Genomic DNA, 52,933 nt, shown 5'->3' on the forward strand with positions numbered 1-52,933 from the left:
GTAGCTGACCAGAGCGGTCTGGGTCACGTTCACCAGTGCGGCCGCCGGCGTGGCGCCGAGGTAGTAGGTAAAGCCGAAGGACGAGATCAGATTGGTCAACGCCGAATCGGACGGATTCATGATCCATTCGTGCCGGCGACCCAGCTCCTCCAAAACTGCATCGCCCGCTACGATCTTGCGGGTGTCGGCGCTGGGTGAGCTCTGATTTTCCTTCTGCGCCTTCGCCAAGTCGGTTAGAACACCCTGCAACTTGTGGGCGTAGCGCAATCTGGCAAGCTGGTGCGACCCGTGGTGCATGTTGTAGGCGAAGCCACGCACGGCATCGGGGTCGAATCCTGGCACCGACTTGCGATGAATCTGGTGCTTGCGCATCGACAATTCGGGCATGGTCTCCAAGTACAGCTGGTACACCTGGTCCTGGACGGCATCCGACACATGGGAGCTGCGCAGCTGGTCAATCACATCTGCGACAAACGTCCCGCTGGGAGCTTCGGAAGCCCTGCCCTTGGACTTCATGCCACGTGCGGTGATGACCCATTCCCGCTGCTGCAGGTCCTTCACTGCACGCTCCAGCTCATTCTGGGATTCGAACATCAGGAACGTATTGGCGTCATCCTTCTGCGCGGCGACGAAGTACTTGCCGAAGCGCTGAAGCGGAAAATAGACCCCTTGCAGGCGCGCGGTCTCGAACTGCGTTCGAATCTTGTGCACGAGCATGCGGCGGCTGCTTTCGCTGAGGACCTTCTCCCCGACAAGATCGTCGCCCTTCAGGTCCTCGATGCGCTGGACCAGCGCCTCTTCCACTGCATCGGACCGGGACCGATAGGCATCACGGAACTGCGTGTACAGCGCCTGCGCTTCCGGTGACAGCTCGGACCACTGCTGAACAAGCGGGGCGTACTGTCGCCTGCGCCGCGGCTCGGCCTTCAGCATCGCCTTTAACGTCTTCACTTCGTTCATCATGTTCGTCTTGGTGTCGCCACTACGTTCCCGCATCTGCTGCTGGATGACCTTGATCGCATGCAGCACGTTCTTGCGGTTGACTTCTTGTAGGCCCTGCCCACCCGGCGCCGTGAACTGCAGCGGCTGGTATTCCCGGGACGGATCCACGCCATCAATCGTGGCCTGGTGCATGAGGTCGAACAGGCGGCGGCTCTCGGCCTTGTGCTTGCCAGCCCACTGCCGAGCGCCTTCGGCAATCATCTCCGCATCGGCCTGCAGCTTGTTTCGATCGGCCTGCATTTCGGCCAAGTATTCCGAATAGCGCCCGATGGTCGGGAAGTAGTCCCCGCCCAGCTCGGTGAGGTGCCGCGTTGCCAGCGCGCCCAACCAGGTCGGCCGCGTGCTGTCTTTCAGCTTCGGCGGCGCTGCGTCGGCGAGCATCTGGCGCGCCCTCGCCAACACGCCCTCTGCCTGCACCCCCTTCTGAATCGAATCGATGTCCCCGAGCACATCCGCCGGCGGCATGCTGAAGAGGCGGCCGCGGGCCGCTCGAGTCACCTCGGCGCCGTTGGAAAGCACTACGCTCCAGGTGCGCGGCCCACTCTCAACCGGATCGGCCAGCACCTGGCCACCGGTGCGCTCCGCCTCAGCGCGCGCGGCACCAAGGGTCAGGAAGTCAGCCGGTCGGCCCCGCTCGTCGGCGAGGTACCACTGATCGTTGCGGCGGAGAAATCGGCCACCGTTCTGCTCGAGGAAGGCCTCGCCGCGGCCGTCGATCTGCGGCTGTGCGAACGAGTACGACCGCACCATTTCCCGCTGTGCCTGCGCCGACATGCCGGCACGCAGGAAGCCGTCGGCCTGGCTCAAGAGGTCTCGGACCTCACCCTCGGACCACTTCAGCGACGGCATGACGCGGCGCAGGAAGCGGCGCACCGCGGCGCCGACGCGGCTGGTGAAGCTGTTGCGGATCCCCCGCTCGGCCATGACGGCGATCACTTCCTTGGCGAAGGTCTCGCGATCGACAGTGCCATAGCGCCTGGTCACGTCGGCCAGCACCGACTTCATTGCAGCGGTACCGGAACCATCCGCCGCCAGCTTGTCGATCGCATCCACGATCTGGGCCCAGTCCTTGGTCCCCACCACGGACTCGACGCCGTAGTGCCCGATTGCCTCGTGGGCCAGCACCTGCGCGAAGCGCTGCTCGGTGGCGATGTTGCCGGCATTGATCCAGACCGTGGGCCGGCCGTCGTACACACCCTCGGCGCGGCGATAGCCCGGATCGATCTTGGCGCTGGCCGGGAAGTCCTCGGCCGAGCGCACCACAACCACGCTGGGCGCGTTCTCGCCCCAGTGCTGGGTCAGGTCGGTTTTGAGCTGCAGCGCGCGGTCGAAGTCCAGGCCGCCACTGGCGGCCGGGGTGGCGGAGCGACTTACCCGCCCGCCGGACCCAGGTGCTTCAGCTCCGGATCCTTGGCCAGCTGCTCCTTCGCCCACTGCCCCGAGGCCCGGTACTCGGCCTGCAGCGACGCGATCTCGGAGGGCGTCAGCATCGAGACGTCCCTTGTCGAGGGTGAGGATGGTGCGGGCTTCGGATTCGGTGAGGCCTTCGAAGCCGTAGCCGAACTGGTCGCGCCACCAGGGTTCGATTGATCCGAAACGTTCACGGACGTCGGCCAGGCTCTGGGTGTTGAGGGCGATTCTCCGCGAATAGTCCTTGCCGGTCAAAGCGGTCGCCAGCCCCACCTTGCCGCCGTTGTCCTCGATATGCGTCTTCAGCTGGGCCAGCGTGCCGCCTTGGGTAAGCGTGTCATCGATGAGCACATAATCGCGGCCCGCTGCGACCTTGCCAGTGAACGGGGGCTGGTTGGCCAGCCGGTGCAGTGCATCCCCGCCGCTGCGATCGACCTTCGCCGCCTGGACGATGTCCTCTGATACCTGCAGTCCCAGCCGCTGAGCCAGCACCTCGGCCGCCATCCGGGGGATGCGGTTGTTTCCCGTCGCTTCCTGGGACTGTACGGCCACCACCAGCGGCTTGCTCCCCTGCGGCAGCGCCGCACGCACGTTGTCGACGAACTCCGGAGTGATGACGTCGCGAACAACGCGCAGCGCGGCAGCATCGTCGCCAGCCTTGCCCGCGGTGTAATCCGCATGCGCGCTGAGGCGCCCAGGGCGATGGGCCGTCACGACGTCCGGGAAGTCGGCCTCCCAGCCTCGGCGGGAGAAGAGTGGATCGGACTGTCCCGCCGCGCTGTCCGCAACGGCGGAGCCACCGCTCTCTTGACCGGCCTCATTCGGCATAGGCTTCGAAGTCTCAGGGTTCGACGCCGGTTTCGAGCTATCGCCCTTCTTCGGCTCTGCGGTCTTGGCGGCACTGGCCGCCTTCGCGTCCCTTCTCGACTTGCGCTCAGGCTTTCCAAGCACGGATTCCAGATCGCGTGGGCTCGGGACGGTGCTGTGCCAGCGCGGCACCTCATTCGGAAGGGCATTCCCTTCCTTGTCCACCATCTGCACCTTCACCTGCCAGCGCGGATCCTTCCCTGGCGGTCGGAACTCAATCACCCGATCTCGGGTGTTGCCATATGCGTTCACGATCCTTCCCGGCTGGAAGTACGCGCCCAACGTGCCAATATCCCCGCGATCGTATTCCGGAGAACCTGCCTTGATGCGGACCTTGGGCGCGTACACCGGGTCGGGCCCTGCGGCTGCCGGTGCTGCTGCAGCTGCAGCTGCAGCTGCAGCATCGCGCCCGGTTTGCGATGTACTACCACTCTCCGCCGGCACGCTTGCGCTTTCGGCCGCCGTACTGACGCCCTGGGCGTTTCCACCTGCAGCATCAGCAGGCCGCACCACCGGTGTCGCATCGGATGCCCTACCTCGGGTGACACGGCGCGTGGTCTTCTTCGGATCTCGTACCCACGCCTTGAACTGTTCCTGGGACATTTCCTTGATCCCACCGAAGCCAGTCCAGCCCTTCGAATAGTTGGCAAGGTAGGTGTCCCGCGCCTCCTGCTCGTTGGCGGTGCCCATGATCACCTTGTGCTCGTCGAAGGAACCATCCTTGTTGACCTGGTCGACCACGAACACCGCCAGCGTCGGATCCTCAGAGCGGTCGGTCATGAAGACGTCGACATGATCCTTGTCCTTGCCGACCGTGCCCTTGAAGTAGCCGTAGTGGTTCTTCAGCGCTGGCCAACGCGGATCACGCTGGCTACCTGCAGGATTCTCGATGCTGATGTCGTGCCCGTTGATGCGGACGTGGCCTTTACGGTAATTGCCTGCAAGTTTTTGGGCTTCCGTTGGCGTCGGCAGATCGTTCTGCGGGTTGGTCGCCGCCTCTGCAGCTGCAGCGGCCACCTTGGGCGCCTCTGCCGTTCCAGGCGTGTTGACCTGGACCAGCTCCGGTGCCGCCACAGTCTGCTCTCCGGCCGGGCTGACCGAAGTCGGTTCGACCGAGCTGGTTGCAAGGCGCGCGCTGTCGGCACGCGGCTCAACTACCGGTGTGCCTGACGAACTGGTTTCAGCTTGTACGACGGCATCGCCTGTTGAGGCCTGCAGCGCACGTCCGTCGTCCAGCACGGTCTGCGGCGCTGCACGATCTCCAGTCACTGCATCGGCCTGCTGCAGGTTGGCCTGCAGCGCTGCAGGTTCGGTTGCGAGCCCACGTGCCGGCGCATCTGCGCCATCGATCGCCGGCGTGATGCCGGTTTCGGCCGGCGGCTCCGTGAAACCGCGACGGCGCTCCGCCTTCACCTCTTCCAGCAGCGGCCGCACGCGGCTGCTTGCCAGGCCGTACTGATCGCGCATGAAACGCAGCAGTGTCGGCGTGTTGATTCCACCGTGTGTCTCCACCTGGTACTGCAGGCCGTTGTGCAGCAGCTGCTTGATGTCGACCTTGGATGGCTCACGGAGCGCTTCGCCGGTCTCCTGATCGACCCACGGTGGCGCGACATCTGGCATTGACGCCGGCGCAGCGGCGACCGGAACTTCCGGCGTTTGCAGGCCCTGCTGCGTGTCCTGCACAGGGACAGCGCTGACGCCTGGACTGCTCTGCATGGGCACCGGCGCTGAGACCTGGGCCGGTTCTGCTGACGGCCGCGCCTGGGATACCAGATTGGCGATGCCCGCCATGGAGTCAGGAGCGGCATCCGGGAACGGCAAGACAGGCCGCGGTCGCGCTGCGATGCGACCGGCATCGAAGGGTGCGGACATGCCGCGGCCTTGCGGGAAGCGCATCTCGGGTTCGGCCAGTACCTCCGCCCGCACGCCGCCACTGGTCACAGTGCCATCCGGTGCAACCGTCATTGTTTCCGGCGGCGGTAGTGCGAGGACCTGCGGCGGAATCGGCGGTGGCGGCAGCGACGGTGGTACAGCGCGCGGCCGGCGTGCCAAGCGCTCCCGCTCTGCGTCGTCGGCCACTGCAGCCTGGTTGTCGCCGCGGCTGGCCACCGCGCCGCCGGCGGCCATGCCGCCGCCGAGCAAGCCGCCGATCGCCGCACCGGTACCGGCCGCTTCAGGAACACCCTCCCACGCTGCCTGGGTCGGGTCGACCTGGCGCTGGCCAAGGTTGCCGGCCAGCTGCGAGCCGCCCTCCTGGATGCCCTCTTCCACAGTCTCGCGCGCGGCGCCCGCCAGCATCGCTTTTGGCCTCCGCGCCAGGCCCCGGGTGAAGACGTCGGCTTCGAACGGCGCTGCAATGCGGCCGCCGACCGCTGCGATCGGAGCGGTGATGGCCTGTGCCTCCATCGACGCACCGCGTGCGATGGTTTCCTTCGCGGTCTGCGGGTCACCGCCGGCGGCGACCATGCGCTTGTACTCCGGGTTGGCATCCCACACCGACTGCGGCTGTGCCATTGCCTGCTGGTAGGTTTGCTGGCCCGCCGATCCGGTCTCCATGATCGTCGTCATGCCAGTGGCAGCGGTGGTCGCTGCGCGACGTCCTGCCGCAGTAGCGGCGGTTTCAGCAGCCTCGGTTCCGAGGCCCTTGGCCAACGCACCCGCCAACGCTCGCTCGCCCGCCTGCGCGGCTGCAGCGCGCGTGCCGGCACCCATCGCGGCGACGTTGGGCACCTGCTCGGCCAGGAAGTTGCCGATCAGCCTCGGGGACGACAGCACCTTGCCGGCACTGGCGAAGAAGCCCTTGGTGTCCTGCAGCTCCTGCTTTTCCTGCCTAAGCGCGTCGGACTGGCTCTGCCCGAGGTAGTCGGTGGCCATCTGCGTCGCCTTCGACAAGCCCGCGCTGTCGGATCCTGCGCGGCGCCCACCGATGATCTCAGAAGGCGTACCGGGCACCAGCGCTGCAGTCTCTGAGGCACCCTTTACGCCCAGCCGATCCAGAACCCGAAGACCCTGCCGCACGATGTTGGTCGGCTCCATGGAGTTCCGCTGCTCCACGGCGCCACCGATGATGTTGGCCGCGCCGGCGGCGATCCCCAGGCCGGTGTCCTTGATGGCCTCGCCCCAAGAGCGCTCCGGACGCTTGGCCACCTTCTGCACCGGCTGGCGCGGCGCAAAACTGCTCTGGAAGTCCAGCGACGGGGCGGGGGCTCCAGCCGTGGGACCTGCAGGCTGCGGACGCTTCGCCGGCTTGAAGGTGCTTTCGATGTCGAGTGGATTGGCCATGGCTCAGTTCTGTCCGAAGTTCTGGTCGTAGTAGGTGCGGAGCGCGGCATCGGTCATCTTCGAGCCCTTCTGCTTCGCCTCGGCACGCAGCTGCTCGAAGGTCGGCTTGCCCGGGTTCGGGCGTAGGCCTGTATAGAGTGGATCCGCATCGAGCTCAGCCAATGCCGCCGTCTTCGCGTCTGCATCGAGCATTGCGCTGGTCGAGATCGCGTTGAATCGGTCGGTGTAGGACTTCAGGCGGTCGGCATCGGTGAGCTCACCGGTCTGACGTGGCGCTTGGGCGGCGCGCACGTTCTGGCCATCGCCGCCGGTCACTGGCCGCCAGCTGCCGTCGCCACCGACAACGCCCATGCTGCCGTCTGCCGCCACCTGGATCTCGGGCCGTCGCGCTATCCGTGCCGCTTCGAGCGATGCCTGACGATTCCCTGCGTTGTCCTGCATCTGTGCGTTGAACTGACCTGCCTGCAGCGCGCGGTTGGCGTCGCCCTGAGCTGCGACCGCGTTGACCTGGCCAGCGGCAAGACCGGCCTCATCCTGTGTGCGGAGTGCAGTCGCGCGCTCGCCCTGGCGCGCTCCGGCCTCGCCCAGGATCGCCTGCGCTACAGCAGCACGGCCGCTCGGACTGCCCTTCAGGCTGGCGCTGCCCATGGCTCGGGTGAGCTTGTCCACCGTGGTGTCTGCAGGGTTCTCGATGATTCCGCCCTGGCGCCCACGCTGTGCGATCTGGGGCGTCGGACGCGGAGCAAGCACCATCGACGCGGCCGGTGCTGCTGAGAGGGGCGTCACACCTGGGCTCGGCGCAGCCGCCGACGCGCCGGTGCCGGCCCCCGTCCCGGTGAACACCGGATTGCCGTTGGCATCAAGGGTACGGGTGATGCCGGCGGGCAGAGTCGCGGTGCGGCCGTCCTGGGTCGTGTAGGTGCTCGGTGCTGCAGCTGCTGCTGGTGCGATCGCCGCAGCTGCAGCTTGCGGCCCCGTAGCGCCTGCATGAGGCGCCGTCGAGCTCACACTCGAGCTGACCCCGGTAAAGTTGGCCCCTATCGAGGGCCGGCCAGCCGGTCGCAAACCCCCGGGGCCGGCGGTCGAGTCGACGCTCGAACTGACGCCTGCGAATGTCGGCTTGGGCTTCGGCGCTCCGCCCAGCCTCAACGGCGAGAAGCGACTCAGTGCCGCAGTGGCGCCGCCGATGGGATTGAGCTGGCTCGGTGCCCGTAGAGGCTGACCCTGCTGCGGCGATGGCGTCGCGCCAGCGGCAGCCCGGCCAGCATCACGAACGAACCCCGCCGCTTCACGTCCTGGCGCGGTCACTCCGTCCGCCACAGTGCCGGCGGCACGCAGGCCGGCGCCAGCAGCCTGCCGCGCCATTGTGGCGGTACCGACTACGCCGCTGCGCAGCGACGAACCGAACGCAGTGCCGGCGCTTGGCCGGGGTGCAATGCGGGGTTGAGCAGGCGCGATGCCGGCGGCGTTCAGTTCGTCTCGATCATTGATGGCCATGCGGTTCCCCTTGGGTAGTTGAGGCGGATCAGGCGTCCGCGATCTCGCCTTGGAAGCTGTAGTTCTGGCTGCAGGAGCTGGATTTGCTGCGGCCGCTGGAAACGCTGGCTCCGTAGTTGACGGCGCTCATCGTGCTGGCCGCGAGCTGGCTCGAGATCTGGGCCTTCGCGCGCTGGATCTCCGCCGACTGCGCCAGCAGGCCGAGCATCTGCTGGACGCGCATCTGGGCCTGCTGCAGCTGGACGTCGACGTCGGCACGTTCCCGCGCCAGGCCGAGCTCGAAGCTGCGATCTGCCGCTGCAGAGGCTGTCTGCTCCACGCCGGCATCGGCGCTGTAGATGCGAGCCTTCGCGTCGAATGCCTGTCCAACGGCCGCCAGCCGGGCGCGCTCGCCGCTCAGGGTTGCGTCCCAGCGAGTGATGCCGGCGCGCCATATGTCGAGATCCAAGCCGTGCTGCGCCATGCGCAGGCGCTCCGCCTCGAACTGCATGTTGTTGCTCGACGACCAGGCGTCGACCCGTTTGGCGTTGGCGTCGACCAGCGTGCGATACACATCCGCGCGCTTTCCTTCACCCTCAACGCTTGCCGTGTAGCCCTGCCACTCGGCGACGTGGGCGCGCCAACGCGCCTCATAGGCATCGACCTGCGCTCGGTACTTGTCGATACCGAAGCGGTTGATGTCGGCCTGCACCTTCACTGCCTCGACGCGGGTGCGGTAGAAGTCCGCCAAGGTGGTCACGCCGCGCAGCTGGGACTCGTAGAGGCGAACCCGCTGTTCATTGATTTCGCCGCGCGCCCGCTCCCCCTCGATCTGGGCCCGGAACACCTCGACCTTGGCCAGCTCTGCCTGGATGCGATCACGCAGCACCTGGGCGTCAGTCTGGTAGGCCTGTAGCCGCGCGTTGAAGACCGAGATCCTGGCGTTCAGCACAGCAATGACGGTTTCTCGCTGGAAGGTCGCCGCCTGCAGCATCACCTTCTGCTCTTCTGTGTGCAGCTGCGCCAGCGTGCCTTCCAGCGCCGCGCCCTGGGCAATGGCCATGCGCTGGTTGGCCAGCGATTCCTCGAACTGCTTGATCGCCGCATCGCGCGAGGCTTCGGCGACGGCACCCTGGCCGGTCTGCCGGATCTCAAGGATCCTCCCGGCCAGCATGCCCTGCGGCTCGGCAAAGCCCCTGGCACCGAACTCGGAGAACGCCTGGTCCACATTCCGCTGGGTGTCCAGCTCGATGCGGCTGCGGGCACGCTGGAAGATCGCGTCCTCGATGATCCTTGGTAGCGCCTGGCTGCCGACGATCATCGGCTTCAGCGTGGCGGTGAGCGTGTCCACCAGCGTGCTGACGTAGGGTGTGGCCTCGAACTGCCAGGTGTCGTTGAACGGCGGCTCGATGAAGACGGGCTTCTCCGCGTCGAACTCCGGCAAGGCAATGTTCGGCACAGCGGGCAGGTTCAGTGCCTCGAACGTCGGCACCTGCGGCAGGACGTAGGTCGGCTCCGTTGGCAGCACAATCGGCGCCGGATCCACCGGGAGCGTTGGCTCGAGGACGTTCGGCGTCGTCGGCTTCGCTCCGAACGCCAGCGTCGGTGGTTGAGCATCGAGCTCGGGTGCTTCGCTGATCGCAATCGGAGCGGCGGCGAAGCCCGGCGCGCTGGGCAGCGGCACATCAGGGGCGCGGAATTCCAGAGCCCCTTCATCCAGGTCGGGGCCGCGCGGCCGCTGGAACGTGGCCTGCGGATCCGCGAAGCGGAAGTCGACGTTGAAATCGATCGGATCCAGCCGAACGCTGTTGAGGCCCTGCAGGTTGGACACGGCCATGGTGTACGTGGTCGAGCCCAGCTCCATGAACTTGTCATGCGCGCTACCGACCAGGGTGATTGCGGCATCCGCCGACAGGTCAGGACACCAGGTAGTTGCCATTCATGCTTCTCCGGTCAGCTCCACAGGACGTAGATCGATACGTCCCAACGATTTGAACCCTGCGTTGCTACAGCGGCAGCCCCATCGGAGCCGTTGTAGCTGGTCGGGTTACCCATGTAGTACGCGTCATAGCGGTCGCTGCCATTGAGATAGCGCATCTCGAGCGTGCGACCGTCCACGTCGCCTTCGATCGTCAGTAGGAAATCGCCACCAGGGACGAAGCCTGGAAGCAGAGCCGCCTCTTCGCCGCCCACATATCCGTTGTTGAAGGTGAGAATCCAGTCGCTGGGCTGAGGGTCTCCGCCGCAGTCTTGAACAAGGTTGAATGGCTCGCGCCAGAAGCAAGGTCCTGCCATGGTCATCCCCTGGTCCGGCGATCAAGATAGATCGGTCTGAAGTCGATGGCTGCGAGCTCGAAGTCGGCGCCGTCCACGTTCTCGATCACGAAGTCGAAGTCGACGGCCTTGATCCCCTTCCCCAACTTCCAGCGGGTTTCCCGCTCGCTCGATGCCGGGCGTTCCAGAATTCGGTATATGGCCGCTTCCTTCTGACCGCCCTCCTCGTTGACCGTGATCACATGCAGCAGCAGTGCACCCGAGGCGGTGTAGCCGACGAACGCCTCGGGCAGTCGCTTCAGGCGGCGCGTGCCCAGTGCAGAAAGGCCCAGTCGCAGGCGCGCAGCAATCGGTGTGCCGTCGTCGTCGTCACCATCAAGTCGATGGAGCCCATCCGAAGCCGCCGCGTAGTACCTGCCGCCGATCTTGGCGAAGCTGTTGAACGGGTACTGGGTGTACCGGCTCAGCGCGCGGTTTTCGGTATTCATGACCCACGCCACGTATTCCCCTGTATCCAGGGCCAAACGGGTCACGAAGCCCAAGCCGTCCCTCAGCAACTGGTTCAGCTCCGCGGTGCCGCTGCCGGCGGCGCTGGCGAGAAGCTGCTCATCCACCACCACCACGCCGGTACCAGATTCAAATGCCTGGGCATCGGTCAGCATGCCGTCAACCACGCGCTCAGCGGCGCGCTGCAGGCTGGCCACAAGATCCGAGGCCAGCAGTCCGTCGGTGACCGTCTCGGTCCGCAACGCCTCGGTCAAGGTGCCAAACCACAGGCCGCCGACCAGGGCATTGAGCGCGTCGGCGTAGGATTTGGCGATCCCCTGCATCAGCAGGCGATCAATCACGCGCTCTAGCTTGATCGCGTCGGCGTGGATCTCGGAGCTGAAGCTCACTCCCTCTTCAACCAGCAGCACGAAGACAACGGCCGCAGCGTCTTCCAGGCTCAGCGTGTCCGCCGTCCTGCAGGTTGCCAGCAGAGCGCTGCGGCGGCTCTCGTCCATGCTGAGAACTTCGTTCAGAACGTGCGTTGGCATGCTGCTCCGGGTCTCACCGACGGCCAGTGATGAACGCGGCGAAGCGAACCAGTGCCCGCCGAATGCGGAGATCATTCGTGGTCGGGCAGACAGGCCCGCATAGGCAAGCGGCGTGGTGACCTGGCGACCGCTGCCATGCAGTGCCAGGCGCGCGCCGCCCGCGCCGCGGCCCGGGGCAGCCTGGAAGCCTCCGGCAAGCACCCTGATAGCCGCAGCACCACCGCCGACATCGCGGTCGTAGCCCTGCCCGGAAGTGCTCAAGTTCAGTACGGCGGCGCCGTTGGCTGGAATCGCCGGCTCCACGCCGCCGCCGAAGTAGATCTGCCCAAGACCTGTCGAGCGCAGGCTCAGCACGGCGCTACCGGAGGCGCCGACACCTTGGCCAACCCCTACGGCCCTCAGTGCCAGCAGGGCGTTGGCACGACCTTCAATTGCGGTGTGCTCCAGCTGCAGAAACTCGATGGTCATTCGATGAAGTCTCCGGTCGCATAGATCGCGCAGCCCACCACCACAAGCCCGTAGCTGGCCTGTTGCGACCTGTAGAAGCGCTGGCCGTCGTGCAGGTAGTCGACGCTGCCACCGACGCGCCTTACCTCCCACGTGTCCTGGGAGTCATAGAGCCGGATGGGCGACACGCGACGCCCGCGTTCGAGCACGCAGGCCTGCAGGCGCCCTCCCTCGCTTTGGTGGAAGTACAACCCGTGTCGGATCCTGGCTGGGTCGGACAGCTCCGCTTCGTCCAGGACGGAAAGCCCTACGACGACGCCCACTGCCCTACTCATGGTCAGCCGCATAGCGACATCACCATCAAGCTCGTCGGCGCTGTCGGCGCCGGCGTTCCACTCGAAGACCGAGTCGTATTCCCTGCGCGGCGGAACGGCCGGCATCGCCGGCTCGGCTTTCTGCTCCGGGTAAGTCGTGCAGGTGACAGGCCCGGGTGGCGCGGTCTGCACGAACACGCTTCTGCAGATCATGTACCGAACGTAGGTGACCCCGTTCTGCTCTTCGTAGCCAAGAATGGTGGCGTCCTTCGGCAGCTGCACAGCGCTGTCCTTGGGCGCTGGCATCCGACCCTCGCTGCATTCCTGCCGCCAGTAGCCCCGGGCCGGCGATGCGCCGCAGACGGTGTAGGCCGCCCGGTATGGCACCGCCGGCTTCGCGGGCTGAGGCGGGACGTACCTGGAAACTGGCGGCTTGGACAACATGTCAGCTGGCCTGATCGGCAACCACGTTGAAGATGCTCACGCCCGTGCTATTGCTGCCGTTGGCCGTCATCACGTCACTGCTGAACAAAACTGCAGCATTCGAGGCGGGCCCGCCCGCTGTGCCCTGCAGGCGAACACCGGTGGAAGCCCCGCGCCCGTCATCACCTGCGGCGCAGAAGCGATAGAACGTCGGCGAAAGGCTCGGCGCGCCGGCATTGGCGCCGTCGAACTGGATCAACCCCTCCCATTCTTCGCTCGGGGCCTTTGGCAGCACGTTGCCAACGGGCGCGGAGAAAGTGAGGCCGTCGCCGTCGACCGACAGCTTCGCCAGCTGCGTGTGGCTGCCAACCATGTCCAAGGCAGCATCGGCACTGGCCGGTACCGGGCCGGCGAACACGTACAGGAAGCCCTCGTCCAGAGCATTTTTGACCTGACCCAGGAGGGCCTGCGCGAGCGGGATGGAGATCGTCATGGTGCTTATTCCTTCGTCAGAGTGGGGGGATCGCAAACCACCATTCACCGATTTCGATACCGGTGTCGGTGGCCATGGCCAAAGTGGGCAGGCGCATCTGGAAGTCGCCCGGGCTGTCGTCGTCCAGACCGATCGCGCCGTCGATCCGCGGGGAATCGAAGGAGACTCCGCCGGCATCGGGCGCATTGCCGACCAGCCGGAACCAACCTGCAGTGCCGGCAGCGAGACCACGCAGAACCCAGCGCTGGGCAGCATCCTTGTAGACGTAGCGGCCGTTGCGCGCGAAGCTCAGGCCATTGGTCGACACGCCGGCCTGCCAGGCACCACCGTCGAGCGTGATACGGGCCAGGAGCGCCCCTGTCGCCGGCATATCTGCCGTCTCAGGTTGGGGCCCGGTGCGGATCTCGATACAGCCGCCTCGGAAGATCGCTTCGAATGCCGATGGGCCGAGGATCGACGCCTCGAACCCTGTGGAAGTGTTCACTGCCATGAAGGCTCCTAAATGGGCTTGGGTAAGACGGTCAGCGGGTAGAAGCGCCGGTCGTCAGCGGTAGCGCCGAGCAAGGCCCCCAGGTCGTGACCCGTCACGTAGTTCAGAGCGCCGGTGTAGGCGCCGGGTATCGAGACGCAGTAGCGCCCCTTGCTGTAGTTCCAGCCGCCGGCCCAAGGGAACCCCAGGAAGTCGTAGACGCCCTGTTGGTCCATCATCAGCGGGACCAGCAGCGAAGACCCGGCGAACGCAATCAATCCCTCTCGAGGGTGCTTGTTCCAGAGGACGCCGGACTGGTTCGGTGTGCGCGGTCCCCATCCAGACCCGCCGGCGCCGACCCAGTAGCTGCCGAACACCAAGCCGTCGGTGACCGCGCCAGGTGCACGTGTGTCCAAGCCAGGGAAAGGCGCTGCGGTACCGGAGCTCGGATCCCATGCCACCGCCTCTGCTTCGCCATACACCATCCGGCCGGCCATGTAGGCAAAGGGCTGGATCGTGTGCGCCCCGTTGAATCCCTGGATCCGCCACCCTGAAAACAGGTTGTGGCGCGCGTCCATGTAAGCCATCAGGTGATAGTCCTGGCGGTCATTGCCGACTGCGAAGTCCCGATCGATCAGGGTGATCTCGCCACCGTCGAACTCCAGTACCACCGACACACGCACCATTCCCTGGTAGTTGTTGGCCTCCACAGCAAACCGCCCCTCGCTCCGCCGCAGCGCCAGGTAAGCGTCCTTCCGCTCCATACCGGCGAAGTCGGACACGACCAGGCCACGTGTGGGTGCGACCAAGGCGAAGTTGCCGCCGCTCCCTGCGTAATTGCCCTGCAGGTAGGCAGCCTGGACCGCTGTGTGGGTGATGCTGCTGTCGGAGATCTCCACCTCCTGGGTCATCGTGTTGATCAGCGGAACGCCCGCTGTCTGCTCACTGTTGACGGTGCGAATCGCTCGCGTTCCGTCGCCATTGAAGAACCAGGCCATGGCCGCATCGGCGAAAGTGTTCCCCGACATGCCGCCTTCTGGGTTGATCTGCCCTGGGGTCATGCCCAGTAGGCGGTGGCTGCCGGGCTCGATGACCCAGTCACCCTTCTGCGGCGTCCCCTCGTTCCGACGGAGCCTGAAGGCCACGAAGGCCGACTGCGCCGTGGTGGGTTGGTCCTGGGCGTAGTTGGTGAATGCCACCACCAGCTCCTGAACGCCAGCCGACGTCTTGCGCACGCAGGCGGAGTTGATCCGCCACGACAGGTATTCCGGCGGATCCTGCTGTAGCTCGTCGCGGTAGGAGATCCGGTCGAACAGGGCCTGGCCCTGCTGCAGCACCCAGCGCGCGCCGATGTCGAGCAAGGCAACGTCGTGCACGTACCGCGAGCAGAATCCGTAGAACGAAAGCGCCAGATCCTCGCCGTCCTTCCAGTCGATGTTCCCGAAGAAGTACAACCCATCGGGATACAGATCCGGCCGGTTGTAGCTCTCGTAGCGGGCGCCCTGGATCTGGTCGACCACGTCCCATCGGCGCCAGTAACGGGCGACCACACGACTGCCGACGAACTCCAGCCACGCGGTGGGATCATTGCCCGTGGGATCCACCTGCGACCCGCGTTGCGCCGGGTCGCCTGTGGGCACGTCCCATCTTGGCCAGACGATGAAGCCGCCGCGGGGCTCCGACGGTTCCTCTACCGGCGGTGGCCCGGGGGCAATGATGGTGACCCGTGGCAACTCACCGATCTTCTCGGCCAGCAGTACCGTGCCATCCTGCAACTCACGGCGCAGGTTCGCGATCCCAAGGCCATTCCGTCTGGCCTCTTCGAGCACGAAACCCAGCAGCTTCCTTGCTTCCGGGACGTGTTGAGCTGCGACCTCTCGATCGCCGACAACTACGATTGGCGTCCACCCGCTGTACCGCGACCCGCTCATCAGGTGACGTCGCCCTCGTCCTTGGCGGACAGCACATACTCCAGCGCCAGCTTGTCGCCAGCGAGCTGGTTGGTGCGAGGCGTGGCGAAGCGGGTGGCAGCGACCAGGATGTTCGCCGTCGCGCCCTTGGCCGAGCCAGTCAGCAGTCCGATGCCGTAGAGGTTGTACGGTCCACCAGCCGAATAGATCAGGGTCGCCGCAGCCAGGGCGGCGCTGTTGCCGATGGCCTCGGCCGTGGAAGGCGTGGTGGTCCACGGCAGACGGCTGGCATTGGTGTAGGCCGTGAATTCGGTGGCCACGTCCTTGAAGGTGGATCCCTTCCAGTCCGCTGCCGGCGTCACGTTCCCCGCGAATGGCGCCAGGTAGAAGGCTGTCTGCTGGCTGGTGCCACCGAGTGCGGTGTTGAGGATGTAGTTCAGGCCCTCCTTGACCAATCGATTCGGGTCCACCTGCCACGGCCCGAACGCACCGCCTGCCGGCGCATGTGCATGTCGGAAGACGCCACCGATGGTCGCGCGCGCGGTGGGAAGGTAGATGCCCGCCTCGGAAACTTCGTAACTGTGCTGGCGGATGGCGCGGACGGCGTCGCGCCCCACCGTGCCCAGGTTCTGCAGGGCCTTCATGACGTTCATCGGGTTTCTCCTTCGGTGGTTACCATTTGCCCGCGGGGCAGGAAGCCCCTTGAAATCGGGTCTTGCTTGCCAGGGGACAGCTGCAGAGGCTGCAGCGCAGGAAAAGGCAACGCCCGAGCCGCTCGGCGTTCGGACAGGCACGGCAGATCTCCAGGCGACGTTTCACGTCGTCCGGCTTGGCCAACACAGCCATGGCTCAGGGGTCTCGGTGGATGACGTGGGCGACTGCCCGGTCGGTGACGGCCAGCGATTGGCCCTTGGGTGCCCGCAGCGCAGCCACGAGTTGGCTGAGGCCGTCCTGCTGGCGGAGCAGCAGTGCGGCATGGTCGGCATCATCGACGACCGCCTCCCCCTTCTTCAGCACCTGTACCTGACCGCCCGGCAGCCCAATGCAGAAGTAGCCGTCGCGGGCGAGCCAGACCAGCACCGGTGACGCGGACTGCAGGCCAACCACGTCACCGTTGACGACCATGGCCGAGCCAGGCACCGCGCCGCTACCGCGCGCCACTGCCTGCGTGAAGTCCTTCGGGTCGGCGCCGGCATACCAGTAGGTGCGCGCGCCGGCAGCGACGTAGAGGCCTGCGCCATCCTGCAGCCCGTCGCCGATGGGTTCCATCAGATCGATCGGTGCGTTGAAGCGCATGCGGTTGGTCGAGGGCCGGAACATGCCGTATCGCAGCGACTCCGACCACAGCACCTCCTGGCCACTGGCTACGAACTGCCGGCCGTGCGCACCACGCACGATGTGGCCCGGCGGCAGCGGACGAAGGAACTGCGTAGTCAGCGCCCTGCCCTCGCCTGCAGACAGCACCGGCGCCGAGCGGGTGCCGGCCGGCAGGATGACGTACTGCCGCAGCATCTGGTCGTTCGGCCCGGAAACGTACATCGCAACCGAAGCCGTTTCCGGAGCCACCGGCAGCGGAATGTCACTCAGTTCGAACCCGCCGCCCTCGACAATGTCGATCACCGCGGCCAGCGTGCTGCCCGACTCACGGCCGAGCCGATCCACGAAGGTCACCGCGACCTGGTACTGCCCAGGCGCCAGCGCACTTGCGGCGGACGGTGCCAGTACCGGCTGGCCCGCTGGGTGCTCAGGGGACCAGGGATGCCCCTGCAGGTCGATGTCGAGGACACCGCAGGAAGTGCTGTTGCTGAAGAAGACGCGATCGCCGATCAGCGTGTAGCTGAGCGGGTCCAGACCGACGTCGATGCCAAGCGCTTCCACGCGCTCATCCTCGTGAAGGGCATGAAGCTGGCCGCCATCGACGAAGAGCCCGTACTGCAGGTGCTCATGGCTCCACAGGGAATGGGTCAGCGCGCCGGGCCGGAATCGCTGATGCCCGCGCCGGCGTTGCGGCCGACCGGCGGCGACCAAGTCGACGTTGTCCGCCTCACGCAGCGCGCGCGGGATCCCGTTCTCATCCGTCGGCAGCGCCCCTTCTCCGGCCACGTTGTTGATGCCCAGGGGCCAGGGGCCTGCTTGGCGCAGATCTTCATCGCGAACGGGCATGTCAGAACCACATGGGTTGGGTGCCGGTGGTGGGGTCGATCGACAGCTGCTGCAGCGCGCGCGCGGTGGGCCGCTCGCCGAAGTAGCTCTCGAACAGTGCGAGGTGTCGATCAGCGTCCGCGGTGCTTCGCTGCTCTGAATCGCGCTTGTTCAAGGCCCGCCAACAAGCCCAGTGCACCAGCTTCCGGTGGTGGATGGCATCGATCACCGGCTCGTCCTCGCTGTCTTCCATCGCCTCGGCAGCCTCCGGCACGCGCCAGAGCGTGAGCCGCAGGACGTCGACTTCCGCAGGCACCGGGCTCACCGACACCTCGCGTGCCTGTCGATCGCGCACCAGGTATTTGGGGCGCCCTGCCTCGGTGCGCCAGTGACGGTGCCGTCCGTCCAGGGCGGCGCTGGTTGTCCTGCAGAGCGGGTCAGACAGGTTGCTGGCCAGAACCGCGCGCCGGACCACATACACGGTCGGGTGAAGTGGATAGTCGGCCCGGCCCGGCTCCAGGTTGATGTGGCAAATATCGGGGCGGCCGCTCTCCACGAGCAGCCGCGCCCGAATGCACGCCTCTTCTACAGCTTCGTTGAGGTGGCGGGTCAGCACTGCATCGCTCCACAAGTAGGGAGCCACGTCGTCGTCGAGCTCTTCCCGGCATTCCTCGATCAACTGGCTGAGGGTGCGCGCCTCCACGTCAGGCTTCCTCGAGCGCCTGGCTCAGCACCTTCAGGGTGGTGCCGCGCTGGTCGGGTTCAGGCTTGGCCAGCTCCAGGTCGAGGGCAGCCTTGATCACGACCTTGGCGATCCCGCCCTTGGCCAACTCGGCCTTCAGCTTCTGCCAGCTCAGGCCGTTCAGTTGGGCCGCGGCCTCAACGATCTCCGGCGGCAGAGTGGCCGCTACGTTGGCGCCGGCGGGCGGCTCGGTGCTGCCGGTGCCGGTGCCGGTGCCGGTGTCGGTGTCGGTGTCGGTGGTGATGTTCAAGCTCGCGGTATCGGCACCGCCACCGGTGCTGCCGCCAGCCGGCGGAGGCGGGTCCTGTTCTGCGACGGGGGCGACCGGCGGTGCCGGCTTGGGTACCGTCTGCAGGCTCTGAGCCCGGGCGATGTAGTAGGCCTCCGGAATGCCCAGCAGCCGCTGGATGTGGTCGGAGTTCTCGACGTCGGCGACGTGCTCCGAATCGGCATTGGCGGGATCGATCGGCACGAAGAAGTACACGTTGCCGTCCAGCTCAACGGGCGCCTTCGGGCGCTTGAACTTGCATGCAATCAGCATGGGATGCTCCTGGTAGGCGGGGCTGCAGCCGCAGCCCCGCTACGGTTGGGGGGCTCAGGCCGGGAAGCTGGCCAAGCGCAGGATCAGCTCGCCCTGCTGGGCACCCGGGGCGGTATTGAGCTTCACGTAAACCGGACGATTCACCGGCTTGGAGCCCAGAGCCTCCGCGATCAGGTGCAGGGCAACCGGGGTGAATGCCGCGGTGTCCGCAACCACCGCGGTCGGGGCGATGACGGTGTTGCCGGCCGCCGATGCGCCGTCGATTGCCTCGGGAATGAAAACGGTGACGTTCTGGGCAGCCAGCTTGCCGGCGGCGTCCAGCTTGGCGAACAGGCCCGAGCCCTGGCTGTGCAGCTTGTGGTTGGCCGGCAGCTCACCGATCAGCACCAGGTCGCCATCCGCGGCGGCCTCGACGGGCCAGCTGTAGTCGTTGACCACCACCAGGCCGGCGGCCGGCGACGATGCGCCGCTGTTGCGGCCAGTTGCGAGTTTCGTGGACATGGATTTCTCCTGCGATGGATGTGGGTTCTGAACGCAAGAGCCCCGGCATGCCGGGGCTCCTGGTGTGACGTTTACTGCGGGTTCGGATCGGCCGCGGCGGTATCCAGGGCGATCGTGCCGAAGTCCTTACCGTTGAAGCGGGTCTTCTTGATGCCGAAGATCGCGCCGGCGCAGATCTCGATGTCGTTGCCGTGATCGAGCGGAACCTCGGACCAGTCGAAGCGCAGTCCATTGCCCGGCGAACCGAAGGCCAGCACCAGGGCCTGGCGGCCAAGGAACAGCGCGCGGGCCGCTGCGACGTTGCCGCCGGCACCGTAGTCCCCGAAGCGCACCACGGACTTGTGCTTGTGCAGGATCGTGTTGCCGATCATGCCCAGGTTGTCCTTGAAGATCGGGTTGCTGGCACCTTCGGAGGCTGCAGCAGCCTTCTGGATGTCCAACCAGTTGCCCGGATCCGTGGAGGTCTTCAGGTCATGCGCCTGGAACGGGTGCATGACGGTGACGAAGTGCTCGCCGCCGGCGATGGTGATCGGCTGGATCTCCGCCACCTGGGTCGAACCGCCGCCCTGTGATGCCGCCTTGGTGTTGGCGCGCTCGATCAGGACGCGGCTCATCTTGCCGGCCGAGGTCAGCGAAGCCTTGCTGGCGCCATCACCGAACAGGATGTGCGAGCTGTCCGGTGCCTCGAACGTGTTGCCCGCACGACCGGCGTAGTTCAGCGGGACGTTGTAGTCCTCATTGATGCCGCGGGCGCCCGAGCCGTACATGAAGAAGAGCTCGTCGTAGAAGCGCGCCCAGAACTCGGTCAGGCGGTTGCGGCCGACCTTGCGCAGGTCGTGGACGGTGCGCTTGCGGCTCATACGGCCACCGCAGCTGACCGGCTTACGGGCCTGGTCGATGAAGACCTTGTCGGTGAAGAAATCGAGCTTCTCGCCCTTGCCCTCCGCCTTCTGGTCACCTTCGATGACGCCACCGGACAGCTGCACGGACAGGTCGTAGCTGATGGTGTCGCCCGCTTCCTGTTCCAGGTCGGTCTGCAGCATGACCGGCATCGAGGTCTCCGACCCCTTGCCCATCATCTTTCGCGTCCAGTAGGACTGTTTGGATACCGAAACCATGAGGTCCGCAGACCACAGCTTCCGGGCCTTGGGGTCGTTCAGACCCACGATCGTCTGTGCCATGTTGCTTCTCCAGGGAGATCACGGCACTTCTGCGCCTCTGTCGTTGACCCGCACTACTGCGCAGGCTTTTGAGGATATTCAGCCCGTTGTGGGCGTTGGCCGACGCGCTACGCGCTGCAGCGCGCCGCCAGTTGGTTGCTGCTCACCGGCTCGGGTGATGGTCACCGGCGTGTTGGATTCGATGATCACCCGCGAGCGTTTGCCGCTCTTCTCGGTGAAGGTGATCGACGCACCCGACCCGGAGGGGATCAGGACCACGTCGCCGGGCTCCAAGGTGGTGTGCAGCTTGGGCATGGGGCTCAGTTGTCCGCCACGAAGGAACCGGGCACGTCACGCAGGATGCGATCGCGTTCGCTCTCCGACTTGCCGGCCAGGAACGACTCGATGTCCTCGATGTTGTCCATGCCGGCAGCGGCGTCAGCCGTCGATCGGGAGGTAGGGTCGGCAGCTGCGGGCACGGTACTCAGGGTAGCCGGGATAGCGCCCAGCGGTGCGGCGCGATCCGGCTTCGCCGGCGGCTGCGCCACGGGGGGCGCGTTCGCGGCGGTCGAGGCCTGCAGCAGGCCCTCGCTCACCAGCAGATCCCGCGCACCAGCCAGGATGTCCCAGTCGGTGACCTGCCGCCCTGCAGCGGCGGCTTCGTTTACCACGCTCTGCATGGCCTGCTCCCACGCGGCGAAGCGCATGGGGCTGGCGGCGATGCCGGCGTTCTCCGGGCGGGAGAGGAACTGGCGCTGCAGGTACGCCCAGGACTGGTCGGCGTTCTGCTGGCTCATCTGCTGCTGCAGGGTGGCCATGTCCTGTACACGCTCGACGCGGCTGCGCTCGTCACGCAGATCCTCGTACTGCTGCTCGTAGGCTTCGTCTTCGACGTCGCCGGACTTGTACCTCTCCTTCAGGGCCTGCAGCTTGCCGTTGATGTCCCCGATTTCCTTGCCGTAGTCGCGCTCGTCGGCCGCGTACGTGGGTACAAACGGCGTCGCAGGCGCCGGCTCGGATGCTGCAGCCGGTGCTGCAGGCGCACCTTCTGCAGCGGCTGCCGCATCAGGCGGGGTGGCTCCTTCAACGGGAGCAGCAGTAGCTGAGGCGTCAGCTGCCGGCGTCGCTGCACCGCCAGCGGCGACGGCCGGCTCGGCCGCGCCGGTTGCCGCAGCTGCGGCGCCGGGGGTGGTCTCGTCAGCGCTGGCAAGCGCCGCGCGCTCGCCCTCGGTCATTTCCAGTTCGTTCGCTGCCAGCGACTGCTGGCCCGCGTTGTCAGGCTGCTGCATGAGCGGTTTCCTCGGGGGGCTGTTGGGTGCTCAGGAGGCGGTCTGCCGCCGGAGCGAGGGGGAGCAGGAGCTCGATCAGCTCGGCAACGTTCAGCGCGTCGCCCTTGGTCTTGATCTGAAGGGCCTTGGCCTTGGCCATGACCTCTTCGCGTTTGGCTTCATCCAGGCCCACTTTCGCCATGCGCTCGCGCAGGGTCACGTCTCGCTCCTGCGATTCCTGCTGCTGGCGGGCCTGCGCCTCGGGACTGTCGACGTCCTGGTCGTTGTCCGACTGGCCGGTTATCTTCCGGATGCGTTGCACGACCTCGTCCTTGCCGGGCATGTCGATCATGTCGAAGGCGAGGTCCAGCAGCTGGATGGACATATCCGGGGGCAGCTTGCCCAGCATGTCGAAGAACTGCTCGGCGAAAGCCTGGCGCATGGATTCGCGGAAGTCCTGCTGGTCCACGATGAAGTCGGCCTGGTTGCGGCTGATGTCGTTGTCGACCACCCAGACGTTGTTGAGCGTGTCCAGGCGCAGCTGGTTGATCACACGCCAGTCCAGACCCTTGCGTTCGCCGACGATCCGGAACTGCCGTTCCTCGGTCATGAACTGCTCGGTCAGCGACAGCTGCTTTTCACCGCTGAGCTGGATTCCCAGGCGGTAGTTATCGAACAGCTCCGCAGTGCCCACCGCGCCTTCCTGCTGCTTGGCAAGGATCGCCCGACCACTGGCCGCGTTGGTCTCGCGCCCCAACAGCTCGCGGTTCACGCCGGTACCGTCGTGGATGTGAGCGGCGTCCAACTCGAGCAGCTGGATCTGCGCCTCGGCCACATCGAGGTTCCGCTCCACCTTGATTTTGTTCAGACCGCCATTGTTCAGTGCAATCACACCATTGGGCTTGGCTATCTCGCGCTTCACTTCCTCGATGCGGTCCTCATCGATGGCGCCATCCTCGTAGAACAGCTGATTCGTGCTCAGGGCCCACAACAGCTTGCTCATCCGCTTGTTCAGATCTTCCTGCGAGTCGCGCACACCGCGGACCAGGCCGTACTCCATGCCGTCCCGGTTGCGGCGATAGCACCAGTACGGTGTGTAGGGGAACTTCCCATGTCGGAACGGGCTGCGCTTGAGCTGCAGCAGTCCGCCCTCGGTGAAGATCGCGCACCACATTTCCTCGACCACGGCGTCGGACAGGGAGTAGACCGGCGCAGCTTCGCTCTTCATCGCCGCCAACGCCTGCTGGTGCTGGGCGTTGCTCGGGTCGAAGCGATCGCCGCGGTACTCGCCACCCCACAGCCGCTTGTGCGCTACGGGGCGTTTGAACCAGCACTCGATCAGGCGCACCCGCAGCCGGCATCGGCTGTCCAGGGACGCCCGGCCTGTGATGCGACGGCCGGTAACCGTGTGACCACGGCTGTCGTAGCGGCGGAATACCTGCGGCAGGTCCAGTTCCTCGTCGAACGCACCGTTGTCGCCGTCGTAGTGGTCCTGGGCCGCTCGATTCACCAGCTCGACCCGGTCGGGGAACATGGCCTCCGCATAGTCCAGGTCCGCGAACTTCTCCCGCAGCAGGAAGCGGCAATCGCTCAGATCGAGGGCGCGGCTCACCGGGTCTCGACGCATCTGCCGCCAGGGAATATGCCCGATCATCACCGGCTCTTCAGCCCGGTCCGTCCGGATCGATTCCTCGGTCCACCCGCAGCCGGCGATCGCGGCGTCTTTGAACGCCTGGCTGCGCGCCCAGGGCACACGGTTGGTGTCGCTGAGGTACTTCATCAGCTCCGACTTGACCGCGGCGATATCGACATCGTCCTCGGTTCGAGGATGTACCACTCCGTCGATCCGGGTGCGGCGCTCGGTGCCGATGACCCAGTCAATGGCCATCTTGATCTTGTTGTAGGTCAGAGGCGCCTGGTGCCGGGCTGCCAGCACCGCCCGGTCTTCTTCCGACCACTGGATGTGGTCGTAGAAGTCATAGTCGAGCATCTGCTCGATGCGGTTGTCGTAGAACGCATCGAGAGCGGTGTACCAGTAGTCCAGCACCTTCGCGTGGAGACGGCGGTTCTCCAGGCTGTCGAGCGGGTGACCTTCCACGTTGGGCGGAGCCGCGGTGGCCACGTCTACAGCACCAGGGTCGTAGGCCGGCTCGCTGCGCAAGTTCTCGATCGTCTGCATCAGTTCACCCTCTGCCCGTTGATCTTGATCTGGATTCCCATGCTGGCCATCTCGCCAAGCCACTGCTCCTGGGTCTGCTCCGCTGGCGGCCGCAGGTTCTTCACGTCGTCGCAGAATTCGAGGATCGCGTCATGGATGCGGTGTCGAAACGCAGGCACGTCCAGGCCGTACAGCGCGACTGAGGCGTTCTGCAGGCGGGCGACCATGTCGCCGATGTGGTGGTGCCGGCCGCGGTCTTTGTCTTCCGGGCGGAAGATCCAAAAGTCCCGGAAGGGCACCAGGTAGGCCGGGCTGCCATAGGCGATCGTCCCGGTCACCGGGTTCACGCCCTCGACCCGGCGGTTCTCGTTGCGGATGTAGAGCGCGGCATCGTCGTCGCCATCGCGCACGACGTGGGTCAGGTAAAGCGTGAGATCTCCCTTCTTGCCGCACCAGACGAACCCATCCGGGGCGAGCTCGACCTCGGCGCTCATGCCTCAGCTCCCAGCAGCTCCAGCGCGGCGTCCAGTTCTTCCACCACGGCCGCGACGGCCTGGTCGGGCGACAGGACATGGTCCTCGACAACGGTGCCATGGTTCTCGCCACCTGGCAGGTATCGCGCGTACCCGCGGGCCTGCTGCAGGTGGATGACCAGCTGCTCGACCGTGCGTTTCTTCACGTCAGTTCGCCTTCCTGCCGAGATCGGAGTGGATCTGAGCGGCGATCGCCGGATGGGTGCCGGCTACGTCCTGAGCAATGCGCTGCAGGACCGTTCGGGCCGTCAGCTCGCTCAGCTCGTGGCTGCCCCGGTAGTCGACCATCGTGTCGCCGGACGGCGAGCGCAGCATGAATGCAATGCTGACCAGCTGCCCCTCGTCTGCGGCGGCGACCAGCAGTGACAGCAGGTCGACCAGCTCGACCGCCGTGGGGGTGTTCCGCTCGCGCGGGGAAACGTTCATGCAGTTCTCCAGTTGTCGTTGGCCGTGCCGCGCGACTCGCCGACGCGACGGCCGCTGCTGCTGACGTAGCCCTGAGCCGCCTGCCGGATCGCGTCGGCGGGATTGCTGGCCCAGTTGTGGAATGGGAGGTCGGAGTACGTTTCCGTCTTGTCGTTCCAGACCTTGGTGTAACGGCGCAGGGCTTCCAGCCCGCCTCGGCCCTCGCCCGCCTTGGGCGGACCGCAGCGAACTCTGTCGAACCTGCAGCGCGGCAGCATGTTGCGGACCATGTCGATGCCCTCGGTGATGTCGTTGATCCGGGGCACGACGACAACTGGCTTGACCCCCAGCTTGCCGGCGACCTGCACGCGGTTCTCGTTGGCCGACCAGTCCTCGTTGGCGCCGTCATGCGGCCAGTAGTGCTTGCCGTACAGGTAGCCGCGCTCCTTCAGCACCTTGGCGTAGTGCGCCACGCCGAAACCCGAGTTTTCGTAGAAGTCGACGAAGTCCAGCCAGGGCCCGTTCTCCTGCATGAACCAGATGCTCGTCGCATCGCTGCGACCGATGTCCCAGAAGGTGTGGATCGGCACCTGCGGGTTGATCGGGAGATCGGTGATCCGCCCGCTGCTGTCGGCGGCGGCCATCTCCTTGCCGTAGTACGCCCCCTCAGTGCTCGCCTGGAAGGCCTCTTCCGGCGTGCTGGGGTGCTCCCGCTTCATCTTGTCGCGCTGCTCGGCCGCCTTCTTGACGTACCAGGCCTTCTGCTCAGGCCGCAGCGCGTAGTTCATCTCCGCCTCGACCTTGGCGAAGTAGGCCTCGTCTTCGGCCGTGAGCGTGACACCGTCCGGGTCGAGCTCGTTGATGGGATCCCGGAACCACGGATAGAAGTGGAAGCGGTAGTCCATCGTGGTCAGCTTGGCGGTGCCGGCCCGGATCTGTCGGTCCAGTTCGATCGCCGTCTGGCAGCGCTCGTAGAAGTCGCCGGCGGCGCCATATGCGGTCGACTCGATCACCACGATGTTGCCGGAGGCGATCGCATTCAGTGCACCGGACGCCACCTCCCCTGCACGCTCCGGATACATGGCGCACATCGGCCCGTACTCGGAGATATGCAAGAACGTCAGCGTGCCACCGCGATGGGACACGGAGACCTCGATGCTGGAGCCGTTGGCCAGCTCCAGGACACCGTCGCGCATGTCGCGCCTGACTGCCGGCCGGATCTTCTTCAACCAGTCCGGCAGGTTGTCGTAGGCATACAGCACCTTGCTGCGGAAGAACTTTGCGGCATCGCCGGCGGTATGGGCGACCACACCGGCCTTGGTGTTCTTCTTGAACAACGCCATATCCAGGGCGCGGATGCAGGCCCAGGTCGTGATGCCGTGCTGGCGCGACTTCAGTGCCAGGTTCAATGTGTGCAGGTTGTCGTCGAGGTCTGCCTGCACCTCATTCAGCTTGAACTGCACCCGTCGACCGAACTTGTCGGTGATGTAGTACAGGTTGTTCAGCCGCCACCACCGATCACCCAGTTTCTCGATGATTCGGCTGGCGTCCTGGTCGCTCAGCTCCTCCACGGCTTACTTGCTCCGTGAGGTCGAAGGCCCGGGGCCGGTGTCGGATCCATCGATGAGATCCATTACATCGCCCAGGATCCGCGTCTGGCTCTCGATCGGACCACCGTTCTTGCCGGTGTGCTCGACCTTCTTGGCGAACATGCCGAAGTGCGTACCCAGGGTCTTGACCGCATCCAGGCGGCTGACCAGCTTGATCTTTTTGGTCAGGCCGACCGCGCGCCGCTCGTCGCCTCGCCCCTCCCACTCTTCGAACACCTCCACGCCTTGGACCAGGCTGGCCTCTTCCGCGGTGAGCTCGCTCATCGGCTTCAGGTTGCCGTGCTGATCGAACAGGGTGCGGATGTCACCCAGCGCCATGAACGCCAGCCGGGCCAGCACGGCTTCCTGATCGACCCGCTGCGACAGCAGCAGCTCTTCCTTCCGGCCGGCCAGGTAGGCCTGCACCTTGGGGTTGGCCAGTAGTCTCGCCGCGGCGGCGCTGGCCGCGGCACCGGTGGCCTTGTAGCCGGCGCGCATGTAGGCCGCGGTGCCATTGAAGTCCACCAGGTACTCGTCTGCGAACCGCCGTTGCTGGTCCTGCAGCCCCGTCGCCGGGTCAATCTTTCCGGCCACTGGCTGGGTTCCTCTCAGGTTGGATCAAAGTTCAACTGCAGGGCCGTCATCTACCCCGAGCGGGAGATCTACGCTGGATGGCCAATTGAACTGGGATGGTTGCGGCAGCAACGGGCGCACCTGATCCCAGGTCACGACCCCGGCGGGCGGATCCAGCATCAGCGCCACCAGCTTCTCGTTCACCGCGTCGCGCCACGCCACCATGGCCCGCGCCTCCAACCGGTACCGCTGCACCCCACTGTTGAAGTAGCCAACGCAGCTCTCGATGCTGTCGTAACCGCGCTCAACAACCACGCCTGTCATCCACGCCCACGCTGCGTCGCGGATGGCGCGATGGTGGGCTGGTGTGTTCGGCTCATAGGGTGGAAGGACCGGCAGCGGTGTGTTCGACTCCAGCCATGCGGTCGGCCACAAGTAGTGGCCGCGTGGGATGAAATCGCCAGTTTCAACGCAGAGAATCAGATCTGCATTATTGGTGAGTTGATACACAGTCAAATCTCCGCATCTGCCGTGTACTGCCCGGTAATAAGGTAGCTGCTGGGGAATGCCAGCCCCGTACCTTCAATGTCTACGGTAAACCCGCTGCTAGTAAGCTGAACAACGTTTGGCGCAGTGGTGGAAGATCGCCAAGCCCCCGCGCCGGGGTCGTAGTACCCCCATCGACCCGCTGTGCCACCCGATACTTCTGCACCCATGAAAAATTTCATCGACGGTGAAGCCCGCATTGGTGTTGTAAATGAAACGCCGATGCGCATAGCAGTCGCCGCGAAACTAACGCCGGGGCGGTGGATGCAGGTAAGGCTGTTGTTGGCTGGATCTTCTGCTACAGGGAACGACTTTTGGTAGTAGCGCTGGCACAGGAGAAGTTCCAAAGCCTGAGAGCGCATGTCAAAGGCAGTAGCCGCCGCGCCTTCTTCAAGCTGCATGCTTGAAATCTCAAACAGTCCAACTTGGCCCGCCAACTGCCCGCCGTGGGCAGTGGTATCGCAAAGCCAAAACACCAGCAATACGTTGTTGTTGGTTCCAATAGTCTTGCCCGCGATAGATGGGAGGGTGAGCGTTGCTGAGAACTTTTGGAACGCGGTGCCGAGCGTGACAATCCCTCCATCCACATTCGTAAGCGAAGAGCCTGCGGTTCCGAAAATCTGCTGGCAGGTAACGCCTACTTTTTTCCCAGCCACGTTGCTTCGCATGTAGAAAGAAATCGTAACTTCTCGGCCTGCGAGGGTTTCGACACCTTCGATGTGCTGACCGATCCATGCCGAAGTAGTTCCAGAAACAACATTGAAGCCGAGGTATCGGGTAGCGTCAGGAACTTCGCCGACTGCATGCCCACCGACCCCCCAATTACTTGCGGAGCCGCCAACAGCAGAGCATCGCCAACGGTCGGCGGTGTATACCGCTGCGTTTTGCACGGTGCCGCTATTGCCACGCTGAGTGAATGCAATGTTCCCGTTGATGAGCCGATTTTTTCCAAGAAACCCGGAAACTGCCGATCCGGGCAGCGTATCCGCCGCAGCGAGTTCCTCGATACGGGCCGTAGCTTGGTTGAGGATCAGTGGAATTCGAGTAGCCATCAGGTCGTCGCCTGTACGTTGAACGTGCCGCCAGCCCGCAGGCCAATCGCCATCTCGTAGGTCGAAGTCAGTGCGACGTTGAACACCCCGCCAGCCCGGAGCCCAATCGCGAGCAGCAGCGGAACACCGACCAAGATGTCACCGGTGGGCAGCTCCCTGGTGCGGTTGCTCGAATCGAGGACGAGCGGACGCCGTGCTGCCATATCAGGCCCGGACGACCGGATTGCCGATCTCGGCGTTGATCTCGCCCACGCCGGTGGCCACGCCCAGGATCTGCAGGATGTGGCCCGCCGTGGTGGTACCCGATGCCAGCGGCACTACACCGCCGGGGGTGGTGTGACTCAGCACGTAGGTCGCGCCCGGGGTCAGCCCCGAAAGCGAGCTGTTCGGCCCTTCGAAGTACACGGTGGCGTCGTTGCCGATAGTGCCCACGCCGGCGCGCACGAAGCCGTGGGCGCGCTTGCCGGCGTTGGCGGCGCTGGCATCAGCCTTGCGCACCTTGGCCGTGCCGGCGTCTTCCCAGATGTTCACGTAGTCGCCCGCCGCCAGCACTTCGCTGGCCGGGTAGATCTTGGTGTCCGCGCCAATGCCTGCCGGCAGCAGCGAGTCGTCGAAGCGGCCATCCGGGCCGAGGGCCGCAATCTTGCCGGCGTCGGAAGCGCCCGCCGACGCGGTGACGCCCTCGACCTCGGTGGTGATGTTGTTCTTGAGCTGCAGGGTCTTGTCGGCCATGGGTTCAGATCCGTGCGATGGGTGTGTCGAAGTCGATCATCAGGGTGGTGGCGTTGAGCGCGCGACCGACGCACAACAGCCATCCGGTAGTGCCCGGGTTCTGCGTCAGCGTGCCGTCGGCGCCGCACCACACCGCGCCGTCGTGCCAGGCCCAGCTGGCTTCCTCGATCGTGCCGGCCAGGCGCACCGTGACGTCACCGGTGTTCGCTGACTGCAAGGCGATGCCGACGCATGCCTGGGCGTGCTCCAGCACTGCCGTGTCCGGGTGGTAGGCCCTGCCGCTGTCCAGACGGACCACGCGGTGGCCATGGATCTGCTGACCAACCGGATACGTCGCTTCCGGTGAGGTTCCATCACGGCCGGCCGGGCCTGCTGGGCCCTGGGCACCGCGGGCTGCGACCTCAACCGTTCGTGTATCGGCCTGGATCGCCTCGACCTGGGTGGTCTTTGCTGCTGCGACGATCGGGGTGCGAGGATCCCGGATGGCGACAGCGCCGCGGCGCTCAACCACGATCACGCGCGCCGCGCCTTCAGTGGCTCGGATAACAGGCATCAGCGGGTGATCTCGCCTTGGACTGTGACCTTGCCGGCCACCAGCGGGATCACGTATTCCGGATCCGCACCTTCCGGCTTGAACAGCTCCAGGCTGTAGCAGTGCTTCACCTTGCGCTCGTTGGCTGGATTCAGGACCTCGGTGGCTTTGGCGGCCACGGTGATCGAAACCACGCCGTCGAGCGGATCAGCGATGAGCAGCGAACCGACCGCGGTACTGAGCTCCATGACCAGAGTGTCCGCCTGGGTCAACCCGAACTGGCCCGCCAGCGTCCGCACCTGCATCCGCGCCTGGTAGCCGGTCAGGTCGAATGGGCTCCCATCCGGATTGGTGTAGGTGAAGTCGTCCTCCCAGGTGGCGCCGCGCACGACCGTGAGGCTGAAGCTGGCGGGCGTCCTGCTCACAGGGTCAGCTGGGCGTGCAGCGCGTTGATGATGTCGAGGGTCACCGCCGCTGCGTCCCGCTGCTGGAACAGGTGCTCGAGCAAAGGGGACGCACCGATGGCGCGCCCCGTGGACGCCGCCGCGTCGGGCTTCGCCTCTGCCAGTACCGGCGCGAGGCGACGCGCCAGCTGCTCGACAGCGATGTGCAGATCCTGCTGAGTCCGCGCCAAGTCCTTCACGGCGGATTCGATCGGCGTCTGCGGGTCCGCCAGTGGGGCCGTACCGGCTTGCTGGTTCAACATGCTGCTCTCCTATGGCGCCGGGATGGCGCTCAAAGCTGGATTACGTTCTTGGCGTCGAGCCGGCGCAGGCACTGTTCGCAGGCCTTCCGCCGCGCGTCGCAGGTGCGGAGCTTGTCGGCCAGCTGGCCGACCACGTCCCCGCCGATGTTGTCCCAGGCGTCAGCGGCGGCAGGATCTGTAGTCACGCGCACGCCGGTGTCTTCACCTGCATCGACACACGGGCGGAAGCACATCGCGTCGCACTGGGCCGGCACGCGCTGCAGGTGCTGTGCGCAGCCGGCCAGCACCATCAGTGCCGCGATCGCGAGAGCGTGGCGCAGCTGCATGACGTCAGCGCTGCGGCCAGTGCCAGCGACCAGGGTGGCTGCCGGATTCTTCGCTGGCCTCGTCCCGGCTGGTGACCCACAGCACGTCATTGCCATCCAGGAAGACCTGGGCGTTGATCTGGCCGTTCGGCTGGACCGCCACAACCATTGCGGGCAGCACGTCGCCGGCGGCGGCCTTGTTACCAATGTGTGCCTGGGCACCGACTGGCCAGGTGTTGTCGAGCAGGCGTTCCTGGATGGCCGGGCCATCGGTACGGCGCGCATTGATGCGGAGCGCGTCGGTATCGCTCAGGGTGTAGTGGACGATCCGCCCGGTCGATGGTTTCTGGGTCACTTCGCGGTCCTGCTGGTCGGCCCGAGGGCCTGGTTGATGGCATCGACCCGGGCCTGACCAGGGGCGCAATTGGCTGGCAACGGCTGCGCTGCAGCTGCTGCTCGATAGATCGTTTTGGTCCGCTCGCCGCGCTCGGCGATCCCCTCCAGCCGCTGCAGCAACTGGGCACTGTCGGACTGGGCCTGGCGCGCGATTCCCGCCGTCACCTCGAGCGTGTCCGCCAGGGTGGCGGCCCGTGCTGCAGCTGCAGCTTCACGGCGATCGCCGTACTGCCTGACGTTGAGCCACAGCGACAGGCTCAGCAGGCCGGCCAGGATGGCAACCCACTTCCAGGCTGCCCACCAGGCAGAGACGGCCGACCTGGTGATCACTGCAGGCGGCCCTGGCAGGTGGCCATTTCCCACTGCCTGCGATCGATGATTCCGCCGCACTTCGAGCTCCACTGCGGCAGCGCGCAGTCACGTTTCTCGCCGCCGATGGTGACGTACCTCCACTTCCACATTTCGGTGCAAGCAGGCTGGCGCTCGCCGGCGTTGAGCCGCTTCGCCGCGGTGCTGGCGCAGAAGGCCGGTGTGCCGATGTTGTAGGCGAAGTGGCCCCAGGCCTTGATCTCGTGGAATTCGAACTCGCCGCGGACGCACTGCCCCATGTGGCCGAGCATGGTGCGCACGTAGACCGTTTCCAGCCTGGTGCACTCGCCATCGGTGTAGCGCTTGCCCTTCACCACCGCTGGGCCCGTGATGCCGGCGCAGACAGTCAGGATGCCGGCCGAGTCGTAGTACGGCGTGTAGCGCCGCCCTTCGTGGGCCGAATCATTCGTGCCCAGGGCGGCCACCAGCGCGCCGATCAGCGCCAGCGGTGCGGCAGCGAAGCCCACACGCTGCTTGGTGCTTAGCTTGGTGTCAGCCACGGCCGCGGATCCACGCCCAGAAACGCCTGGCGTTGCCCATGCGCGCCGTCCACCAGGCCGACCAGTCACCCCAGTTCTTCACCATGACGGTGAACGTCTGGACGATGGTGAAGATGATCGTGCCAATCAGGGCCCAGTCGCTCAGGGTGTAGCCCGGCGAGTACGTCGCTGCGGTGACGCTGGCTGCCGCCCCGATCTTCGAACCCGCGACCGCCAGGTCCGTAGTGATCTGCTCTTTGATGCCCACCGCGGTTCCCCCAATGAAAGGAGGCCGGCATGGCCCACCACTACCGCGGTTGCAAGGTCGCGCGGACACCAGCAGCGCGTCTCACGACGGCCTATGTGCTGGCTTGAGTGGTGGCCATGACTACCGGCCGTTTGGTAGCGGGAGGTGGATTCGAACCACCGACCTCGTGGTTATGAGCCACGCGAGCTGCCGGACTGCTCTACCCCGCAAACAAGAAGGCCGCTGATCGACCAGTGGACTCCCACGTCCTGGTCAATCAACGGCCTTTGAATTGAGGCGCCCACAAGAACGCCCACTGTAGGAATTCAAACCTACTTTCGGTTCCCGAGGCAACTGAGGTTCCTCATGAGGAAGAAATCCTCCTCATGAGGAACAAGTGAGGTCAGGTAGGTGAACGTTTGTCAGGCGCCGCGGCTGCCTTCGACCAGCGCCACGACAAGGCCACCGATCATCGTCGTGTAGATAACCGAAGTGCCGATGGCCACGAATGCCGCCGTGCGCCGGTGGGCGAATGTTCCCCCTAGGCTCCACCCCGCACCAATGCAAATCCTCAACGCCAGAAAGGCAACGGCAATCGCTACTACGTAGTTCAGTCCTGGAATCGGGAACAACCGAGCCGGAGCAGCGAACATTGCACCGGCTGCGGTCACCAGACCCGCAGTGATGGCCAGGGCTTCACCAAACTCGTACCACTTGTCCTTTCCGCTCAACGATCTACCCCTCTCGGCGCAAGCAATGGGCGCAGCCATGGGTCTGTCCATCAGCCCCTAACAAACCTTAACAAATGTGATAATCCGGGCCAATACAGGGAGGGTGTTGCAATGGTTGAGACCGTACTGGGCATGAGCGATCTTCAGATCAAGCTCTTCACTGCGATCGGGCAGATACTGGTCGCTGCTGCGGTGGGAATCATCGCGCTACGTCAATGGCTGACGGCAAGAAACAAGCTGAAGGCTGATCTGTTCGATAGGCGCTACAAGCTATACGTCGACCTTGGTCAGTCCTTGCAGCGAATCGTGGAGGGCGATAGCAGTGCCGTTGTCCAGATGCGTCGCTTGCTGGCCGAGGCGCGATGGCTGTTTGGAGAAAAGACGGCAGAAAGGCTAAGGAAGGAGGTGGGCAACCCCTTTCAAATGCTGGCGGAAGCGAAGGATGCGGCTTGGAGCCGGACTGCCGGATCCGATCAGTCAAAGCTCGCCCAAGAACACTTAGACGCCATGGTTCCAGCATCTCAAGCTGCATTGGTACTTCCCAAGATCGTCGCACCTCATCTATCCCTCAAACACTGATTGACCAGTCTTTCTTGTTCACCACATCGCATGCCGGAACCCGCGCCTGCCTCCATGCAGAGCTTCCTGCAGGACAGCGCTGGCGCATTTGTGGGCTTTGATGTAGTTGCCCTTGCGCATCTTCGCGGACTTGGCCAGACCGGCGAACGGCTGCCGCCGCTCGGGCCACACCAGTTCATGCGCCGCGTCGTAGATCACCAGGCGCAGGCGCCAGCGATCGGCAGGCTTTCCGAGATCCAACGGCCGCGGCCGCATAGCGCGCACGTCCTTGGCCACCTGACGGTAGGCTGCGAGGGAAAGCCTTGCGATCGCAGCGGGGCCCATCCGCGTCACTACAGCGAGCGCTGTGTGCTTCTCCAGAGGGTTACGCATGTAGCCGACCGCGCCGGCGATGTCGCTGCTGCCCAGTGGCGCCAGGGTGCTTCGGCCCTCAACGGGCATACGGTAGCTCCCGCCGACCAGCAGGCGGGACAGCAGCTCCAGGACGTCTCCCTTGCCTTCGTCATCGAATCCATCCGGCGCTGCGCCCCGGCGCCGCTGTGCTGTGCCATCGTCCAGAACCGGCAGGATGGGTGCGCGCCGGCACCAGGCGTCCAACGCAGCGGCGAGAGCACCGGCGGGATCGGGGCCGACGAACACGGCTGAGGATGCCCCGCAGCTGCAGCACTGGATCTGTGCACCGCGGGGAAACAGGCTAGCCGGGACGGTGCCGCACCGACCACACTCGAGAGGCGCGGCGCTGTCGAACACTGCGCTCCGCGGCCCGCAGTGCCGGCACTGGAACTGCACGGGCTGCGACTCGCGGCCAGGCCAGCACACCCTCGCCCTGCCGTTGCAGTTGGCACAGGAGGGGATCTTCGTCCCCTTGAGAAGCGTCGCCTCGAGCTCGCGCGCGACGGCGAGTGCGTTGGTGCCGACTGCAGCTTCGTTCATGGCGCCTGTTCCTGGATCTTCTTTGCCACCACTGCAGCGCGCGCGGCGCGCGCCTGGGCCAGCACCTGCGAATAGGCCTCGGGGTGCTGCTCATCGAATGCAGGGAGGGTCCCGCGGGCCCACCTCCCCTCGCCCAGTTGCTTCAGCCACCCGTCGGTCGCACAGAAGCGGCGCGGATCCACGCCATGGGCCCGGACGCCCTTCGCAGTCGTGAAGCCATCGAGTTCGAGGTCGGCCAGCACCTTCAGCGCGCCAACCTTCCAGGGTGTCAGCTGGATCGGCGCCGGCACACCCGCGGCAACCCGCGGCACGAACTCAGGCAGCTCACAGCGCTCGGTGGGGTTCCAATCGAACCATGCTGTGGGTCCCCACTCGCGGAGATCACCGGATGCGCGGTCCCACGGGGCGGGCTGGTGCAGGCCATGCCGCTGCACCTCGCGCTGGATCTGCTGCCCGGGCTCTGTCTTCCACCGGGTGGTGCAGCTGTCCGGCACCAGGACCTGCACGCCCAGGGCATCGAGCATCCGTGCAATGCCGTAGTTTGCTGCCGTCGTACATGGCACCAGCACCGCCCTGAAGTCCGGACCCCGCTGGTCGCTGTTACTCCAGTGCGCCGGTAGGATCTGATCGGCCACCTTGGCGTTGAGCTGCAGCTTCGCCTCGATGCCGAGCTGGTGCCCGGTCGCCTTCCACACCGCGAGGATGTCGAAGCCAGCCGTCTCGGGGTAGATCTCCCAGCCGCCAGCCGCGGTCAGGGAGTCGATCAGGCACCTGCATAGTGCGGCCTCGGTCGGGAACTGCGCCTTCAGCTCTGCAGGTTTCATTGCCCCTTCCTCGTGAACGCTTTGGCCATGCCGTCGTACTTGACGACATCGGCGACCAGTTGCGAGTCCTGAGCAGCACGGGCGGCGAGCTCAGCCTCGCACGCGGGTAGCGACTGCGCTCGGAGCTCTTCGAGCCTGGCGCGTGCCTGGTTGGCCTTGTCCTGGGCCCAGAGCGCCTTTGTCGCGAACGGCCGTTCCTTGGCCGGCCGATCAACTTTGGGCGGTCCGCCAGCCGAACACCGGCGCTCGATTTCCTGCAGCAGGGCGGTGGTGGACACCGCGCTGAGGTCGACGCGGGTGCCGGCTGCGCTGCCGCTCGATCTCCAGCCGCTCATGCCAGGAGCACCTTGATCGGGTAGTGGTGCTCGACCTCGCGCTTCTTGATCCGAAATTCCTTGGTCTGCTTGCCTTTCACGTCGACAAACTCGACATCACCGGTCCGCAAGAACACTAGGAAATCCAAGACGTACTTCGTACCGCCGGGAAGGTGCATCGGCACCTGGCGCAACCAGAAGTGCACCTCACCGGCCTGCTGCCGCAGTTTCAGCTGTTCGAAGTAGCGCGCCTCCCGCTTGGAGTCGAACCGGATCCCATCAACCATCGTGACCACGTTGCCGTACTTCGATCGCTTCGGCGCCGCGGCCACTTCTTCCGGGCGCAGCGCCGGCGCCGGCTTGGTATCGACAGCGCGCGCCTTCTGCAGCAGCTGCTGCATTCCTGCAGGCATGTCCTCGACACGACTGTATCTCAACCCGCGGTTGCTCATGCGCCGGCGTCCTCGCCCTGGTTCAACAGTCGCGCAGCACGCTGTTCGAACGCAGAGATCTGAACGCGAACGCGCTGCTCAAACGCTGTGTAGTCGCGTGCGATATCGGCGAGCAGGATGTTGCACTCGGCCTGCAGGAATGCCAGCCGCTGGTCGACGGTAATCTGCCGGAACTGGCGTTGCGCCGGCAGGGCCTGCGCCGCGGCAGGGTCGCCAGCTCCGACTGCTCGAGTGCCCGGTGCCAGTGGTCGCTCCACGCGCGCCAGGCCCGCGGTAGCAGTCCACGTCGGTTCCCCGCGGCCGTACCTTGGGTTCTGTCTATCCTCGCCCTGAACGACAAGGATCTCGCCGAGCATGCCGCGCAGGATGCCAGCCACCGCCGCAGGTGTGATCGCTGCACACTCCCTGGGATGGCCCATGGCCAGGGCCAGGGTGGTCATGCCCTCATGCACTTCCGAGGCTGTCATCGGCTCACCACCTTGTTGCAGGGCGTACAGCACCTGCTGGCGGTGGTAGTTGCGCAGCTGGTCCGGGTCGATCATCGGTCCAGCCCTGCAGCAGCCATCTTGCCCGTCGCCGGCGGATGGTCGTCGTTGCCAGGCTCTGCGGATCCCTTGCCGAAGATCTCCGCTATCTCCCGCTCAGCACGACGCAGGGCTTCAGGACTGGCCGGTACCGGCGGCGACGCTGCGGCTTGGCCGAGCACCGCTACTGGCTCTTCCGGCAGCCTCCCGCCGCGCATCACGTATTCGCGTGCCTGGTCGTAGGCCTCGCGCAGCAGGCGGTCGCTCTTGTCGGCGCTCGAGGTGCGGTACCGGTGGCCGTCCAGATACTGCCACACGAGTCGCGTGAACCCGTCCCGGCGGCCGGTGTCGTTGCGAACGGCGGCGAAGCTCGGCACACCGAGGCAGCGCAGACGGAATTCCGGCAGGGTCGGTGGCCACGGATCAGCCGAGGCAATGCTCGACCCAAGGCCAGCGGCCAGCTGCTCACCGGTGAGCCCGGCAAGGCCCTTCGCCCACGTCGCCGCCGCGCCACCACTGGGATCCTCACCGTAGGCGCTGGTCCAGCGGTACCCGTAGATCTCAGCCATGCGCACCCACAGCGTTCGCGTAGCCCGGGCCGTCAAGGGCGCCTGTTGCGCCGGCGGCGGCATCTGCCTCTGCAGCGGCGTCACGGAGCTCGTCTTCTTCTGCTCGACGTCGGACTCGTTCGGCAGCAGAGCCTGAATTGTTGGCATGGTCGGTCCCCTCGGGTTTCGGTGTTACGGGCAGTGCCAGGCCTGCAGCCATCGTCTGGCGCAGGGAGCGGTTGAGGTCGTGGCCGTCGGCCGTGAGCTGGCGGAAGCGCGGCTGCAGCTCCAACCAGCTGCTGATCGACATCGGCTTGCCCAGCACGCGGCGGTGCCGCACGAACCTGGCCAGGACTTGCGGGTCCAGGCCCGGCGGCAAACGGGGGATGCCCATCAGCTCGCGGTTGACCTCGTCGGCGCTGAGCTGCGGCATCACCGCTTCGTCGTCGCGCGCCTGCGCGTTTGACGATTCAATGACCTTTACTGATCTTTCATGACCTTTAGGGTCCGTCTCGCGTACCGGTTGAGTGCGCGAGACGGACCGGTCAGGTTCGTGAGACGTACCGGTCGAGTTCGCGAGACGTACCGGTCCTTCCTGCGTACCGGTATTTCCCGCGTACCGGTCGGCGCCTCCAGACTCTCCTGACCAGTCCGTGTCGCGGACCGGTTCGGCATCCGTACCGGTGTGTTTGGCGGACTGGTCGGCCCCTTCGTCGCTCTCGGACAGGTCCGTCTGGCGAACCGGTTTGGATGCGCGCCGCGGCTTCGACGCGAATGCGTTCTTGTCCAGACGGCCAAGGTTGAGGCTGTAACGGTTGCTGTACTTCGTCCCGCCGGCGTCGCTGCCGCCGCGGCGAATGGTCAGGACCTGATTGTCTTCCAGCCACGCGATCGCGCTCAGCAGCGCTGTCTTGCTGAGGCAGGTCTTCTCGATCAGCGTGGTGAAGCCCGGGAAGGCCATTCCGAAGTCGTCTGCATGCCACGCGATCGCCATCAGCACCGCCTTTGCGGGCGGTGGCATCTGTAGCGGCCAGCAGAGCTTCGTGATTTCGTTACTCATTGCGCAGGCCTATCCCGTTACGGGCAGCCCACCATGACGACGGCGTTTGCCTTTCCAGGCGCGCTCCATTCGTTGGGGCTGCAGAACTGCGCGCGACCCTGTCCATGGACGGCACCTTGGCGCGGCTCCGGCGCGGGCGTGTTGAGGCGTTCCAGCTGGCTGGCGACGCGCTCCGTGGCGGCTGCACACTGTGCCTGGACATCGAGCAACTGCTGCATCAGCTCCTGCCGGCGGTGTTCGGTGGGGATCAACCGGACCTCGTAGCCGAGATCGGCGGCCATGGCCAGGAAAAGCTGGTGGCGGCCGAAGCGGCGCATCAGCGCCCACAGCTCGCCGATCTTGAAGAACTCGGCCTTGTTCGGGTTGAGGCAGCTATTGAACTTTGCAACAGCGCTGGTCCAGTCCTTCAGCTTCTCCTGGTCCCAGAAGCCGTTGTCCAGCAGGAACTGAATCATCGCGTTGCGGGTGTGTGCGTCGACATCGCACGTGGCCTTCAGGGCCGCCAGCGCGTCCTGCAGCCAGGTTTCATCGATCCAGGGCATGGGAGTCCTCGGTAGTAGGGGCGGGCCCTCCGGCTGGCAGAATGGGGGTGCAACCCAACCCAAACACCAACCGGAGACACCCATGGCAGATTTGCAGCAACTTGCAATTGACTTTGACGGCTTCCAGCATCGCGTCCGCGGCCAGTTCGAGGCGGTCGCTCAGGACATGGAAGTACTCCATGGTGAGAAGGCAGCCATGGACCTGTGGATCCATGCGCTCATCGCGACTCATCCAAATCCGGCCGCGCTGAAGGCTCAGGTCCAAGATCTTGTTGGACATGTAGAGAAGGCCGGTACGCCAGACTGGGCTGTTCAGAGACGAGATGCCCTGACCCGAATTCTTCAGCGGTATGGCGCCTTCTTCGAGCAGGTTCATCCGGGGGTCTGATTTCCCCAGAGCTATCGTCGAAGACCGGCGCCCAATGCCCTGGTCGCCTTGGGTCTCGCGGGCCGGCGGTAAACACTAGGTCCGATGCGCCGACATGTTTGTCGGCCATCGGTTTGCTATCGCCAGACATCACTCGGCACCTCCCGATAATCGTGGCGCGCCCGCATTCGTAGGAAACTTGTGCCGACTACTGACAGAATCGGCGTCCCCCGAGCAATTGACGTTCCTCATGACCCCATCCGAACTGGAAGCCCGATTCGCCCAATACGACGAACGAATCGCCGCGTTGGAGGCTGAAAAGCAGGCGAACAGCTGGTTCACGCTGGCCGTCATTGGCAGTCATCCCGACACAGAGATGCTGCTCGAGGTAGTTCGCGCCGCCATCCAAACACTGCGCGGCAAAACCTCGCCCGAAGGCCCAACCGGCGTGGCCGCTGCGACCGTGCTTCGCCTGTTGGAGATCGAGCGTCAGATCCTGAAGGCGCAGCAGAGCCGACAGGAGCTGGCGGAGGCGGCGGAAGCGGAGCGGCTGTTGGAACAGCAACGCGCTGGTTCTGAGCAGGAACGCTAGAGACCGGCTGCCGCTGCTCCAGCGCGCGCACCCGGCGCTCCAGCGCCCCGATGCGCTTCAGCACCGCGGTCATGACGGTCGGCGTTGTGGCTGGCAGTGGATTTGCCAGACCGCGCTTCTGGTGCCCGCTGTTCATTGCGCCCTCCGGGTGAACAGCGCCGCGAGGCGCGCCCAGAAACCGACCGCCGCCGGCGCCTGCGTCTCAATACGCATGGAGTCTTTGTGCTGCTGGACGCGCCAAGCGCTGAGGTCGTCGACCTGGCGCTGCAGGTCCCTGACCTGGTTGCGCAGCGCGCGGATCTCGCGGATCTCACGGCCGTGGCCTTGGCCCTCCCCTTCGCGAGGGTTGCTGAGGTGTCGACGGGCCATCAGGCTGTCTCCAGCGGGACGATGCGGCCGGCGTCCACGTCGCCGCTCGGTTCGGCGCGCAGTTCCATAACCGGATCCGCCTGCGCCACCACTTCGGCCAGGCCGCCCCGCTCCAGGCCTTCGAAGGCGTTCAGCGCCTCGATCAGCTGCTGCAGGCTCGCGATCGTCGGGTTGGTGATCTGCCCGTGCGCCAGCTTTGTCAGCCACGAATAGCCGATGTCCGGGTTCTGCCGGGCGATCTCGGCGTACTTCCCTTCATGCGTACGCAGGCGCACCACGGTTTGATGCAAGAGGGTATCGGCGTCCATGGCCTCAACCTATCATTCTAATGCTAGGCAATCAAGCATCGAAGAGCGTTCAGCCATCACTAGCATGGTAGCCATGGCTAAACGTCCCTCGAGTGCTGATGTCATCGCCGCCAATGTGCGCCGATTGATGAAGCACCTGAACCTCTCTCAGGCAGAGCTCGGCCGCAAAGCCGGGGTTGCGCAAACTCTCCTGTCGGGGCTACTGAGCCCGGACGGCGCCTCCAAGAACCCAACATCTTCGACCGTCGACAAGCTCGCTGACGCCTTCAAGATCACGCCTTGGAAGCTCCTGGTTCAGGACATCGCGCTGGATAGCCTCTTGGACGAGGAGATCGAACGCTTGGTGGACGCCTTCGCCACGGTGCCACCAGAGGGCCGTCTGACAATTCTGCGGGTGGCAGATGCTGAAGTCCGCTACGCCCAGGTGCCGGCGACCGTTCCGATCAAGGACACAGGGACATGATCAGCCATGGGAATACTCGACTTTCTTGGTAATGCCGCAGGCGTCAAGACGATGCAGACAGGCGCGGATGTGTTCATACACCGCCATACGCGCGTCGTTACCTTCAATCTGCCGACCCAATGGCGTGACCACGCCAACAAGCTCGTCAAGGAACGCTTCCAGCAGCAGCTCGTGCAGTCCGAAATGGATGCGGCGCTGCTGAAGCTCGCTGTGTTCTGGACCTGCGCGATGCAAAGCGACCCTGCTCGGGCGGAGCAAATTGCTGACGCCATGTATGACCTGCGCACTGCGGCAGGAGGCGGGATCACGCCCGGCCTGTCCCTCGAAGTCATGGGATTCACCGGCCACTAAATCCTGATCAATCAGCTGCTTAGCACCAGGTCGTGTCTATCTATCATTTTAGTGCTTGACCGTTCCAGAAACTATCATTATGTTGCTAGCCATCCCAAGCACGGATGGTTGAGCACATGTCTGCACTGTCTTCGTCGCTGTACCTGGCACTGGGGGCTCTCGGAGCCACCGGCCTTGGCGCCTTCTTCTCCCCATCGTCCCCTTCCACAGACGAACCCGGCCAGGCCGTCCGGGCACCAGCTGCATTGGTGATCACCAGCCCGCGCATCTGCGCGGCGCTGGAGGTCTACACCTTGGCTACCGAGAACGACTGGGGCCTGCGGGCCACGATCGCCCAGGCGGTCCTCAACGGCTACAACGAGACCGGCCGCGTGCCGAATTGCGCCGCCGGCGTATCCGCGACGCTGGCCAACGACTTCTCCTCGTACCGCTGGCAGCTTGCGCTCGACGCCGTCGACGCCGTGGCCAGCGGCAGCTATTCCGTTTCCCCTGACGCCTGCGCCCGGGCCAATACCGTCGTCCCCCTGTCGACGAAAGAAACCACCTCCCCTGTGGTGGCCCGGGCGCGGTGCGTCATCTATGACCTGGCTTTCGTGGAGGTGCACTGATGACCTCCAACGAACGCCGCTGCCGCGTCTGCGGCTGCACCGAGCAGCAGGCTTGCCCTGGCGGTTGCTCCTGGGTAGGCCCCGACCTGTGCAGCAGCTGCGCCGCGGCCGCGGGCCCGGGCGCCGAAGACGCCATGGCCGTCGTCGTGCGCCAGCGTCTGCTGATCGCCGGCAGCAGCATCAAACTCAGCCGCACCGAGGCCGTGGTGATGCAGGTTCTGGTCGCGGCCCCTGATCGCCTGGTGGAAGTCGAGGCGCTGCATGCCGCGATGTACCCGGGTAGCAAGCCGCCGTCACGGGAGTCCAACGTCCTGCAGGTGCTGGTATCGCGCCTGCGGCGCAAGCTGACTGCCGCTGGCCACAAGCACGCCATCGAGACAATCCGCCTGCGCGGCTACCGCTTCGTGATGCCCCAAGGCGGTACCCAATGACCGCCGACCTGCACCTGCTTGGCCATGGCGTCGACGCCATCGTGCAGCACGACCTGGACCGTATGCCGCCGGCGATCACCCCTGAAGCGCGCGTGCAGCGTTACCAGCGCGCGGTGTGCGTTGCACCACCGGACCAGTGGCGCGCGCTGCGGATCCGTTTCGGCTCGATCTTCCAGATCGCCTGGAGCGCGGGGGTGAAGCCGGACCTGGCCACCTGGGCCCGCAAGTTCAAGCGCATCGCCGAGGCCTGCAAGCCATGAGGCTCTTCCACGTCCATATCCCGGGCGTGGCTGGAACGCACAGCGTCATCGCAGAAGCCGAACAGGCCGCGATCGACGACGCGCTCTACGCCCTGGGCCTTTCCGAGCTGCCCGAAGGCAGCAGCGTCACTTCTGAACAGACCGGAGACACCTGATGTTCTTCCGCAACCTCACGATGTTCACCTATCCGCAGCTGCAGATGTTCGACTGGCAGGACGGCCTGCAGGCGAACGCACTGAAGCCGGTTGGTCCGCTGGAAATGTGCTCGGCCGGCTTCATTTCGCCGTTCGGCCGCGAAGAGAAGGAGCAGCTGTCGCACGAGATCGGCCGCTGCATGTGGATGACCATCGGCACCGAAGAGAAGATCCTGCCTCCCGCAGTGGTGAACAACCTGCTCGAGCTCAAGCTGCAGGACATCGAGGAACAGGAGGGGCGCCGTCCCGGCGGTCGCGAGCGGAAACGCATCAAGGACGACCTGCTGCACGAGCTGTTGCCCCGCGCCTTCGTCCGGCCCACCCGCACAGATCTCTACCTGGACCACCAGCGCGGTGTCGTGTTTGTCGATACCAGCAGCCGTAGGACGGGCGAGAACGCCATGAGCCAGCTGCGCAACGTGGTCGGCAGCTTCCCGACGCTGCCGCTGAACGCCGAGGTATCGCCGCGGGCGATCCTGACCAGGTGGGTTGCCGGCGAGCCGCTGCCCGATGGCCTCAGCCTGGGCGAGGAATGCGAACTGCGCGACCCGGTCGAAGGCGGCGCAATCGTCCGCTGCCAGCACCACGAACTGCGATGCGACGAGGTCGACCTGCACCTGGAGACAGGCAAGCAGGTCACCAAGCTCGCCCTGGTGCTGGAGGACCACCTGTCCTTCGTCCTCGGCGACGACCTGATCGTTCGCAAGCTCCGCTTCCTGGACGGCGCCGTTGAGCAGCTGCAACACGGGGACGAAGACGGCCGGCGCGCCGAGATCGACGCCCGCTTCGCCCTGCAGATCGCCGAGGTCGGCCGGCTGCACGACCTGATCCGCGAGCAGTTCCGCCTTACCACCTACGCATGAGGTTGCCGTGCACCCGACTTCCCTGATCACCGGCCGTTTCCCTCTCAAGATGCTGCTGCCTCATGCGCTGGCTCAGGCGCGCGCGGCGAGCCCAGAGCTGGCAAGGCACCTGCGCCGCATTGCGCCACGCCACCGCACTACCTGGGCGCCGGCCGGTGGTGGCCACGCCGAGCGCGCGCGCCGCGTGCGCCAAATCCAGTCCGGCACGCTGACCGCTGCCAATGGCCTGACCCCCATGTTCACGGGGGATCACCCATGAGCCGCGTGCGCGCCTTCCTGTGCGCCCTGTTCGGCTGTGCGCGCGACTGGCCGGACATGGAATCGTGCGGCCGCTGTGGCAGCTACATGGATCTGCAAGGGCCACCGCGCACGATGGGCCGGCGCCTGCTGGAGCGCTTCGCAGCAGCACTGATCCAGCGCGGCGCCCGCACGCCCTACTTCCACCTGGTCAACGCCGACGGCACGCCGTACATGGACCGCTTCTGGCTGCTGCGCATCGGCCGCGCCGGCGTTGACGACCGTGGCCAGCCTCGTCCCTGGTTGGCCCTGCGGCTACACCACATCCGCAGCAGCGACCACGGCGTCGTCTTCCATGATCATCCCTGGTCGTTCTTCAGCCTGATCCTGCGCGGAGGCTACTTCGAACACAGGCCCTTCGACGGTCCGCTGCCGGCGGTACCGGATGCAGTGCCGTCGGCGATCACCGAGGAACCGTATTCGTCGACCTGGTACGGCGCTGGCCAGTTGCTATTCCGCCGCGCTGAAGGCTGGCATCGCATCGCGCTGGCCGACGGCCTGCAGGTCGAGGGCACCTGGACACTGGTGCTGACCCTGCCGCCGCGCGCCTGCAGCTGGGGCTTCCGTATCCGCGGCCAGAAGATCGAGCACCGCGAGTACTTCCGGAAGGAAGCCGTTCGGCAGCGCGCGCGGCAGCAGATCCACGCACCGAAGCGCACGGACTGGATCCCGTGAACCATGACGCGCAAGTCACACCCCAACGCGCGCCGGCCCTGGACAGCCGACGAGGACGAGACGCTACGGCTCAACTGGCCGCGGTTCCCCGCCTTCCTGATCGCGTACGTCCTCGAGCGGCCCAAGGCCGCGGTTTACCGGCGCGCAGCGGCGCTGGGCCTGCAGAAGGCCGAGGACTTCCACACCCAGCCGCTGGCCGCGCTCTGGAACGGGACGCAGGAACCGGGATCGATCGCCTCACGGATCAAGCCTGGGGCCACGCCGGCGAACAAGGGTCTGCGCCGACCTGGCTGGTATGCCGGCCGGATGCGGGAAACCCAGTTCAAGAAGGGGCGACCGGCGAGCGAGGCGCGCAACTACGTGCCGATCGGGACCGAGAAGGTCGATCCGAAACGGAAGGTGCTGATGCGCAAGGTCACAGACGACCCAGCCCTGTTCCCGGTCAGTCGCTGGCGCCCGGTGCACGTGATGGTCTGGGAGGCGGCAAACGGCCCGGTACCGGAGGGACACATCGTGGTGTTCCGGCCAGGCCTGAAGACGCTGGTAGCCGCAGAGATCACTGCTGATCGCCTTGAGGCCGTAACCCTCGCCGAGAACATGCGGCGCAACAGCTACCACAACCGGTTCCCGCCGGAACTGAAAGAACTTGTCCACCTGAAGGCGCGAATCACTCGCCGCGTCAGGAGACGAATCGAGGAGCAAGAAGATGAAGAACAAGGTCAGTGATGTCCGCGACCACCTGGTCGCCATGCTCGAACGCCTGGGCGACGATGACCTAAGCGCCGAACAGATGGGCCAGGTCATCGAGCGCGCCAAGGCCACGACCATCGTGGCCACCACCTACATCGGCGCGGTGAAGGTCGAGCTCGACGCAATCCGTCTGGCACACGACACGGGGAACCTGACAGCGGCAGTTGCCGAGCCGCAACGGCTTCCCACGTTGCCAGTAGGCCAGAGGCGCTGACCATGACGATCAGTACCCAACCAGCCGTCGAAGACTCAAAGTGCCTTCACAGGACCCTTCGGATGAACACGAGGCTCCACTCACCGGAACTGGATCTAGCTAGGGCCGAACGGAATGAATTCATCACCATCGACCCACTGCCCCCCGGCCTGACTCAACACTTTGTTGGTCTCAGCATCAACAATTGGGCCCCTAAAACCGTCTATCAGAAGCGATACCAACTCCAGACAGGACCGGCGATCCGGGAAGGTCTCACGCGCGTCGATGACTATCAGGCCCTCCATGGTCTTCAGACGCCAGCGCCAGCCATGAAAGCCGCCAATGCGGGCAAGCATGCCGTTGTATCGGTAGACCTCCACGTACATCGTTGTCCACCTATAGGGGCACGAGCGGTGATCGTACGCTCAATCTGGAGCGCTGCACGGGCGGGGGGCAAATGAGCCTCCCCTACGAGAACGCCACCAGCGGCAACAATGCGATCAATGACATCCAGAAGATGCTGCGCAGCTTCGGCTGCCAGCGCTTCGCCACGGGTGAAGACTACGAGACCGGCGAGCTGTTCATCCAGTTCGAGCACCGCGGGCGGCAGGTGCAGCTCAAGGCCAGCGCCCGCGGCTACGCCGCCGCGTGGCTGCGGGAGCACCCCTACGGCCCCCGGATCCGCGCAACGCGGGCCGACCACGAGGCCAAGGCCCTGAAGATCGGCGGCATCGCCGTCTACTCGATCCTGCGTGACTGGGTTAAAGGCCAAGTTACCGCAATCGAGATCGGAATGCTGACGTTCGAGGCCGCATTCCTGTCGCACATCCTGCTGTCCAGCGGCCAGACGGTGATCGAGCACGTGCAACAACAGAAGCTGCTGCCGCGGGAGGCAGACCATGGCTGACACAGGCACTGCCGACGGCACTTCCACCCGGATCCTGCAGCTGCTGCAGGAGGGGCCGGGCCTGGCCGGCGAGCTGGCCGCCGAGCTGGCCGCCGAGCTGCAGCTGCCTTCGAACCGGGTCAGCAGCTACCTGCACCAGCTGGCCAAGACGGGCCGGGTGCAGCGTGCGCCCTTCCACGGTCCCGACGAACGCCCGTCGGTCCTCTGGAGCCTGCAGGCGGTGCCCCATGAGTAGCCACGCCCCCTCAGCGCGAGGATTGTCGAGGGCCGCATCCCCCGCGAACCTGCGCCCGGTCCGATTCGTCACGCTCAAGCAGTTCGAGGCACTGACCGGCTACACGGTCGACGCGATCAACTCGAAGATCAAGCGCGGCGATTGGCTGGAGGGCGCTGTGTTCTACAAGGCGCCAGATGGAAGAAATCTGATCGATCTTGAGGGGTACGAAGAGTGGGTAGTCCAAGGCAAAGTGGCGTCCGGCCAGTTTCACAAAGCAGCATCGAGATAGCCTTCCACTATCGTGGCAAACGCTGCCGTGAGCGGCTGAAGCTGGCCCCGACCGCACGGCACCTGCGGTACTGCGAAAACCTGCTCGGCCAGATCAAGATCGAGATCGAGAAGGGCTCGTTCGACTATGCAACGCATTTCCCCACCAGCAAGCGGGCCCGTCAGGTGGCGGTCCGCCCTGCTGCCCTAGACACCCTGGAACAGGTGCTGACGCGATGGCTGGCGCTGAAGGAGCCCGAGCTCGAGCACAGCAGCCTGATCGGGTACCGGCGCATCGTTGAGAACATCCTGGTGCCGCGTTGTGGTGCAATCGCACTTCGAGACTTCGACCGCATTGCCCTGAAGGAGCTGGTGGCCACGTTCGACGAGGCGACGTCGGCCAAGCGCATCAACAACGTCCTGGGCCCGCTCCGCGGCGCCCTCGATGAGGCGGTGGCCGACGACCTGATCCCGAACAACCCGCTCGATGGGTTCAGGGTGAAACGGCGCGCCAAGGCCAACGCTCGTGAAGAGGTAGACCCCTTCACGCCTGAGGAAGTCCGGGCGATCCTCGCCGCCTGTCGCGACGACCAGGTGCGCAACTACTGCCAGTTCAACTTCGCCACGGGCCTGCGGACCTCGGAGATGATTGGTCTCTGCTGGTCGGACATCGATTGGCGCAAGGGCACCGTCAAGATCCGGCGCGCATGGGTCATGGGCAAGATGAAGGCACCTAAGACAGAGTCCGGCGTGCGCGAGGTGCAACTGCTGCAGCCGGCGATCGATGCCCTGAAGGCCCAGCGCGCCCATACGGCTACCGCCGGCGAGTTCGTCTTCCACGATCCCAGGACCAACGCACGGTGGGGGTCGGATCAGAGCATCCGCGCCGGCGAATGGCAGCGCGCGCTGCGCAAGGCCGGCGTCCGGTACCGGTACCCTTATCAGATGCGCCACACCTTCGCCTCCCAGGCACTCAGCGCCGGCGAGAACGTCATGTGGGTTGCGCGGCAGATGGGCCACCGCGACTGGACAATCACGGCGAAGAAGTACGGCCGCTGGATTCCATCGATCGTCCCGGACGCCGGCTCAAAAGCAACGGCAATCTGGCTGCCTCCATTGAATCCATCCGCTGATGGTCAGGCGACAAGCATATCCGCCACAACATCTTCCGCTACAAGAAGTGGATCAGAATAACTCTTCATTTCCACACCCACCTTGTTGAACTTCCAAGAGAAATCATCCAGGAGTTCATCAAACCTTTCGGCCGCCGCTGCACCCGAGTCGTGCCGAACCACGTACATCAACATGCGATCCCCTTGGTAGACCCGTCTCGCAATCTGCAGGTCATTGTCAGCGCGAAGCAATCTGAGCTCGGCGTCCTTCTTCTTGGCAAACCTTGCCGATACGATGGTCCCAAGGGCCCTATTGGACTGCAAAGGAATGTCTAGATAGTGAGTCTTCCCAGGTTCCCGCACTTCAAACTGATTTCCCCCTCGAATAATGGACTCAGCGCGCAGCCCAGAGATCCGCCGAAGCTCGTCAAAAACAATGTTGCGAATGGCGTCTGTCGGCTCAGTCCTAAGACCCGAAACTACACGCTCCGCATCTGCGCGTGGACGCGCCAAGGGAACGGTGCGAACAAAGAGATCATCGACAACTGTGCAGACGTCAGTGCCGGAGGCATACTTTTCCTCACTGAGAAAGACGCCGGTCGCAGGTATTTCGAAACCTTCAGCGAGTGCGTCGCCAACGACCCTCACAAGGAACTGCGCGTCACTTGCCACGCTTGCGTCATACAGACACTTGACCCGGTCAAATGACTCAATCAGGCGCACAACGCTCTGGCCATTAGCGAGCTTGACCCGGACGCCCAGGTTCAGCACTTCGCCCGTGGCTGCATCTGGCCGCCAGCGAATGTTCTGCCAGATGCCTTCAACAGCCTGGCAATTAGGTTGGGTGGCCTTGCTGAGTAGACTTGTCAGATTCATAGCAGCACCTGAAATGCTGTCTTGTAGTGTTTCGGAACGAATGTAGCTCGCTCCTCCAAAAAGTCCTTCACATCTTGCTCCTCGAGCCCCTCCACGAGAAGCGGCAGCCACTCTGATAGGTCGAGATCTGCCTTGGCGAGAACATCCGCATGGGCCTCAAATGCACTGAGAACCCCGGATCTGACCTTAAGTGGGGCATGCTCAACGTTCTCAGAGTTCCACGCAATGAGAGCCAGCATATTTGTGTGATGCACTCGAGACCTGTCGAGTGGGACGGCCCAAGCGTTTCCCGTACAGACCCGACCATGGTCGATCACAGCATATTTCCCAGGCGCCATGCGGACCAAGTTTCCGAGATTTCGATCCTCGTTGAGTACCCACGCATCTAAGGCAACGACATCAACGAGCTTTTGCCACTTCTTCAGATCGTCGCGGAGCGCCTGAAGACCGTGCTGTTCTTTCCATCGAAACGTTTGCTTTGGAGTGCCACCGCCGACATCCTCGACGCACCACGCTACGACGCGGCCTTCCGCTTCCTTCATGGGCCTGAACCCAGCTGGCAAGTAGCCCGCTTGCGTCGCCGACAGCAATATCACTGCGGATCGCGCGGGCACGTCGATCGCGGCGTGCTTCGCCAAGACGTAGCCGATCAATTCGTTGACCAGGCCCTTAGGAGCGTCATCCTCGTGGTAGACCTTCACATAGGCATCGACTGGCGAGCCTGGCTCGAACTCTACCCTCGCCCTGTGTGTATTGGCGTCACGGCCGTCAGCTGCCTCATCGAGATAGGATAGGTAACTGTTTGGTCCCAACAGCTGTGTGACAGACATGCCGCGGCTCCTTGCCCCCTGAGCGTCCGGGAAGAGCGTCGCATAGGCTGCGAACGTTCAGCAAGTGGAGATGAACGAAGGCCTGTTGCCGCGTGACTGTTCAGGAAGATTGCCGTACTATCCGTTTCGTTGGGCAGGGTCAGTGCCAGCTTTTTGCCAGCATTGACCCCAGAAGCCTTGCAATACTTGAAGAAACCGGGGGTGCATTGGTTTCGACGGGGGTTGTGAAGTCGCCTGGCGCATGCCGAGGGGGTAGCTTTCCTCGTAAATCCAGCTGCAAAACTCTAGTTGCCAACGACGACAACTACGCTCCGGTCGCTCTCGCAGCCTAAAAACTGCGGTGCGTGACCTTCTGCCGACTTAGGCGGAGCCTCGAAACTGCTTGTGTCCATGCTCGCAGCGTAGAGTCATTATCATGGAATCGCGCTGGGCGGCTGCCTGTCAGTCCGGCACAAGAACACAACAGGCTGGTTCCCGGGTGCGCTTTGCACACCGTGCTGCTCGGGGATGAGATTCAACGGTGAGCTAAGCATGTAGTGCTGGGGATGGAGTGCCTTCGGACGGCGGTTCAATTCCGCCCACCTCCACCATTTGTACCGCCCTTCGGGGCACGAAAAGCCAGATCTCCCGTCGATTGGGGTCTGGCTTTTTTGTTGGCCGCATCAGGTCCAGAACCGCTGCCTCGACAAGGAGAAGCACCGTGGCGTTGATGAACAGCTCCGAATGCAACTGCAAGGCACGCAGCGATACGGCGATCTGCCCGACCTGCGATGCAGCTGCCCCACCGGCCACTCAGCAGCCAATCGACGCTGTCTATGCGGCACCGGTATCGCAATCCGCGCCTATCGCCAGGAACCGTGCCATCTACATCCTGCTCGCCTTGTTCCTGGGCATTTTCGGCGTGCACAACTTCTATGCTGGTTACCACGGACGCGCGGTCTGCCAACTACTGATCACGCTGTTGTTGGGCTGGCTCTTGATCGGCGTGCTGTTCACCGGCCTATGGGCACTGGTGGAAATGATCACAGTGGAAACCGACGACTCTGGCGTGCAGATGGTGTAATCCCTGGCTACGGGAGGGGCTGCCATGGATCTCGACAGAATCGACGTTGTCTCCTGGCTCGACCAGATCCTGGATCATGATCCGGCAACCTTCGAAGACGCCTATTGGGGTCTTCGCCCGGCCGTGGCCATTGCGGTGCCGCATCTGCTTGCCCGGCTGCCGGCCGTGGATGATGGTTACTCGCGCGGAAAGCTGCTGGAACTGCTCGGCGAATCAGGCGACAGCACGGTCAGCCCGACCCTGCGGGCTGAGCTGCAGCATCCGTTGGAAGAGGTCCGCCAGTGGGCGCAACTGGCCTTGGATGCCCTTGATCGGGGAATCCCTTGGCAGCCCAGCGAGGGGGCCTAGCCGACAACGCTGCCCTGCCCCACACTTCAGCCTGTCTTCCCGGACTTGGTGCCGGCGCCTCCGCTGCTCCGCGACATACAGAAGGATCTGCAATGAACAAGCCGCTTATCGCCCTGATGCTGGGCCTGCCCTTGACAACCGCCGCTGTTGCCGCACCTCCGGCAACCAGCACCACCGCGCTGGAAACTCTGCTGGCCTGCAAGGCGGGTTCCGATTTCACTGAAGCGCAGGTGGAGCAGGCATTCCATGCCGCCGGCCTGAGCCGCGACCCCGGCAGCGTGTTCGAGCCCAAGGGCAAGCCGGTGGCGCTGTTCGGAGGCACCGTAGCCAGCGCGGATGTGAGCATTTCCAAGCCCTACAAGAGCCTGCATGTGTATCTGCAGGGCGTCGATCACCAGCGTTTGGCCCGATCCTGGGGAGTGACGACGGTCAACGACGCGGCCGAGACCGAAGCGCCTTCCTACCTCAAGAAGATTGATGCCACGCACACGCTGCATGTGGGTGCCGGTGACGACTACGAAGGTTATTCGGCTGCGGTGACCTGCCTGATCGAAGGATGATCTGCGGGGAGACCGGCTGACAGGCGGGGTTCGCCGGGCACGGTCCGGCGCTGCCGCAGGCCTGCTTCCGCGTTGACACGCCTGCCGCTAGAGTGGCGCCAGCGCAGGGAGTTCACATGGAAAGAACAGGCATCGGCGTCATCCGCACCACCTTCGTCCTCGTTGCCCTGCTCGCCCTGAGCGGGTGCGCGACGCTGCGCCAGTTCGGCCCATCGGTGCAGGTGGGCACGGTCACGCCAGGCCAGTACATCGCGCTCAAGCGCGGTGACATTCTCACCAGCGGCAAGCTCAGCGCGGCCACCATGGAGACCCTGCGCGTGGCCGGCCTGGACGAGGGCGCCTGTGCCAAGCCCGGCCTGCCCTGCATCGAGGCGATGGAGGGCAGCATCGTCGTCCGCGAGGAAGACAAGCGCTCGGCGCTGGCCGAACTGTGGGTGCAGTACGCGATGACGATGCCGGCGCCGAAGCGCGAGTCGGCGTCGGTGGCCCGCAGCAAGGCCGCGACCGCCCCGCCTGACCCGACCTTCCAGCCGCGCCTGGATGCGTGGATGCAGATCGCGCGGCAATCCTATGCATATCTGTTCTTCACCGAACGCACCGCCAACCAGCGTGGTTTCGAAGACCGCCAGACCCAGGTGCGCGACTACTACAACCTGGCCGTGCAGGAGTCAGCCGTGCTGCTGTTCGAAGCCTATTCGAGCAAGCAGGTGCGCAACGACAACGGGCGGTTCCAGCTGGGATGCTGGACCTTCGTACTGGCGCCTGCCGACGATGGCCCGGCAGCGGACACCCGCGAGCCGCTGGAACTGGTACCGGCCGCATCGATGTCCTTCACCGGCACCCTGCGCAGCGTGCATCGCCGCGATGGCTTCGGCGCCGAACTGGTGGCGGTGATGGCAGACCCGGCCAGCACCGGCCTGGCGGCCGCCGCCGCTGGTAACGCAACGACGGCCGAGCGCGACTGGAGCGAGATGCCGTCGCCGTCGATGACCGTGCTGCTGCGTTTTTCCGGCAACAACCTGTGGGAAGTGCTGCACGACGACGAGCCGGAACTGGAGATCCACGACCCCTACCAGGTAGCGGTGGTGGAACTGCACGGCGAACAGGTGCCACTGGCGGCGAACTTCACCGCCGGTTACGCGCTG

General features: G+C 65.0%; 71 protein-coding genes, 1 tRNA gene and 1 other RNA gene (2 of these 73 only partly in view). 23 read left to right on the forward strand and 50 right to left on the reverse strand.

The features are described from left to right. From BW38_RS03515 to BW38_RS03360, 37 genes are all read right to left on the reverse strand, one after another. Positions 1-6,561, reverse strand: the 5' portion of a protein-coding gene (locus tag BW38_RS03515) for a PLxRFG domain-containing protein (protein ID WP_032977673.1). Its footprint begins 1,413 nt before the window's first position; only the first 6,561 of its 7,974 coding nucleotides appear in the window; the start codon lies at positions 6,559-6,561; the stop codon falls past the left edge of the window. A 3-nt stretch (positions 6,562-6,564) separates the two neighbouring features. Continuing rightward, entirely contained in the window at positions 6,565-8,058 is a 1,494-nt protein-coding gene (locus tag BW38_RS21850; RefSeq protein ID WP_152543326.1) for a hypothetical protein, read from the reverse strand. Between the two features lie 28 nt (positions 8,059-8,086). Further along, a complete protein-coding gene (locus BW38_RS03505; RefSeq protein WP_032977676.1) occupies positions 8,087-9,976 on the reverse strand; it encodes a hypothetical protein in 1,890 nt (629 codons plus the stop codon). 14 nt (positions 9,977-9,990) lie between these two features. Beyond that, positions 9,991-10,338, reverse strand: coding sequence for a hypothetical protein (locus BW38_RS21260; RefSeq protein WP_051585120.1), 348 nt, complete (start codon positions 10,336-10,338; stop codon positions 9,991-9,993). Next, on the reverse strand, positions 10,335-11,816 hold the full coding sequence (locus tag BW38_RS03500; RefSeq protein WP_032977677.1) for a hypothetical protein: 1,482 nt from the start codon (positions 11,814-11,816) through the stop codon (positions 10,335-10,337). The genes BW38_RS21260 and BW38_RS03500 overlap by 4 nt, the downstream gene beginning before the upstream one ends. Next, positions 11,813-12,391 (reverse strand): hypothetical protein, encoded by a 579-nt coding sequence (locus BW38_RS03495; RefSeq protein WP_235189993.1) that lies wholly within the window; start codon positions 12,389-12,391, stop codon positions 11,813-11,815. The genes BW38_RS03500 and BW38_RS03495 overlap by 4 nt, the downstream gene beginning before the upstream one ends. A gap of 163 nt (positions 12,392-12,554) precedes the next feature. Then, complete coding sequence (locus tag BW38_RS03490; protein WP_032977681.1) at positions 12,555-13,025, reverse strand: hypothetical protein; 471 nt, start codon at positions 13,023-13,025, stop codon at positions 12,555-12,557. A gap of 16 nt (positions 13,026-13,041) precedes the next feature. After that, positions 13,042-13,515 carry a hypothetical protein gene (locus BW38_RS03485; RefSeq protein ID WP_032977682.1) on the reverse strand — a complete coding sequence of 158 codons (474 nt, stop codon included), beginning with the start codon at positions 13,513-13,515 and terminating at the stop codon, positions 13,042-13,044. Between the two features lie 8 nt (positions 13,516-13,523). Then, entirely contained in the window at positions 13,524-15,323 is a 1,800-nt protein-coding gene (locus tag BW38_RS03480; RefSeq protein WP_235189994.1) for a hypothetical protein, read from the reverse strand. 101 nt (positions 15,324-15,424) lie between these two features. Continuing rightward, positions 15,425-16,057 carry a hypothetical protein gene (locus tag BW38_RS03475; protein WP_032977686.1) on the reverse strand — a complete coding sequence of 211 codons (633 nt, stop codon included), beginning with the start codon at positions 16,055-16,057 and terminating at the stop codon, positions 15,425-15,427. 196 nt (positions 16,058-16,253) lie between these two features. Then, on the reverse strand, positions 16,254-17,567 hold the full coding sequence (locus BW38_RS03470) for a hypothetical protein (protein WP_032977689.1): 1,314 nt from the start codon (positions 17,565-17,567) through the stop codon (positions 16,254-16,256). Position 17,568: 1 nt separating this feature from the next. Continuing rightward, on the reverse strand, positions 17,569-18,249 hold the full coding sequence (locus BW38_RS03465) for a DUF6682 family protein (RefSeq protein WP_032977691.1): 681 nt from the start codon (positions 18,247-18,249) through the stop codon (positions 17,569-17,571). Between the two features lies 1 nt (position 18,250). After that, entirely contained in the window at positions 18,251-18,829 is a 579-nt protein-coding gene (locus BW38_RS03460; RefSeq protein ID WP_032977693.1) for a hypothetical protein, read from the reverse strand. A gap of 54 nt (positions 18,830-18,883) precedes the next feature. Next, entirely contained in the window at positions 18,884-19,330 is a 447-nt protein-coding gene (locus BW38_RS03455) for a hypothetical protein (protein WP_032977696.1), read from the reverse strand. 71 nt (positions 19,331-19,401) lie between these two features. Next, positions 19,402-20,511 carry a N4-gp56 family major capsid protein gene (locus tag BW38_RS03450; RefSeq protein WP_032977699.1) on the reverse strand — a complete coding sequence of 370 codons (1,110 nt, stop codon included), beginning with the start codon at positions 20,509-20,511 and terminating at the stop codon, positions 19,402-19,404. A 78-nt stretch (positions 20,512-20,589) separates the two neighbouring features. After that, the gene (locus tag BW38_RS03445; protein WP_005409207.1) at positions 20,590-20,805 is read right to left on the reverse strand and encodes a hypothetical protein; all 216 of its coding nucleotides are present in this window, start codon (positions 20,803-20,805) and stop codon (positions 20,590-20,592) included. Between the two features lie 5 nt (positions 20,806-20,810). Further along, a complete protein-coding gene (locus BW38_RS03440; RefSeq protein ID WP_032977701.1) occupies positions 20,811-21,779 on the reverse strand; it encodes a hypothetical protein in 969 nt (322 codons plus the stop codon). Beyond that, positions 21,766-23,937 (reverse strand): hypothetical protein, encoded by a 2,172-nt coding sequence (locus BW38_RS03435; RefSeq protein WP_032977704.1) that lies wholly within the window; start codon positions 23,935-23,937, stop codon positions 21,766-21,768. Before BW38_RS03435 ends, BW38_RS03440 begins: the two co-directional genes overlap by 14 nt. Continuing rightward, a complete protein-coding gene (locus BW38_RS03430; RefSeq protein WP_032977706.1) occupies positions 23,937-24,410 on the reverse strand; it encodes a hypothetical protein in 474 nt (157 codons plus the stop codon). The genes BW38_RS03435 and BW38_RS03430 overlap by 1 nt, the downstream gene beginning before the upstream one ends. Continuing rightward, positions 24,407-24,595: a hypothetical protein gene (locus BW38_RS03425; RefSeq protein ID WP_032977709.1), complete on the reverse strand. Its 189-nt coding sequence runs from the start codon at positions 24,593-24,595 to the stop codon at positions 24,407-24,409. Before BW38_RS03425 ends, BW38_RS03430 begins: the two co-directional genes overlap by 4 nt. Before the next feature lies 1 nt (position 24,596). Next, entirely contained in the window at positions 24,597-24,875 is a 279-nt protein-coding gene (locus tag BW38_RS03420) for a hypothetical protein (protein ID WP_032977712.1), read from the reverse strand. Next, positions 24,872-26,425 (reverse strand): DNA packaging protein, encoded by a 1,554-nt coding sequence (locus tag BW38_RS03415; RefSeq protein ID WP_051585122.1) that lies wholly within the window; start codon positions 26,423-26,425, stop codon positions 24,872-24,874. The genes BW38_RS03420 and BW38_RS03415 overlap by 4 nt, the downstream gene beginning before the upstream one ends. Before the next feature lie 3 nt (positions 26,426-26,428). Then, the gene (locus BW38_RS03410) at positions 26,429-27,037 is read right to left on the reverse strand and encodes a terminase small subunit (RefSeq protein ID WP_032977715.1); all 609 of its coding nucleotides are present in this window, start codon (positions 27,035-27,037) and stop codon (positions 26,429-26,431) included. 24 nt (positions 27,038-27,061) lie between these two features. After that, on the reverse strand, positions 27,062-27,526 hold the full coding sequence (locus BW38_RS21855; RefSeq protein WP_152543327.1) for a hypothetical protein: 465 nt from the start codon (positions 27,524-27,526) through the stop codon (positions 27,062-27,064). A 2-nt stretch (positions 27,527-27,528) separates the two neighbouring features. Continuing rightward, a complete protein-coding gene (locus BW38_RS21860; protein ID WP_152543328.1) occupies positions 27,529-28,614 on the reverse strand; it encodes a hypothetical protein in 1,086 nt (361 codons plus the stop codon). Further along, positions 28,614-28,817, reverse strand: coding sequence for a hypothetical protein (locus BW38_RS0120905; RefSeq protein WP_032977720.1), 204 nt, complete (start codon positions 28,815-28,817; stop codon positions 28,614-28,616). The genes BW38_RS21860 and BW38_RS0120905 overlap by 1 nt, the downstream gene beginning before the upstream one ends. Position 28,818: 1 nt before the next feature. Further along, positions 28,819-29,346, reverse strand: a complete 528-nt coding sequence (locus tag BW38_RS03405) for a hypothetical protein (RefSeq protein ID WP_032977723.1) — start codon at positions 29,344-29,346, stop codon at positions 28,819-28,821. Positions 29,347-29,350: 4 nt separating this feature from the next. Continuing rightward, entirely contained in the window at positions 29,351-29,899 is a 549-nt protein-coding gene (locus BW38_RS03400; RefSeq protein WP_032977726.1) for a hypothetical protein, read from the reverse strand. Beyond that, positions 29,899-30,303, reverse strand: coding sequence for a hypothetical protein (locus BW38_RS03395; RefSeq protein WP_032977729.1), 405 nt, complete (start codon positions 30,301-30,303; stop codon positions 29,899-29,901). Before BW38_RS03395 ends, BW38_RS03400 begins: the two co-directional genes overlap by 1 nt. Further along, on the reverse strand, positions 30,300-30,584 hold the full coding sequence (locus BW38_RS03390) for a hypothetical protein (RefSeq protein WP_032977732.1): 285 nt from the start codon (positions 30,582-30,584) through the stop codon (positions 30,300-30,302). Before BW38_RS03390 ends, BW38_RS03395 begins: the two co-directional genes overlap by 4 nt. A gap of 29 nt (positions 30,585-30,613) precedes the next feature. Continuing rightward, positions 30,614-30,910 carry a hypothetical protein gene (locus BW38_RS03385; protein WP_032977735.1) on the reverse strand — a complete coding sequence of 99 codons (297 nt, stop codon included), beginning with the start codon at positions 30,908-30,910 and terminating at the stop codon, positions 30,614-30,616. Between the two features lie 4 nt (positions 30,911-30,914). Next, the gene (locus BW38_RS03380) at positions 30,915-31,244 is read right to left on the reverse strand and encodes a hypothetical protein (RefSeq protein WP_032977737.1); all 330 of its coding nucleotides are present in this window, start codon (positions 31,242-31,244) and stop codon (positions 30,915-30,917) included. After that, the gene (locus BW38_RS03375) at positions 31,241-31,615 is read right to left on the reverse strand and encodes a hypothetical protein (RefSeq protein WP_032977739.1); all 375 of its coding nucleotides are present in this window, start codon (positions 31,613-31,615) and stop codon (positions 31,241-31,243) included. Before BW38_RS03375 ends, BW38_RS03380 begins: the two co-directional genes overlap by 4 nt. After that, positions 31,612-32,154 (reverse strand): lysozyme, encoded by a 543-nt coding sequence (locus tag BW38_RS03370; RefSeq protein ID WP_032977742.1) that lies wholly within the window; start codon positions 32,152-32,154, stop codon positions 31,612-31,614. Before BW38_RS03370 ends, BW38_RS03375 begins: the two co-directional genes overlap by 4 nt. After that, entirely contained in the window at positions 32,147-32,401 is a 255-nt protein-coding gene (locus BW38_RS0120910) for a hypothetical protein (protein WP_235189995.1), read from the reverse strand. Before BW38_RS0120910 ends, BW38_RS03370 begins: the two co-directional genes overlap by 8 nt. 132 nt (positions 32,402-32,533) lie before the next feature. After that, positions 32,534-32,610: transfer RNA gene (locus tag BW38_RS03365), tRNA-Met, on the reverse strand. Positions 32,611-32,802: 192 nt separating this feature from the next. After that, positions 32,803-33,150: a hypothetical protein gene (locus BW38_RS03360; RefSeq protein ID WP_032977745.1), complete on the reverse strand. Its 348-nt coding sequence runs from the start codon at positions 33,148-33,150 to the stop codon at positions 32,803-32,805. A gap of 72 nt (positions 33,151-33,222) precedes the next feature. On the opposite strand from BW38_RS03360, the gene BW38_RS03355 reads away from it, so the two are divergent. After that, a complete protein-coding gene (locus BW38_RS03355) occupies positions 33,223-33,690 on the forward strand; it encodes a hypothetical protein (RefSeq protein WP_032977747.1) in 468 nt (155 codons plus the stop codon). Between the two features lie 18 nt (positions 33,691-33,708). On the opposite strand, the gene BW38_RS03350 is transcribed toward BW38_RS03355, so the two are convergent. Genes BW38_RS03350 through BW38_RS03320 form a run of 8 tightly spaced genes read right to left on the reverse strand, consistent with a single transcriptional unit; the run spans position 33,709 to position 38,887 of the window. Beyond that, a complete protein-coding gene (locus tag BW38_RS03350; protein WP_032977948.1) occupies positions 33,709-34,623 on the reverse strand; it encodes a hypothetical protein in 915 nt (304 codons plus the stop codon). After that, positions 34,620-35,447 carry a hypothetical protein gene (locus BW38_RS03345; protein WP_032977749.1) on the reverse strand — a complete coding sequence of 276 codons (828 nt, stop codon included), beginning with the start codon at positions 35,445-35,447 and terminating at the stop codon, positions 34,620-34,622. Before BW38_RS03345 ends, BW38_RS03350 begins: the two co-directional genes overlap by 4 nt. Beyond that, positions 35,444-35,782: a hypothetical protein gene (locus tag BW38_RS03340; RefSeq protein ID WP_032977751.1), complete on the reverse strand. Its 339-nt coding sequence runs from the start codon at positions 35,780-35,782 to the stop codon at positions 35,444-35,446. Before BW38_RS03340 ends, BW38_RS03345 begins: the two co-directional genes overlap by 4 nt. Next, the gene (locus BW38_RS21270) at positions 35,779-36,213 is read right to left on the reverse strand and encodes a DUF1064 domain-containing protein (RefSeq protein ID WP_051585126.1); all 435 of its coding nucleotides are present in this window, start codon (positions 36,211-36,213) and stop codon (positions 35,779-35,781) included. Before BW38_RS21270 ends, BW38_RS03340 begins: the two co-directional genes overlap by 4 nt. Beyond that, entirely contained in the window at positions 36,210-36,755 is a 546-nt protein-coding gene (locus BW38_RS03335; RefSeq protein ID WP_032977754.1) for a hypothetical protein, read from the reverse strand. The genes BW38_RS21270 and BW38_RS03335 overlap by 4 nt, the downstream gene beginning before the upstream one ends. Further along, positions 36,752-37,306: a hypothetical protein gene (locus BW38_RS03330; RefSeq protein ID WP_032977757.1), complete on the reverse strand. Its 555-nt coding sequence runs from the start codon at positions 37,304-37,306 to the stop codon at positions 36,752-36,754. Before BW38_RS03330 ends, BW38_RS03335 begins: the two co-directional genes overlap by 4 nt. Next, on the reverse strand, positions 37,299-38,345 hold the full coding sequence (locus tag BW38_RS03325) for a helix-turn-helix domain-containing protein (protein WP_032977758.1): 1,047 nt from the start codon (positions 38,343-38,345) through the stop codon (positions 37,299-37,301). Before BW38_RS03325 ends, BW38_RS03330 begins: the two co-directional genes overlap by 8 nt. Positions 38,346-38,362: 17 nt before the next feature. Further along, a complete protein-coding gene (locus BW38_RS03320; protein WP_032977761.1) occupies positions 38,363-38,887 on the reverse strand; it encodes a hypothetical protein in 525 nt (174 codons plus the stop codon). Between the two features lie 82 nt (positions 38,888-38,969). On the opposite strand from BW38_RS03320, the gene BW38_RS21865 reads away from it, so the two are divergent. Both BW38_RS21865 and BW38_RS03310 read left to right on the forward strand, forming a co-directional pair. Continuing rightward, positions 38,970-39,275 (forward strand): hypothetical protein, encoded by a 306-nt coding sequence (locus tag BW38_RS21865; RefSeq protein ID WP_152543329.1) that lies wholly within the window; start codon positions 38,970-38,972, stop codon positions 39,273-39,275. 229 nt (positions 39,276-39,504) lie between these two features. Further along, positions 39,505-39,846, forward strand: coding sequence for a hypothetical protein (locus BW38_RS03310; RefSeq protein WP_032977766.1), 342 nt, complete (start codon positions 39,505-39,507; stop codon positions 39,844-39,846). 132 nt (positions 39,847-39,978) lie between these two features. Here the strand turns inward: BW38_RS03310 and BW38_RS03305 are convergent, their stop codons facing one another. After that, positions 39,979-40,215, reverse strand: a complete 237-nt coding sequence (locus tag BW38_RS03305) for a hypothetical protein (protein ID WP_032977768.1) — start codon at positions 40,213-40,215, stop codon at positions 39,979-39,981. Continuing rightward, positions 40,215-40,523 (reverse strand): hypothetical protein, encoded by a 309-nt coding sequence (locus tag BW38_RS03300; protein WP_032977771.1) that lies wholly within the window; start codon positions 40,521-40,523, stop codon positions 40,215-40,217. Before BW38_RS03300 ends, BW38_RS03305 begins: the two co-directional genes overlap by 1 nt. 73 nt (positions 40,524-40,596) lie before the next feature. On the opposite strand from BW38_RS03300, the gene BW38_RS03295 reads away from it, so the two are divergent. The 11 genes from BW38_RS03295 (at position 40,597) to BW38_RS03250 (ending at position 45,629) form a co-directional block, all read left to right on the forward strand. After that, positions 40,597-40,986, forward strand: coding sequence for a helix-turn-helix transcriptional regulator (locus tag BW38_RS03295; RefSeq protein ID WP_161763262.1), 390 nt, complete (start codon positions 40,597-40,599; stop codon positions 40,984-40,986). A 6-nt stretch (positions 40,987-40,992) separates the two neighbouring features. Beyond that, entirely contained in the window at positions 40,993-41,337 is a 345-nt protein-coding gene (locus tag BW38_RS03290) for a hypothetical protein (protein ID WP_032977777.1), read from the forward strand. 116 nt (positions 41,338-41,453) lie between these two features. Beyond that, complete coding sequence (locus tag BW38_RS03285; RefSeq protein ID WP_081794597.1) at positions 41,454-41,945, forward strand: hypothetical protein; 492 nt, start codon at positions 41,454-41,456, stop codon at positions 41,943-41,945. Continuing rightward, a complete protein-coding gene (locus tag BW38_RS03280; RefSeq protein WP_032977783.1) occupies positions 41,945-42,376 on the forward strand; it encodes a helix-turn-helix domain-containing protein in 432 nt (143 codons plus the stop codon). Before BW38_RS03285 ends, BW38_RS03280 begins: the two co-directional genes overlap by 1 nt. Beyond that, positions 42,373-42,636 carry a hypothetical protein gene (locus tag BW38_RS03275; RefSeq protein ID WP_032977786.1) on the forward strand — a complete coding sequence of 88 codons (264 nt, stop codon included), beginning with the start codon at positions 42,373-42,375 and terminating at the stop codon, positions 42,634-42,636. Before BW38_RS03280 ends, BW38_RS03275 begins: the two co-directional genes overlap by 4 nt. Further along, a complete protein-coding gene (locus tag BW38_RS21955) occupies positions 42,633-42,791 on the forward strand; it encodes a hypothetical protein (RefSeq protein ID WP_161763264.1) in 159 nt (52 codons plus the stop codon). The genes BW38_RS03275 and BW38_RS21955 overlap by 4 nt, the downstream gene beginning before the upstream one ends. Continuing rightward, positions 42,791-43,693 carry a recombination-associated protein RdgC gene (locus BW38_RS03270; RefSeq protein ID WP_032977788.1) on the forward strand — a complete coding sequence of 301 codons (903 nt, stop codon included), beginning with the start codon at positions 42,791-42,793 and terminating at the stop codon, positions 43,691-43,693. The genes BW38_RS21955 and BW38_RS03270 overlap by 1 nt, the downstream gene beginning before the upstream one ends. Before the next feature lie 7 nt (positions 43,694-43,700). Next, positions 43,701-43,952, forward strand: coding sequence for a hypothetical protein (locus BW38_RS03265; RefSeq protein ID WP_032977791.1), 252 nt, complete (start codon positions 43,701-43,703; stop codon positions 43,950-43,952). Then, on the forward strand, positions 43,949-44,665 hold the full coding sequence (locus BW38_RS03260) for a hypothetical protein (RefSeq protein ID WP_235189996.1): 717 nt from the start codon (positions 43,949-43,951) through the stop codon (positions 44,663-44,665). The genes BW38_RS03265 and BW38_RS03260 overlap by 4 nt, the downstream gene beginning before the upstream one ends. 3 nt (positions 44,666-44,668) lie before the next feature. Next, a complete protein-coding gene (locus BW38_RS03255; RefSeq protein WP_032977794.1) occupies positions 44,669-45,391 on the forward strand; it encodes an HNH endonuclease signature motif containing protein in 723 nt (240 codons plus the stop codon). Continuing rightward, on the forward strand, positions 45,372-45,629 hold the full coding sequence (locus BW38_RS03250; protein ID WP_032977797.1) for a hypothetical protein: 258 nt from the start codon (positions 45,372-45,374) through the stop codon (positions 45,627-45,629). The genes BW38_RS03255 and BW38_RS03250 overlap by 20 nt, the downstream gene beginning before the upstream one ends. A 95-nt stretch (positions 45,630-45,724) precedes the next feature. Here the strand turns inward: BW38_RS03250 and BW38_RS03245 are convergent, their stop codons facing one another. Beyond that, on the reverse strand, positions 45,725-45,994 hold the full coding sequence (locus BW38_RS03245; protein ID WP_032977800.1) for a hypothetical protein: 270 nt from the start codon (positions 45,992-45,994) through the stop codon (positions 45,725-45,727). Between the two features lie 2 nt (positions 45,995-45,996). Between BW38_RS03245 and BW38_RS03240 the strand changes: the two genes are divergently transcribed. Genes BW38_RS03240 through BW38_RS03225 form a run of 4 tightly spaced genes read left to right on the forward strand, consistent with a single transcriptional unit; the run spans position 45,997 to position 48,193 of the window. Beyond that, on the forward strand, positions 45,997-46,515 hold the full coding sequence (locus BW38_RS03240; RefSeq protein WP_200867513.1) for a hypothetical protein: 519 nt from the start codon (positions 45,997-45,999) through the stop codon (positions 46,513-46,515). Next, positions 46,508-46,750, forward strand: coding sequence for a hypothetical protein (locus tag BW38_RS03235; RefSeq protein ID WP_032977805.1), 243 nt, complete (start codon positions 46,508-46,510; stop codon positions 46,748-46,750). Before BW38_RS03240 ends, BW38_RS03235 begins: the two co-directional genes overlap by 8 nt. Next, entirely contained in the window at positions 46,743-47,021 is a 279-nt protein-coding gene (locus tag BW38_RS03230) for a hypothetical protein (protein ID WP_032977808.1), read from the forward strand. Before BW38_RS03235 ends, BW38_RS03230 begins: the two co-directional genes overlap by 8 nt. Beyond that, the gene (locus tag BW38_RS03225; RefSeq protein ID WP_235189997.1) at positions 46,964-48,193 is read left to right on the forward strand and encodes a site-specific integrase; all 1,230 of its coding nucleotides are present in this window, start codon (positions 46,964-46,966) and stop codon (positions 48,191-48,193) included. The genes BW38_RS03230 and BW38_RS03225 overlap by 58 nt, the downstream gene beginning before the upstream one ends. Here the strand turns inward: BW38_RS03225 and BW38_RS03220 are convergent. Together BW38_RS03220 and BW38_RS03215 are read right to left on the reverse strand one after the other, a co-directional pair. Beyond that, positions 48,136-48,987, reverse strand: a complete 852-nt coding sequence (locus BW38_RS03220; protein WP_152543330.1) for a hypothetical protein — start codon at positions 48,985-48,987, stop codon at positions 48,136-48,138. The genes BW38_RS03225 and BW38_RS03220 overlap by 58 nt on opposite strands. Next, entirely contained in the window at positions 48,984-49,817 is an 834-nt protein-coding gene (locus BW38_RS03215) for a hypothetical protein (RefSeq protein ID WP_032977813.1), read from the reverse strand. Before BW38_RS03215 ends, BW38_RS03220 begins: the two co-directional genes overlap by 4 nt. A gap of 197 nt (positions 49,818-50,014) precedes the next feature. Here BW38_RS03215 and ssrA point away from each other — a divergent pair. The 5 genes from ssrA to BW38_RS03200 form a co-directional block, all read left to right on the forward strand. Next, positions 50,015-50,407: a transfer-messenger RNA gene (gene ssrA / locus BW38_RS21595) on the forward strand. 119 nt (positions 50,408-50,526) lie between these two features. Then, positions 50,527-50,880 (forward strand): TM2 domain-containing protein, encoded by a 354-nt coding sequence (locus BW38_RS21275; RefSeq protein ID WP_051585128.1) that lies wholly within the window; start codon positions 50,527-50,529, stop codon positions 50,878-50,880. Between the two features lie 24 nt (positions 50,881-50,904). After that, the gene (locus BW38_RS03210; RefSeq protein ID WP_032977815.1) at positions 50,905-51,228 is read left to right on the forward strand and encodes a HEAT repeat domain-containing protein; all 324 of its coding nucleotides are present in this window, start codon (positions 50,905-50,907) and stop codon (positions 51,226-51,228) included. A gap of 92 nt (positions 51,229-51,320) precedes the next feature. Next, positions 51,321-51,788 carry a hypothetical protein gene (locus BW38_RS03205; protein ID WP_032977818.1) on the forward strand — a complete coding sequence of 156 codons (468 nt, stop codon included), beginning with the start codon at positions 51,321-51,323 and terminating at the stop codon, positions 51,786-51,788. A gap of 116 nt (positions 51,789-51,904) precedes the next feature. Continuing rightward, positions 51,905-52,933: the 5' portion of a hypothetical protein gene (locus BW38_RS03200; protein WP_032977820.1), read on the forward strand. The gene runs 975 nt beyond the window's last position; the window shows 1,029 of its 2,004 coding nt (coding positions 1-1,029); it begins with the start codon at positions 51,905-51,907; its stop codon lies off the right edge, out of view.

This window comes from Stenotrophomonas sp. RIT309 (assembly GCF_000632045.1).
Taxonomy (GTDB): domain Bacteria; phylum Pseudomonadota; class Gammaproteobacteria; order Xanthomonadales; family Xanthomonadaceae; genus Stenotrophomonas; species Stenotrophomonas indicatrix.

Excerpts from the sequence above, each read along its gene's own strand:
- BW38_RS21850 (WP_152543326.1), bottom strand. The coding sequence starts at position 8,058 with ATGGCCATCAATGATCGAGACGAACTGAACGCCGCCGGCATCGCGCCT.
- BW38_RS03505 (WP_032977676.1), bottom strand. The coding sequence starts at position 9,976 with ATGGCAACTACCTGGTGTCCTGACCTGTCGGCGGATGCCGCAATCACC.
- BW38_RS21260 (WP_051585120.1), bottom strand. The coding sequence starts at position 10,338 with ATGACCATGGCAGGACCTTGCTTCTGGCGCGAGCCATTCAACCTTGTT.
- BW38_RS03500 (WP_032977677.1), bottom strand. The coding sequence starts at position 11,816 with ATGACCATCGAGTTTCTGCAGCTGGAGCACACCGCAATTGAAGGTCGT.
- BW38_RS03490 (WP_032977681.1), bottom strand. The coding sequence starts at position 13,025 with ATGACGATCTCCATCCCGCTCGCGCAGGCCCTCCTGGGTCAGGTCAAA.
- BW38_RS03485 (WP_032977682.1), bottom strand. The coding sequence starts at position 13,515 with ATGGCAGTGAACACTTCCACAGGGTTCGAGGCGTCGATCCTCGGCCCA.
- BW38_RS03475 (WP_032977686.1), bottom strand. The coding sequence starts at position 16,057 with ATGAACGTCATGAAGGCCCTGCAGAACCTGGGCACGGTGGGGCGCGAC.
- BW38_RS03470 (WP_032977689.1), bottom strand. The coding sequence starts at position 17,567 with ATGCCCGTTCGCGATGAAGATCTGCGCCAAGCAGGCCCCTGGCCCCTG.
- BW38_RS03460 (WP_032977693.1), bottom strand. The coding sequence starts at position 18,829 with ATGCTGATTGCATGCAAGTTCAAGCGCCCGAAGGCGCCCGTTGAGCTG.
- BW38_RS03455 (WP_032977696.1), bottom strand. The coding sequence starts at position 19,330 with ATGTCCACGAAACTCGCAACTGGCCGCAACAGCGGCGCATCGTCGCCG.
- BW38_RS03450 (WP_032977699.1), bottom strand. The coding sequence starts at position 20,511 with ATGGCACAGACGATCGTGGGTCTGAACGACCCCAAGGCCCGGAAGCTG.
- BW38_RS03445 (WP_005409207.1), bottom strand. The coding sequence starts at position 20,805 with ATGCCCAAGCTGCACACCACCTTGGAGCCCGGCGACGTGGTCCTGATC.
- BW38_RS03440 (WP_032977701.1), bottom strand. The coding sequence starts at position 21,779 with ATGCAGCAGCCTGACAACGCGGGCCAGCAGTCGCTGGCAGCGAACGAA.
- BW38_RS03435 (WP_032977704.1), bottom strand. The coding sequence starts at position 23,937 with ATGCAGACGATCGAGAACTTGCGCAGCGAGCCGGCCTACGACCCTGGT.
- BW38_RS03430 (WP_032977706.1), bottom strand. The coding sequence starts at position 24,410 with ATGAGCGCCGAGGTCGAGCTCGCCCCGGATGGGTTCGTCTGGTGCGGC.
- BW38_RS03420 (WP_032977712.1), bottom strand. The coding sequence starts at position 24,875 with ATGAACGTTTCCCCGCGCGAGCGGAACACCCCCACGGCGGTCGAGCTG.
- BW38_RS21860 (WP_152543328.1), bottom strand. The coding sequence starts at position 28,614 with ATGGCTACTCGAATTCCACTGATCCTCAACCAAGCTACGGCCCGTATC.
- BW38_RS0120905 (WP_032977720.1), bottom strand. The coding sequence starts at position 28,817 with ATGGCAGCACGGCGTCCGCTCGTCCTCGATTCGAGCAACCGCACCAGG.
- BW38_RS03405 (WP_032977723.1), bottom strand. The coding sequence starts at position 29,346 with ATGGCCGACAAGACCCTGCAGCTCAAGAACAACATCACCACCGAGGTC.
- BW38_RS03400 (WP_032977726.1), bottom strand. The coding sequence starts at position 29,899 with ATGCCTGTTATCCGAGCCACTGAAGGCGCGGCGCGCGTGATCGTGGTT.
- BW38_RS03390 (WP_032977732.1), bottom strand. The coding sequence starts at position 30,584 with ATGTTGAACCAGCAAGCCGGTACGGCCCCACTGGCGGACCCGCAGACG.
- BW38_RS03385 (WP_032977735.1), bottom strand. The coding sequence starts at position 30,910 with ATGCAGCTGCGCCACGCTCTCGCGATCGCGGCACTGATGGTGCTGGCC.
- BW38_RS03360 (WP_032977745.1), bottom strand. The coding sequence starts at position 33,150 with ATGGCTGCGCCCATTGCTTGCGCCGAGAGGGGTAGATCGTTGAGCGGA.
- BW38_RS03355 (WP_032977747.1), top strand. The coding sequence starts at position 33,223 with ATGGTTGAGACCGTACTGGGCATGAGCGATCTTCAGATCAAGCTCTTC.
- BW38_RS03350 (WP_032977948.1), bottom strand. The coding sequence starts at position 34,623 with ATGAACGAAGCTGCAGTCGGCACCAACGCACTCGCCGTCGCGCGCGAG.
- BW38_RS03345 (WP_032977749.1), bottom strand. The coding sequence starts at position 35,447 with ATGAAACCTGCAGAGCTGAAGGCGCAGTTCCCGACCGAGGCCGCACTA.
- BW38_RS03340 (WP_032977751.1), bottom strand. The coding sequence starts at position 35,782 with ATGAGCGGCTGGAGATCGAGCGGCAGCGCAGCCGGCACCCGCGTCGAC.
- BW38_RS21270 (WP_051585126.1), bottom strand. The coding sequence starts at position 36,213 with ATGAGCAACCGCGGGTTGAGATACAGTCGTGTCGAGGACATGCCTGCA.
- BW38_RS03335 (WP_032977754.1), bottom strand. The coding sequence starts at position 36,755 with ATGATCGACCCGGACCAGCTGCGCAACTACCACCGCCAGCAGGTGCTG.
- BW38_RS03330 (WP_032977757.1), bottom strand. The coding sequence starts at position 37,306 with ATGGCTGAGATCTACGGGTACCGCTGGACCAGCGCCTACGGTGAGGAT.
- BW38_RS03325 (WP_032977758.1), bottom strand. The coding sequence starts at position 38,345 with ATGAGTAACGAAATCACGAAGCTCTGCTGGCCGCTACAGATGCCACCG.
- BW38_RS03320 (WP_032977761.1), bottom strand. The coding sequence starts at position 38,887 with ATGCCCTGGATCGATGAAACCTGGCTGCAGGACGCGCTGGCGGCCCTG.
- BW38_RS21865 (WP_152543329.1), top strand. The coding sequence starts at position 38,970 with ATGGCAGATTTGCAGCAACTTGCAATTGACTTTGACGGCTTCCAGCAT.
- BW38_RS03310 (WP_032977766.1), top strand. The coding sequence starts at position 39,505 with ATGACCCCATCCGAACTGGAAGCCCGATTCGCCCAATACGACGAACGA.
- BW38_RS03305 (WP_032977768.1), bottom strand. The coding sequence starts at position 40,215 with ATGGCCCGTCGACACCTCAGCAACCCTCGCGAAGGGGAGGGCCAAGGC.
- BW38_RS03300 (WP_032977771.1), bottom strand. The coding sequence starts at position 40,523 with ATGGACGCCGATACCCTCTTGCATCAAACCGTGGTGCGCCTGCGTACG.
- BW38_RS03295 (WP_161763262.1), top strand. The coding sequence starts at position 40,597 with ATGGCTAAACGTCCCTCGAGTGCTGATGTCATCGCCGCCAATGTGCGC.
- BW38_RS03290 (WP_032977777.1), top strand. The coding sequence starts at position 40,993 with ATGGGAATACTCGACTTTCTTGGTAATGCCGCAGGCGTCAAGACGATG.
- BW38_RS03285 (WP_081794597.1), top strand. The coding sequence starts at position 41,454 with ATGTCTGCACTGTCTTCGTCGCTGTACCTGGCACTGGGGGCTCTCGGA.
- BW38_RS03280 (WP_032977783.1), top strand. The coding sequence starts at position 41,945 with ATGACCTCCAACGAACGCCGCTGCCGCGTCTGCGGCTGCACCGAGCAG.
- BW38_RS03275 (WP_032977786.1), top strand. The coding sequence starts at position 42,373 with ATGACCGCCGACCTGCACCTGCTTGGCCATGGCGTCGACGCCATCGTG.
- BW38_RS21955 (WP_161763264.1), top strand. The coding sequence starts at position 42,633 with ATGAGGCTCTTCCACGTCCATATCCCGGGCGTGGCTGGAACGCACAGC.
- BW38_RS03270 (WP_032977788.1), top strand. The coding sequence starts at position 42,791 with ATGTTCTTCCGCAACCTCACGATGTTCACCTATCCGCAGCTGCAGATG.
- BW38_RS03260 (WP_235189996.1), top strand. The coding sequence starts at position 43,949 with ATGAGCCGCGTGCGCGCCTTCCTGTGCGCCCTGTTCGGCTGTGCGCGC.
- BW38_RS03255 (WP_032977794.1), top strand. The coding sequence starts at position 44,669 with ATGACGCGCAAGTCACACCCCAACGCGCGCCGGCCCTGGACAGCCGAC.
- BW38_RS03250 (WP_032977797.1), top strand. The coding sequence starts at position 45,372 with ATGAAGAACAAGGTCAGTGATGTCCGCGACCACCTGGTCGCCATGCTC.
- BW38_RS03245 (WP_032977800.1), bottom strand. The coding sequence starts at position 45,994 with ATGTACGTGGAGGTCTACCGATACAACGGCATGCTTGCCCGCATTGGC.
- BW38_RS03235 (WP_032977805.1), top strand. The coding sequence starts at position 46,508 with ATGGCTGACACAGGCACTGCCGACGGCACTTCCACCCGGATCCTGCAG.
- BW38_RS03230 (WP_032977808.1), top strand. The coding sequence starts at position 46,743 with ATGAGTAGCCACGCCCCCTCAGCGCGAGGATTGTCGAGGGCCGCATCC.
- BW38_RS03220 (WP_152543330.1), bottom strand. The coding sequence starts at position 48,987 with ATGAATCTGACAAGTCTACTCAGCAAGGCCACCCAACCTAATTGCCAG.
- BW38_RS03215 (WP_032977813.1), bottom strand. The coding sequence starts at position 49,817 with ATGTCTGTCACACAGCTGTTGGGACCAAACAGTTACCTATCCTATCTC.
- BW38_RS21275 (WP_051585128.1), top strand. The coding sequence starts at position 50,527 with ATGAACAGCTCCGAATGCAACTGCAAGGCACGCAGCGATACGGCGATC.
- BW38_RS03210 (WP_032977815.1), top strand. The coding sequence starts at position 50,905 with ATGGATCTCGACAGAATCGACGTTGTCTCCTGGCTCGACCAGATCCTG.
- BW38_RS03205 (WP_032977818.1), top strand. The coding sequence starts at position 51,321 with ATGAACAAGCCGCTTATCGCCCTGATGCTGGGCCTGCCCTTGACAACC.